The organism is Stenotrophomonas acidaminiphila, from assembly GCA_002951995.1.
In the GTDB taxonomy this organism is placed as follows: Bacteria; Pseudomonadota; Gammaproteobacteria; order Xanthomonadales; family Xanthomonadaceae; genus Stenotrophomonas; species Stenotrophomonas acidaminiphila_A.
Map to the genome: position 1 here is coordinate 2,839,113 of CP019797.1, position 57,163 is coordinate 2,896,275.

Annotated in this window: 51 protein-coding genes and 1 pseudogene (2 of these 52 only partly in view); 41 read left to right on the plus strand and 11 right to left on the minus strand. The window is 69.7% G+C overall.

The genetic code is table 11. From position 1 onward, the window contains the following. A protein-coding gene (locus B1L07_12690) for a gamma-glutamyltransferase (protein AUZ55791.1) crosses the window boundary here: on the minus strand, positions 1-452 show its 5' end (the start). The gene continues 1,252 nt to the left of window position 1, outside the view; only the first 452 of its 1,704 coding nucleotides appear in the window; it begins with the start codon at positions 450-452; the stop codon falls past the left edge of the window. Between the two features lie 272 nt (positions 453-724). Between B1L07_12690 and B1L07_12695 the strand changes: the two genes are divergently transcribed. From B1L07_12695 to B1L07_12705, 3 genes are read left to right on the plus strand one after another with little or no spacing between them, the layout of a single operon-like run. Further along, on the plus strand, positions 725-1,549 hold the full coding sequence (locus B1L07_12695) for a prepilin-type N-terminal cleavage/methylation domain-containing protein (GenBank protein AUZ55792.1): 825 nt from the start codon (positions 725-727) through the stop codon (positions 1,547-1,549). 4 nt (positions 1,550-1,553) lie between these two features. Further along, positions 1,554-2,093, plus strand: coding sequence for a hypothetical protein (locus B1L07_12700; protein ID AUZ55793.1), 540 nt, complete (start codon positions 1,554-1,556; stop codon positions 2,091-2,093). Continuing rightward, positions 2,090-3,490 carry a hypothetical protein gene (locus B1L07_12705; GenBank protein AUZ55794.1) on the plus strand — a complete coding sequence of 467 codons (1,401 nt, stop codon included), beginning with the start codon at positions 2,090-2,092 and terminating at the stop codon, positions 3,488-3,490. Before B1L07_12700 ends, B1L07_12705 begins: the two co-directional genes overlap by 4 nt. On the opposite strand, the gene B1L07_12710 is transcribed toward B1L07_12705, so the two are convergent. After that, the gene (locus tag B1L07_12710; GenBank protein ID AUZ55795.1) at positions 3,450-3,980 is read right to left on the minus strand and encodes a hypothetical protein; all 531 of its coding nucleotides are present in this window, start codon (positions 3,978-3,980) and stop codon (positions 3,450-3,452) included. The genes B1L07_12705 and B1L07_12710 overlap by 41 nt on opposite strands. Before the next feature lie 20 nt (positions 3,981-4,000). Between B1L07_12710 and B1L07_12715 the strand changes: the two genes are divergently transcribed. From B1L07_12715 to B1L07_12765, 11 genes are all read left to right on the plus strand, one after another. Beyond that, a complete protein-coding gene (locus B1L07_12715; GenBank protein ID AUZ55796.1) occupies positions 4,001-4,603 on the plus strand; it encodes a hypothetical protein in 603 nt (200 codons plus the stop codon). 1 nt (position 4,604) lies between these two features. Continuing rightward, positions 4,605-5,393: a hypothetical protein gene (locus B1L07_12720; protein AUZ55797.1), complete on the plus strand. Its 789-nt coding sequence runs from the start codon at positions 4,605-4,607 to the stop codon at positions 5,391-5,393. A 120-nt stretch (positions 5,394-5,513) separates the two neighbouring features. Continuing rightward, positions 5,514-7,202: a pilus (MSHA type) biogenesis protein MshL gene (locus B1L07_12725; GenBank protein AUZ56595.1), complete on the plus strand. Its 1,689-nt coding sequence runs from the start codon at positions 5,514-5,516 to the stop codon at positions 7,200-7,202. Further along, positions 7,199-8,098, plus strand: coding sequence for a hypothetical protein (locus B1L07_12730; protein AUZ55798.1), 900 nt, complete (start codon positions 7,199-7,201; stop codon positions 8,096-8,098). The genes B1L07_12725 and B1L07_12730 overlap by 4 nt, the downstream gene beginning before the upstream one ends. After that, positions 8,095-9,537 carry a hypothetical protein gene (locus tag B1L07_12735; protein ID AUZ55799.1) on the plus strand — a complete coding sequence of 481 codons (1,443 nt, stop codon included), beginning with the start codon at positions 8,095-8,097 and terminating at the stop codon, positions 9,535-9,537. Before B1L07_12730 ends, B1L07_12735 begins: the two co-directional genes overlap by 4 nt. A 66-nt stretch (positions 9,538-9,603) precedes the next feature. Beyond that, positions 9,604-11,229: a secretion system protein gene (locus B1L07_12740; protein AUZ56596.1), complete on the plus strand. Its 1,626-nt coding sequence runs from the start codon at positions 9,604-9,606 to the stop codon at positions 11,227-11,229. Further along, the gene (locus B1L07_12745) at positions 11,226-12,482 is read left to right on the plus strand and encodes a secretion system protein (GenBank protein ID AUZ55800.1); all 1,257 of its coding nucleotides are present in this window, start codon (positions 11,226-11,228) and stop codon (positions 12,480-12,482) included. Before B1L07_12740 ends, B1L07_12745 begins: the two co-directional genes overlap by 4 nt. Positions 12,483-12,492: 10 nt before the next feature. After that, a complete protein-coding gene (locus B1L07_12750) occupies positions 12,493-13,245 on the plus strand; it encodes a hypothetical protein (protein AUZ55801.1) in 753 nt (250 codons plus the stop codon). A 113-nt stretch (positions 13,246-13,358) separates the two neighbouring features. Next, positions 13,359-16,508, plus strand: coding sequence for a hypothetical protein (locus B1L07_12755; protein ID AUZ55802.1), 3,150 nt, complete (start codon positions 13,359-13,361; stop codon positions 16,506-16,508). After that, entirely contained in the window at positions 16,457-17,605 is a 1,149-nt protein-coding gene (locus B1L07_12760) for a hypothetical protein (protein AUZ55803.1), read from the plus strand. Before B1L07_12755 ends, B1L07_12760 begins: the two co-directional genes overlap by 52 nt. Next, positions 17,602-18,942: a hypothetical protein gene (locus B1L07_12765; GenBank protein AUZ55804.1), complete on the plus strand. Its 1,341-nt coding sequence runs from the start codon at positions 17,602-17,604 to the stop codon at positions 18,940-18,942. Before B1L07_12760 ends, B1L07_12765 begins: the two co-directional genes overlap by 4 nt. A gap of 258 nt (positions 18,943-19,200) precedes the next feature. Here B1L07_12765 and B1L07_12770 read toward each other — a convergent pair whose 3' ends face one another. Further along, positions 19,201-20,019 (minus strand): hypothetical protein, encoded by an 819-nt coding sequence (locus B1L07_12770; GenBank protein AUZ55805.1) that lies wholly within the window; start codon positions 20,017-20,019, stop codon positions 19,201-19,203. Positions 20,020-20,834: 815 nt separating this feature from the next. Here B1L07_12770 and B1L07_12775 point away from each other — a divergent pair. The 11 genes from B1L07_12775 (at position 20,835) to B1L07_12825 (ending at position 32,778) form a co-directional block, all read left to right on the plus strand. Beyond that, positions 20,835-21,809 carry a ketol-acid reductoisomerase gene (locus tag B1L07_12775; GenBank protein AUZ55806.1) on the plus strand — a complete coding sequence of 325 codons (975 nt, stop codon included), beginning with the start codon at positions 20,835-20,837 and terminating at the stop codon, positions 21,807-21,809. A gap of 45 nt (positions 21,810-21,854) precedes the next feature. Next, positions 21,855-23,582, plus strand: a complete 1,728-nt coding sequence (locus tag B1L07_12780; protein AUZ55807.1) for an acetolactate synthase 2 catalytic subunit — start codon at positions 21,855-21,857, stop codon at positions 23,580-23,582. After that, the gene (locus tag B1L07_12785; GenBank protein AUZ55808.1) at positions 23,566-23,823 is read left to right on the plus strand and encodes an acetolactate synthase; all 258 of its coding nucleotides are present in this window, start codon (positions 23,566-23,568) and stop codon (positions 23,821-23,823) included. The genes B1L07_12780 and B1L07_12785 overlap by 17 nt, the downstream gene beginning before the upstream one ends. A 110-nt stretch (positions 23,824-23,933) precedes the next feature. Continuing rightward, positions 23,934-25,031 (plus strand): serine/threonine dehydratase, encoded by a 1,098-nt coding sequence (locus B1L07_12790; GenBank protein ID AUZ56597.1) that lies wholly within the window; start codon positions 23,934-23,936, stop codon positions 25,029-25,031. Continuing rightward, complete coding sequence (locus B1L07_12795) at positions 25,025-26,581, plus strand: 2-isopropylmalate synthase (GenBank protein ID AUZ55809.1); 1,557 nt, start codon at positions 25,025-25,027, stop codon at positions 26,579-26,581. Before B1L07_12790 ends, B1L07_12795 begins: the two co-directional genes overlap by 7 nt. Before the next feature lie 38 nt (positions 26,582-26,619). Then, entirely contained in the window at positions 26,620-28,038 is a 1,419-nt protein-coding gene (locus B1L07_12800; protein AUZ55810.1) for a 3-isopropylmalate dehydratase large subunit, read from the plus strand. Beyond that, positions 28,038-28,616 (plus strand): 3-isopropylmalate dehydratase small subunit, encoded by a 579-nt coding sequence (locus B1L07_12805; GenBank protein ID AUZ55811.1) that lies wholly within the window; start codon positions 28,038-28,040, stop codon positions 28,614-28,616. Before B1L07_12800 ends, B1L07_12805 begins: the two co-directional genes overlap by 1 nt. Before the next feature lie 72 nt (positions 28,617-28,688). Next, positions 28,689-29,750 carry a 3-isopropylmalate dehydrogenase gene (locus tag B1L07_12810; protein ID AUZ55812.1) on the plus strand — a complete coding sequence of 354 codons (1,062 nt, stop codon included), beginning with the start codon at positions 28,689-28,691 and terminating at the stop codon, positions 29,748-29,750. A gap of 76 nt (positions 29,751-29,826) precedes the next feature. Next, positions 29,827-31,176 carry a glutamate dehydrogenase gene (locus B1L07_12815; GenBank protein AUZ55813.1) on the plus strand — a complete coding sequence of 450 codons (1,350 nt, stop codon included), beginning with the start codon at positions 29,827-29,829 and terminating at the stop codon, positions 31,174-31,176. A gap of 284 nt (positions 31,177-31,460) precedes the next feature. Next, a complete protein-coding gene (locus B1L07_12820; protein AUZ55814.1) occupies positions 31,461-32,111 on the plus strand; it encodes an HNH endonuclease in 651 nt (216 codons plus the stop codon). Between the two features lie 13 nt (positions 32,112-32,124). Next, positions 32,125-32,778 (plus strand): hypothetical protein, encoded by a 654-nt coding sequence (locus B1L07_12825; protein AUZ56598.1) that lies wholly within the window; start codon positions 32,125-32,127, stop codon positions 32,776-32,778. Positions 32,779-34,025: 1,247 nt separating this feature from the next. Here B1L07_12825 and B1L07_12830 read toward each other — a convergent pair. Both B1L07_12830 and B1L07_12835 read right to left on the minus strand, forming a co-directional pair. Continuing rightward, a complete protein-coding gene (locus B1L07_12830) occupies positions 34,026-34,247 on the minus strand; it encodes a hypothetical protein (GenBank protein AUZ55815.1) in 222 nt (73 codons plus the stop codon). A 114-nt stretch (positions 34,248-34,361) separates the two neighbouring features. Continuing rightward, positions 34,362-35,210 (minus strand): protein-(glutamine-N5) methyltransferase, release factor-specific, encoded by an 849-nt coding sequence (locus B1L07_12835; protein AUZ55816.1) that lies wholly within the window; start codon positions 35,208-35,210, stop codon positions 34,362-34,364. Positions 35,211-35,515: 305 nt separating this feature from the next. Between B1L07_12835 and B1L07_12840 the strand changes: the two genes are divergently transcribed. From B1L07_12840 to B1L07_12860, 5 genes are all read left to right on the plus strand, one after another. Further along, a complete protein-coding gene (locus B1L07_12840; protein ID AUZ55817.1) occupies positions 35,516-36,079 on the plus strand; it encodes a peroxiredoxin in 564 nt (187 codons plus the stop codon). A 222-nt stretch (positions 36,080-36,301) separates the two neighbouring features. After that, entirely contained in the window at positions 36,302-37,894 is a 1,593-nt protein-coding gene (locus B1L07_12845) for an alkyl hydroperoxide reductase subunit F (GenBank protein ID AUZ55818.1), read from the plus strand. 305 nt (positions 37,895-38,199) lie between these two features. Next, positions 38,200-39,105, plus strand: a complete 906-nt coding sequence (locus B1L07_12850) for a DNA-binding transcriptional regulator OxyR (protein AUZ55819.1) — start codon at positions 38,200-38,202, stop codon at positions 39,103-39,105. A 333-nt stretch (positions 39,106-39,438) separates the two neighbouring features. After that, entirely contained in the window at positions 39,439-39,864 is a 426-nt protein-coding gene (locus B1L07_12855; protein ID AUZ55820.1) for a nucleoside diphosphate kinase regulator, read from the plus strand. A gap of 34 nt (positions 39,865-39,898) precedes the next feature. Then, on the plus strand, positions 39,899-40,858 hold the full coding sequence (locus B1L07_12860) for a transaldolase (protein AUZ55821.1): 960 nt from the start codon (positions 39,899-39,901) through the stop codon (positions 40,856-40,858). A 320-nt stretch (positions 40,859-41,178) separates the two neighbouring features. Here B1L07_12860 and B1L07_12865 read toward each other — a convergent pair whose 3' ends face one another. From B1L07_12865 to B1L07_12880, 4 genes are all read right to left on the minus strand, one after another. Then, positions 41,179-41,625, minus strand: coding sequence for a flavodoxin (locus B1L07_12865; GenBank protein AUZ56599.1), 447 nt, complete (start codon positions 41,623-41,625; stop codon positions 41,179-41,181). Positions 41,626-41,692: 67 nt separating this feature from the next. Beyond that, positions 41,693-42,364, minus strand: a complete 672-nt coding sequence (locus B1L07_12870; GenBank protein ID AUZ55822.1) for a peptide-methionine (S)-S-oxide reductase — start codon at positions 42,362-42,364, stop codon at positions 41,693-41,695. Positions 42,365-42,374: 10 nt separating this feature from the next. After that, complete coding sequence (locus B1L07_12875; protein ID AUZ55823.1) at positions 42,375-42,641, minus strand: hypothetical protein; 267 nt, start codon at positions 42,639-42,641, stop codon at positions 42,375-42,377. A 25-nt stretch (positions 42,642-42,666) separates the two neighbouring features. Then, positions 42,667-43,335, minus strand: a complete 669-nt coding sequence (locus B1L07_12880) for a glutathione S-transferase (protein ID AUZ55824.1) — start codon at positions 43,333-43,335, stop codon at positions 42,667-42,669. A gap of 99 nt (positions 43,336-43,434) precedes the next feature. Between B1L07_12880 and B1L07_12885 the strand changes: the two genes are divergently transcribed. From B1L07_12885 to B1L07_12915, 7 genes are all read left to right on the plus strand, one after another. Beyond that, positions 43,435-45,186, plus strand: a complete 1,752-nt coding sequence (locus B1L07_12885; GenBank protein AUZ55825.1) for a glutamine--tRNA ligase — start codon at positions 43,435-43,437, stop codon at positions 45,184-45,186. A gap of 130 nt (positions 45,187-45,316) precedes the next feature. Then, the gene (locus B1L07_12890) at positions 45,317-45,877 is read left to right on the plus strand and encodes a tRNA-specific adenosine deaminase (GenBank protein AUZ55826.1); all 561 of its coding nucleotides are present in this window, start codon (positions 45,317-45,319) and stop codon (positions 45,875-45,877) included. Positions 45,878-46,132: 255 nt separating this feature from the next. Continuing rightward, positions 46,133-47,182 (plus strand): 23S rRNA (cytidine(2498)-2'-O)-methyltransferase RlmM, encoded by a 1,050-nt coding sequence (locus B1L07_12895; protein ID AUZ55827.1) that lies wholly within the window; start codon positions 46,133-46,135, stop codon positions 47,180-47,182. A 147-nt stretch (positions 47,183-47,329) separates the two neighbouring features. Further along, positions 47,330-48,241, plus strand: a complete 912-nt coding sequence (locus B1L07_12900; GenBank protein AUZ55828.1) for a gluconolactonase — start codon at positions 47,330-47,332, stop codon at positions 48,239-48,241. Between the two features lie 80 nt (positions 48,242-48,321). After that, a complete protein-coding gene (locus tag B1L07_12905; protein ID AUZ55829.1) occupies positions 48,322-49,044 on the plus strand; it encodes a hypothetical protein in 723 nt (240 codons plus the stop codon). 116 nt (positions 49,045-49,160) lie between these two features. Beyond that, complete coding sequence (locus B1L07_12910; protein ID AUZ55830.1) at positions 49,161-49,472, plus strand: hypothetical protein; 312 nt, start codon at positions 49,161-49,163, stop codon at positions 49,470-49,472. A 94-nt stretch (positions 49,473-49,566) separates the two neighbouring features. Continuing rightward, a complete protein-coding gene (locus B1L07_12915; protein AUZ55831.1) occupies positions 49,567-49,926 on the plus strand; it encodes a hypothetical protein in 360 nt (119 codons plus the stop codon). Between the two features lie 109 nt (positions 49,927-50,035). On the opposite strand, the gene B1L07_12920 is transcribed toward B1L07_12915, so the two are convergent. Together B1L07_12920 and B1L07_12925 are read right to left on the minus strand one after the other, a co-directional pair. Further along, positions 50,036-51,214 carry a 2-octaprenyl-3-methyl-6-methoxy-1,4-benzoquinol hydroxylase gene (locus tag B1L07_12920; GenBank protein ID AUZ55832.1) on the minus strand — a complete coding sequence of 393 codons (1,179 nt, stop codon included), beginning with the start codon at positions 51,212-51,214 and terminating at the stop codon, positions 50,036-50,038. After that, positions 51,211-52,421 (minus strand): annotated as a pseudogene (locus tag B1L07_12925) (2-octaprenyl-6-methoxyphenyl hydroxylase). The gene B1L07_12920 and the pseudogene B1L07_12925 overlap by 4 nt, the downstream one beginning before the upstream one ends. A gap of 117 nt (positions 52,422-52,538) precedes the next feature. On the opposite strand from B1L07_12925, the gene B1L07_12930 reads away from it, so the two are divergent. The 4 genes from B1L07_12930 to B1L07_12945 form a co-directional block, all read left to right on the plus strand. Further along, entirely contained in the window at positions 52,539-53,120 is a 582-nt protein-coding gene (locus tag B1L07_12930) for a hypothetical protein (protein ID AUZ55833.1), read from the plus strand. A gap of 13 nt (positions 53,121-53,133) precedes the next feature. Then, a complete protein-coding gene (locus B1L07_12935; protein AUZ56600.1) occupies positions 53,134-53,688 on the plus strand; it encodes an ATP:cob(I)alamin adenosyltransferase in 555 nt (184 codons plus the stop codon). A 51-nt stretch (positions 53,689-53,739) separates the two neighbouring features. Further along, positions 53,740-54,657, plus strand: a complete 918-nt coding sequence (locus B1L07_12940; protein AUZ55834.1) for an acetoin utilization protein — start codon at positions 53,740-53,742, stop codon at positions 54,655-54,657. Positions 54,658-54,756: 99 nt separating this feature from the next. After that, positions 54,757-57,163, plus strand: the 5' portion of a protein-coding gene (locus tag B1L07_12945; protein AUZ55835.1) for an organic solvent tolerance protein. It continues 26 nt past the right edge of the window; the window shows 2,407 of its 2,433 coding nt (coding positions 1-2,407); its start codon is at positions 54,757-54,759; the stop codon falls past the right edge of the window.

Below are 57,163 nucleotides of genomic sequence, written 5' to 3' on the forward strand. Positions count from 1 at the left end.
CGCCCGAAGCGCGCGTGCAGCGCGAACCAGCCATCGACCGCGCCGGGCACCGACACCGGCAGCGGCCCGGTGGCGGGAATCTCCTTCAGCCCGCGGCGCTGCAACTCGGCCAGGGTGAGCGACTTCGGCGAGCGGCCCGAGCCGTTGTAGCCATACAGCTTCTGCGTCTTCGGGTCCCAGACGATGGCGAACAGGTCGCCTCCGATGCCGTTGCCGGTCGGCTCCATCAGCCCGAGCGCGGCGTTGGCGGCGATCGCCGCATCCACCGCCGAACCGCCGGACTTCATCACGTCCAGCGCGATCTGCGTGGCCAGCGGCTGCGAGGTCGCGGCCATCGCGTGCGGCGCGATCACCTCCGAGCGGGTGGCGAAGCCCGGCCCGGTGATGCGGTCGGCGGCATGCAGGGCGGGAACGGCGAGGCAGGACAACAGCAGCAGCGGCAGGCGTTTCATCGGCGGGACCGGCAACCAGAACGGATGCCGACGATAACCGGGCCGCCGCCGCCCGCGCATGTGCCACCCCGTACGCTGCCGTGTCCATCGCCCCGTATCCCGCAATGCGCGGCGCGGGTGTGGCGTCCGGCCGCTGCATGCATGGCGGCCGGCGCGATGCTCTTACGTTCCTCTTACGTCCGTGCTCTATCACGTTGCCCCGAAACAACACACGCCTGCCGGTGCCCGCTGCACCGGTGGGCAGCGCAGGTTTCCATCAAAGGGGCAATCCAATGCAAATGTCTTCCCAGCGCCGCCAGGGCGGCTTCACCCTTGTCGAGATGGCCGTGGTGCTGGTCATCATCGGCGTGATCATCGGTGCGGTGATGATCGGCCGCGACGTGCAGCGCAACGCCGAGTACACCCGCATCAAGCAGAAGTTCGTCGACCAGTGGGTGGTCACCTACAACAGCTACCACCAGCGCTACGGCGCGCCGATCGGCGACAACCAGTCCGCCCCGCAGCTGATGGTCAACGGCACCCACTTCACCGGCTTCTCCGGCGGCGACATGAGCCAGAACGCCACCGAGCCGGCGCTGATCTGCTCCGGCACCGATGCGCTGCCGACCAGCAACGGCCTGACCCGCACCCGCGAGGGCGACACCGGCTTCGACCTGCGCGACCTGGTGCGCAAGGCCGGCATCACCCTGCCGCCGGGCCGCGGCGAGGGCAAGGAAGACCGCTACGCCTACCTGGACACCAACGGCAACCCGCAGGAAATCCGCGTGTGCTTCGGCTGGAACCGGCCCGGCACGCTGTGGGGCTCGGGCAACGCGATGATCATCACCGGGCTGACCCCGGACCTGGCGCGCGCGCTGGACCAGATGATCGACGGCAAGCCCGACGCCAGCAACGGCGCCTTCCGCCAGGTCGGCATCCAGGCCCGTACCGCCACCGCCTCCGGCGGCGCGACCTCGGCCAACGCCATCGGCACCGAATGGGGCGGCAACAACACCGGTTCGATGTCCGCGGCCGTCACCGACGGCCAGACCTTCGGCACCGGCACCGACGACGACCAGGTCATGACCGTCGTCGCCAGCTACAAGATGAACCAGTAAGCCGATGCGCCGGCCCTCCCTGCTCGCACGCCTGCGCCAATCGCGCCGCACCTCGCTGTTGCTGTTCGCCGCCACCCTGGCTTCGCTGGTGGTGGCGGCGGTGTGGTTCATCAAGGAACGCTCGGCCCTGGCCGACGCCTACCAGCGCCTGGGCGACCGCAACCAGTTGCTGTCCGAGGCCAAGGTGCGCGAGCAGGAGACGCGGCTGCGCGTGGAGCACGCCAATTCCGCGCGCCAGCTGCTGGCCAGCGCCCAGGCCAACGGGCTGCTGCCCGGCGCCTGGGGCGAACGCCTGATCAACCTGCGCCAGAGCCAGATGCACCGCGAGGAAGCGCTGCCGCTGCTGGCCACCGTGCAGCGTTCGCCGGACCACCTGTTCGGCGCCGAATCCTTCGAGATCGCCGTCACCCATCCGGACGAGGGGCTGTTCGACCCGCCCGGCAGCGTCGACCGCCGGCCCGCGCCGCTGTCGGTGACCCTGCGCGGCAGCCTGCTGTTCCAGACCGCCGACGACACCGGCACCCACGGGAATCCCCTGCCATGAGCCTGCTCCACGTCATCCAGCAACAGGGCCACTGGCTGCTGTTCGACGGTGCCACCGTGACCCGCAGCGACAGCCGCCCGCGGTTGGCCGGTGCGGCCGTGGTGGTCAGCGATTTCGAGAATGCGGTCAGCAACGTCATCTCGCTCGAAGGCAGCCCCGCGCACGCGGTCGCGCTGATCGAACGGCGCCTGCGTTCGGACGGCATGATCGACGGCGAAAGCAAGATCCTGATCCACCGCACGCGCAGCATCGGCGCCGGCTACCAGACCCTGTTCACCGCGGTTCCGCTGGACCTGTGGCAGCAGACCTACGCCTGGGCGGAGGCGCAGCCGGACCATTGCCTGCTGATCCCGTTCACCTCGCTGCTGTTCAAGTCGCTGCGGCCGGGCCTCGGCCTGGTGCTGCAGTCCGGCCGCCAGGTCAGCGTGCTGGCGGTGCTCAAGCACGACATGATCTACCGCACCGCGCTGGCCTACAGCGAGGATCCGTCGGACATGGCGATGACCGTCGGCGCGCTCGCCGAACAATTCGCCGAGGACCTGGGCAGCGGCGAGGACAGCCTCGAGCCATTGGCCCTGCACTGGTGCCCGGTGCTGGTGCCGCGCCCGGATGCGGGGCAGCCGTGGAGCGACGATGCGCTGCGCGAGGTGTTTGCCGTGCGCAGCGGCCTGCGGGTGGACAGCGTGCCGCTGCGGGTGGTGCGTGACGAGCAGGGCAACGAGTACCGCAGCGGCATCGGCTGGATCCAGTCCCAGGCCCGGCCCGGGATCGCCATCAATCCGCTGGCCAGCCGCCTGGCGTGGAGCGCCGAGTCGCTGTTGCCGGTGGCCAGTGCCGCGTCGCTGGTGTTCGCGCTGATCCTTGCCGCCCTGGGCGCCCGCTGGGCGCTGACCGGCAGCGAGGCCAGCGCACGCGCCGACGAAGTGGGCAGCGAGATCGAAGCGATCGAGCAGCGGATCGCGGCGATGCAGGCGCAGCAGGCCATGCCCGAAGGCTTCGCCGGCGTGCAGGCCTTCATCGAACGCGCCACGCGCCTGCAGGACGGCGCCGACCCCAGCGCCAGCCTGGCCCAGGTGCGGGATGCCGCCGCCGGGCAGGTACGCATCCTGCGGGTGAAGCTGGAAGAGCCGCCAGTCGCACCGCGTAATCCCGGCATGCCCGCCGCACCCACCCCGCTGCCGGGCGACTACACGCTGCGCGTGGACGGCGTGGCCGACCCGTGGCGCGGTACCCCGGGCATGCAGGTACCGGCCTTCGTCGAGGGCCTGCGCCGGGCCGGCTTCGATCCACAGCCGGTCGATCCGCAGGGCGGTGGCATGAACACCCGTTCGGCCGGCGGCTTCTTCTCCTATCTGCTCAAGCGCCCGCCGGCTGCGGCGGCAGAGGTCCGTCCATGAAGATCAAGTTCATCGCCGCCATCGCGCTCGTGGTGTGGCTGGCGGTCACCGGCTGGCTGGCGACGATGGTCGTGGTCAAGCCCGCGGTGCTGCAACTGGGCAACGACGCCGACGAAACCGCCGCCATGGTGGAGCTGCGCAGCGCCATCGCCCACAACCAGAAGATGCAGGCGCAGGTCGAACGGCTGCGCCGCAGCGTACCCATCGGAGATGGCCAGCCGCTGCTGGCGTTGCCGCTGGCCACCCCGCCCGCCAGCGAAGGCAGCCCGTCGTCCGCCCTCGCTGGCGGCGCGGAAACCCAGGCCGCGCACAGCGTCTCGCTGGTGCTGGTGGCCAATGGCCGGCACAGCGCGGTGGTCGACGGGCAGCGCGTACAGCGCGGCTCGCGCCTGGCCAGCGGTGCGCGCGTGGATGCCATTGGCCCGGACTGGGTACGCATCCGCAACGCGGCCGGCGAACTGGCCACGCTGCCGGTGCCCTCGCCGTACACCCACGCCGCGGGGAACAGCGATGAACCCGCGCTACAGGAAGCCCCTGCTGTGGGGCACCGGCCTGATCGCCGGCGGTGCCCTGGCGATCCTGGCGGTGCGGCATTCCGGCGATGCGGCCGCGCCCGCCGCCCCGCCGGCGGCCGCGGCGCAGGCCCAAGCCGCCGCCGAACCGCAGGCCACGCCCGCGGGTGCGGACACGCCACCATGGCTGCAGGCCGACGCCTCGGCCGGCGGCAGCGCCATGCAGCGCGCGGCGGCCGCGACGTCGCCCCCGGTAGCGGCCACGGCAACGGACATCGGCCGCTCGCTGGCCGACATCCGCCTGAAGTCCGGCAACAACATGCGCATGGCCGACGACCTGCTGGCCCAGCTCGACCAGCTCGAGAAATCCGGCAAGGCGCCTGCCGACGTACGCCTGGACGCACTGCGCAACAACCTGCTGATCGCCAAGCGCGCGCAGGCGCTGGCGGTGGAACTGGCCGAGTCCACGCAGAAGCCGGACAGCCCGGCACAGCGCCAGCGCAACGCCGCCATCCTGGCCGAACTGCAGCAGTTGCAGGGCCAGCTGCGCTACGACGTGGCACCGGCCAACCTGCCCGCGGCACCGGGCCGGGCGCAGTGACATGCGGCCACGCCACCGCCCGGCACGGCTCGGCCCCGGCACCCGCAGCGGCTTTTCGCTGGTGGAGCTGGCCGTGGTCATCGGCGTGCTCGGGCTGCTGACCATGACCGCGCTGTCCGCCTTCGACAACCTCGGCCAGGCACGCCGCCACAATGCCGCCCGCGCCCATGCCGAGAATGCACGGCAGGCGCTGCATGCGTTCGCGCTGCGCAACAAGCGCCTGCCGTGCCCCGACCTGTCGGGCACCGGCGACAGTGGCTTCGAGGGCAGCAACGGCGCCTGCAGCACCACCGGCAACGTCGGCTGGCTGCCCTATGCCAGCCTCGGCCTGGAGCTGCCGGTACGCGGCGAGCGCCTGCGCTACGGCGTGTACCGCGGCACCGCCAACACCGACCTGGTCGCCCCGGCGCGCGAATCGGCCGACCAGCCGGACCTGGAGTACATCGGCGGCTTCGGTTCGGCGCTGTCGCGCATCGTCGCCACCACCACCACCGCGCCGCAGGCCAGCCAGCCGCACTACATCAGTGGCGGCACCCCCACGCAGTGCGGCGGCGGTGGCACCGGCACGCGCATGGTCAACCCCGCGTTCGTGCTGGTGGCCCCGGTCGGCTCGCGCGACGGCGGCGGCGGCGACGGCGGCTTCGATGGCGCCAACAACCGCGCCTTCGCCCAGGGCAACGGTACCTGCGTCACCCCGCCCGATTACCCCGGCGACGAGCGCTACGACGATCTCGTCGTCGCCGAAAGCGCCACCGCCCTGCTCGGCTGGCTGATGGCCACCACGCGCTGACCGCCGATGCCCTTCCTTCTGCCTTCCACCGCATCCTTCCAAGGTACAGAACCGATGAATCCCAACGCCCGCACCGCCCGCGTCCCACACCGCCCCACGGTCAGAACGCTCGTCAGCGCGATCGGCGCGTTGACCCTGGCCGCCTGCAGCAACATGCCGCCGCGCAGCGTGCAGGAACTTCCGCCGACCGAGTACAAGGCGCTGGAGCGCAGCGGCACGGCCATCGTCGAGGAATCGAAGAAGCTGGCCGCCCAGCAGGACCGCATGCGCGAACAGGTCGAGCAGCGCATGCAGCAGCAGGCCGAGGCCGCCGCGCCGGTGGCGCCGGCCTACGACCCGCTGGAGAACACCGTGGTCAGCATCAGCATGTTCAACGCCGACGTCGGCCAGCTGCTGTGGGCGCTGGCCGACGAGCTGAAGATGAACCTGATCGTCGACCCGCAGGTGCTGGAACAGCGCCAGCGCACCAGCCTGCACCTGCGCAACGTCAGCGCGCGCGAGGTCTACAACCACATCCTGGGCGCGTTCGACCTGCACGGCGAGATCCGCGGCGGCGCGCTGGTGGTCGGGCAGGTGCGCGAACGCATCTTCAACGTGGACCTGCTGAACGCCAGCACGTCCTTCGACCTGTCCACCGGCGGCGACGTGTTCGGCGCCGGCATCCAGAGCGCCGGCGGCGGCGGCCAGTCGCTGCGTGGCACGCTCACCATGAGCGGCAGCGTCGGCAAGGACAGCGACCCCTACAAGCAGCTGGATTCCGCGCTCAAGGTGATCCTGGGCAGTGACGAGCAGGCCGCCACCGCGCGTGGCCCGGACGCGCCGCCGGCGCCGGAGAAGAGCCGTTACAGCCTGGACCCCAGCTCCGGCACCCTGTACGTGCGCGCCCGTCCGTCGCAGATCCGCGCGGTGGAGGAACTGGTCGGCCACACCACGGCCAAGATGCGCCGCCAGGTGCTGGTGGAAGCGCAGATCCTGGACGTCTCGCTCAACGACAACTTCCAGTACGGCGTGGACTGGAACCTGCTGCGCAACCGCGTGGCCGGCATCTACGGCGACAGCCCGGCCACCATCGCGCCGCTGCCCGGCACCCCCGCCAACCCCGACCTCGGCATCCCCGAAAATCCCAACCTGCTGCCCTACCAGCGCTATGGCCGCTATGGCGACCAGGCGCGCAACATCATCTTCCCCAACCAGACGCTGGGCTCGGTGGCCGGGCGCGGGCTGGGCATCAGCTACCTGACCGACACGTTCTCGGCCGCACTCAACGCGCTGCGCACCTTCGGCAACGTCAAGGTGCTGTCCAACCCCAGCGTACGCGTGCGCAACGGCAGCCCGGCCTACCTGAGCGTGGGCTCCAACATCCGCTACGTCACCAAGTCCACCAGCAACTTCTCCAATACCGGCGGTGGCACCGCGTACAACCAGTCCACCGACATCCAGACCGATTCGCTGTTCTCCGGGGTGGTGATCGGCGTGGCGCCGATCGTGCACGACAACGGCGGCGTCGAACTGCTGGTGCACCCGATGCAGACCGAGGTGGTGCCCGGCAGCCTGGAGCTGCAGAAGTTCCCCAACGGCAATGCGGTCACCCTGCCGGTGGTCAACGTCAAGGGCATCACCACCACGCTCAACCTGCGCGATGGCGACACCGTGCTGCTCGGCGGGCTGATCGACCAGAAGGCCAACCTCAACGACAGCGGCATCCCCGGCCTGTCCGACGTACCGGCGTTCGGCAAGCTGTTCGGGTCGCGCGCCAAGCAACAGAGCACCCGCGAACTGGTGCTGGTGCTGCGGGTGAAGGTGATATGAGCCTGATCCACGACGCGCTGCGGGAACACGACGCGCCGGCGCTGCCGGTGCGGCCGGCGCCGCGCGCGTCCTGGTGGGCACGGCGGGCGCCGTCCACCCGCGGCCCCCTGCTGTTCGCGGCAGCCGGCCTGGGCGGCTTCGTGCTGGCCGGCGCGGTGCTGTTGGGCCTGGGCGCGCGCGGCACCGCCGCGCCGTCGGCGGTCGCCGGCAGCGGCGCCGCCCCGCCCACCACGGCGACGACCCTCGCCACAGTGCCCGCGGCGCCGGCCGTGGCCCCCGCGCCCGCCCCGGCGCCGACGGCCAGCGCCGCGAGCGTGGCGGTACAACCACCGGAATCCACGCCGGCGGTCGTTCCCGCGCCGCAGCCGGCGTCCGACACGCCCGCAAGCAACACGCCGGGCGTCGCCACGCCGGCCCCGGCCCGGTCGGCGCCGCTGCCGGCGACCGCCGCCAACGACAGCGCCGCGCCTGCGATCCACATCGAGGTCGAACGCCGCAGCGGCGCCGCCCCGGCCGATGCCGGCGGTGACGGCCGCGCGGTGGAACAGGCCGTGGCCGATGTCGAGCGCGCGATGGCCGGCGGCGACCTGGACAACGCCCGCCAGGCACTGGCGCGGCTGGATGGCCTGCTCTCGCCGGAGAGCCTGACCCTGCTGCGCATGCAGGCCTGGGTCGCGCATGCCGGCAACGACACCGACCAGGCCGAAGCGTTGTACCGCCGGATCGCCGAGCGCGTTCCCGAAGACGTGAACGCCGGGGTCAACATCGCCCTGCTCGACGCCCGCCGCGGCGACGCCGACGCCGCCCGCGCGCGGCTGGCACGGCTGTCCGGCCGCCATCCGCGCTCGCCGCAGGTGGCCCGCGCGCTGGCCGAACTGGACCGCGGCGCGCCATGAACCCGGCCCTGGCCCGCCACCTGCAGACGCTGGGGCTGGAACGCGCGCCGTTCCCGCCCACGCCCGATGCCGCGGCGTGGTTCCAGACCGCGCGGCTGGAGGCCGAGCGGGTCGAGGCCGCGCACTGCCTGCGTACCCGCGCCGGCTTCGTGCTGCTGACCGGCGAGATCGGCACCGGCAAGAGCACCTTCCTGCGCCGGCTGCTGGTCGCGCTCGGTGGCGAAGGCATGGTCACCTCGCTGGTGTTCAACACCTTCCTGCAGGGCCCGGACCTGCTGGCCGCGGTACTGCGGGACTTCGGCCTGGAAGCGCGCGGCACGCCGGCGGCGGACATCGACACCCTCAACCGCTTCCTGGTCCAGCAATGGCGCGCGCAGGTGACCTGCGTGCTGATGATCGACGACGCGCAGAACCTGACCCTGGAAAGCCTGGAACTGCTGCGCCTGCTCACCAACCTGGAAACCGGCCAGGAAAAGCTGCTGCAGATCGTCCTGGCCGGGCAACCGGAACTGCGCGCCAACCTGGAACAGCCCTGCATCCGCCAACTGACCAGCCGCATCTGCAAGCACGTGCAGCTCGACGTCCTGGCCGCTGACGAAGTGCAGCGCTACGTGCATTTCCGCCTGGATGCCGCCGGCAATCCCAGCCCCGGCATCCGCCTGCGCGCCGATGCCGCGCTGGCGCTGCACCGCGCCAGCGGCGGCAACCCGCGCCGCATCCACCAGATCATGGACCGCTGCCTGTATGGCCTGTACGCGATGCCGGCGCAGGCGCGGGTGATCGACCCGGCGCTGGTGCGTACCGCCGCCGCCGAAGCCGGCGCGCGCCCGCTGGCACGCCGCCTGCGGCGCACGCGGCCGGCGCTGGCCACCGCCGCCTCGCTGGCCGGGGTGCTGGCCGCGACACTGCTGGCGCTGGCGCTGCGCGGCGCCGATTCACGCGCCGGCGATGCCCCGCCGGCAGCCGCGGCGATGCCGCTGCAGGCCACCGCCGCGCCCGCCGGCGACGACCACGCGGACTGGAACGACTGTCTGCGCCGCCTGGGCCAGGCCGGAGTGCAGGTGCAGGCGGTCACCGATGCCTGGCTGGCACGGCTGCCCACGCGCGAAGGCCTGTGCCTGCAGCGGCTGGCCGACGGCTGGCAGGCGGGATGGCGTGCGCGGCTGCGCGCGGAGGATTTCCTGGCCGCGCAGGACCAGCGCGCGCGCGTGCTGGCGGTGCAGGTGCTGCTGCAGGCCGATGGCCTGTATGGCGGCCCCCTCGATGGCCTCTACGGGCCGCGGATGCGCGCGGCCATCGCGCGCTTCCAGCAATACAGCGGGCTCCCCTCCAGCGGCGCCCCCGACCCGGCGACCCTGTTCCTGTTCGACACCCTGCTGGCGGCCCGCGCCGCCACTTCGTCCACTTCCCCGGAAACGCAACACCATGGCAACGGTTGATCCCACCCCCGCCCGCCCGCGATCCCGTCCGCCGTGCAGCGCGACGGCACGCGCCTGGGCGAACGCCTGCTCGAACGCGGCCTGATCGACGCCACCCAGCTGCAGTACGCACTGCAGAAGAACGAGGTCGAGAAACAGCGCCTGGGCCGCGTCCTGATCCGCCACGGCCTGGCCAACGAATCGGACATCGTGCGCGTGCTGGCCGAGATGAACGGCATCGAGTACGTGCAGGTGGACACGCTGGCGCATGCCGAACCGCAGGTGCTGGCGATGTTCAACCGCGAACTGTGCCAGCTGCGCCAGTTCCTGCCGCTGCGGCGCAGCGGCGATGCGCTGGAAGTGCTGCTCGGCGATGCCGACACCCAGGCCGTGGGGCAGCTGGTGCTGCAGCGCTGCGGCCTGCGCTGTCGCTTCCTGCAGGGCGAATACGGCAAGGTCGCGCGGCTGATCCGCCACACCTACTACTTCGCGCAGAACCCGGTCGAAAGCCTGCTCGAACGCGAGATAAAGCGGCTGTCGACCGACAACGACCATGCCTACAGCCCGGAAAAGCTGCTGGACTACCTGCTGCACTATGCGGTGCGCGAGCGCACAACGGACATCCACCTGGCGCCTTCCGACGACAGCCTGCACGTGCTGTTCCGCGTGGACGGCGTGCTGCGGCCGATGTTCGCCATGCCGCTCACCCTCAACCGCCTGCTCGGCTACATCAAGCTGACCGCGGAAATGGACATCTCCGAACAGCGCCGCCCGCAGGACGGCAGCTTCCGCGCCACGGTGCTGGATTCGGCGGTGACGGTGCGCGTGTCGACCCTGATCACCGATGCCGGCGAGCGCACCGTCATGCGCCTGCTGCCCGAGCACAGCGACCTGGCCGGGCTGGAGGAACTGGGCTTCTTCGCCGAGGACGTGGCGGTGCTGGAACGCCTGTTCGCGCGCCCGGCCGGGCTGGTGCTGATCACCGGCCCCACCGGCTCGGGCAAGAGCTCCTCGCTGCATGCCGCGCTGCGGATGCAGTCGCTGATCGAGCGCAACGTACTTACCGTCGAGGACCCCATCGAATACCGCGTGCCCGGCGCCGGCCAGACCGAGGTCAACCGTCGCGCCGGCTACGAGTTCAGCTCCGCGCTGCGGCATTTCCTGCGCCACGACCCGGACGTGATCCTGCTGGGCGAAATGCGCGACGCCGAGACCGCGCAGGCGGCGCTGGAAGCGGCGGCCACCGGCCACCTGGTGCTCTCGACCCTGCACGTGACCACCGTGTTCGGCGTGGTCCCGCGGCTGCGCCCGCTGGGGCTGGAGGCGCAGGTCATCGCCGACAACCTGCTGGCCGTGGTCAACCAGCGCCTGGTGCGCCAGAACTGCCCGTTCTGCGCCCACGAAGTGCCCTTCAGCGAGCGCGAACTGGAATGGCTGGACCTGCCGGCCGGCAGCTGCGGCAAGCGCGGCGCCGGCTGCGAGCGCTGCCGCGGCAGCGGCTTCCATGGCCGCCTGCCGGTGTACGACATCATGGTGGTGGACGAAGCGCTGGCCAACGGCATCGCCGACGACGTCAGCCGCGAGACGCTGCGCAGCCTGGCCATGAACGCCGGCTTCCGCAGCATCGAGGACGTCGCCAGGGCGCGCGTCATCGCCGGCCAGACCACCAGCGAGGAAGTGATGCGCGTGGCCGGCGTGGGGCCGGCGCCATGAACGTCTACTACTACCGCCTGCTGCTCTCCAGCGGCCGCGTGCGCGCCGGCGTCACCCAGTTGTCGGTCGAACACGATTCGTCGGCGCGGATGTGGCTGGAAAAGAACTTCGACGCGGTCGTGCTCACCCTGTACCGCTTCCCCGGTTGGCTGGCCGAAGCGCAGCGCACCATCACCCAGCTGGTCAAGCCGAGCATCCGCTCGGTGGAGCTGGCCGGGATGCTGCGCGACCTGGCGGTGATGACCTCCAGCGGCATCCCGATCATGGAATCGCTGCGTGCGGTGGCCAACGAGGTCGGCGGTGGCCGCACCTCCAACGCCGCCCGGCTGGCGCGCCGGCTGCTGGACGAACTGGATGCCGGCGCCTCGCTCAGCGACGCGGTGTCGCGTTACCCGGACGCGTTCCCGGAGACCGTGCGCAACCTGCTGATGATCGGCGACGAAACCGGCACCATGGACAAGATGCTGATGGAGTCGGCCGACCACATCGAACGCATCTCCAAGATGACCGCCGACACCCGCCAGGCGCTGATCTACCCGGCGTTCGTGTTCTCGGCGATCTTCGCCGCCGGCGGCTTCTGGATCTACTACGTCATCCCCAACCTGGCCGACCTGTTCAAGCAGATGAACGCCAAACTGCCGCCGCTGACCATCGCGGTGATGAAGGGCTCGGAATGGCTGATCGGCCACATCGGCTTCATCGCCGTGGCCATGGTGGTGTCCGCGTTCGTGCTGTGGGTGGCCTGGCGCTACAGCCGCGGCTTCCGCCGCGCCGCGCACTACACCCTGCACAAGCTGCCCATCGCCAGGACCATCATGTACTCCTCGGGGCTGGCGTTCTTCACCGAGTACATGGCGCTGCTGATCCGCGCCGGCGTGGACATGGTCAGCAGCCTGCAGGTGATGGAACGGGCGATGCGCGACGAGTACTACCGCGACCGCATCATCGCCATCCGCCAGGTACTGGAGCGCGGCGACCGGGTGTCCGCGGCGATGCGCCAGGTCGGCGGCTTCCCCTCGATGATGGTGCGCATGATCGGCGTCGGCGAGGAGACCGGCACCCTGGATTCGCAGTTCGCGCGCCTGTCGGCCGAGTACAGCCTGCGCCTGCAGCGGCTGATCACCAATCTGTCCGAAGTCATCAAGCCGGTGGTGGTGCTGCTGGCCGGCGGCATGTTCGTGTTCCTGATCGTCGCCCTGCTGCTGCCCGTCTACGACCTGGTCAAGCAGGCCATCGCTTCCCCGCAGTTCTGAGGATCCCGTCATGCAGCGTGCTTCCCGCCCCCTTCCGTCGGCCGCCGGCTTCACCCTGATGGAGATGTCGGTGGTGCTGGTGATCATCGCGCTAATCATCGGCGCGGTCAGCGTCGGCCGCGACGTCTACCGCAGCGCCGAGGCCGAACGCATCGGCAGCGAGTTCGTGCAGGGCTGGATCGTGGCCTACGACCGCTACGTGCAACAGAGCGGCGTGGTCCCCGGCGATACCCCGGCCAACCCCAGCGGCCGCATCAACGGCCAGCTCGACCGCAACGGCCGCGAGCTGTGCGACGACCCGGGCAACTTCGCCCTGCGCAAGGCCATGCTCGAACGCGGCGTCGCGCTGCCGCAGGGGCGCGCCGAGGGCATGGAGTCGTTCTACGTCTACCGCGACAGCCAGGGCAACCCGCAGCAGCTGCAGGTGTGCTTCGACACCGTCGTCGACTGGGCCGAACCCACACCCACCGGCGGCTACCAGCCGCGGGTGCGCAACATCATGGTGCTCAAGGGCCTGACCCCGGAGCTGGCCAACCAGCTCGACGCGCGCATCGACGGCCGCATCGACGCCTGTTTCGGCCGCCTGCGCGAGCAGGCGCCGATTCCCAAGTACAGCGGCGGCAGCAGCCTGTGCAATGTCGCCGTCGGCAGCAGCAGCGCATCGCAGCCGCGGCCATGGACCGAGGACGACACCCAGACCCGCAACGGCCGCGAGGACGGCCTGGTCAAGGTGATGACCGGCTACCTGCGGATGAACCAGTGACCCCGTTTCCGCTTTCCCCAACGGCCATTCAGGACACCCGTCATGAACCAGCCCACACGTCTTCCACCCGCGGCCGCGACCCCGCGCAATCCGGCTTCGGCCTGCTCCAGGTGATGCTGATCCTGCTGCTGGTCGGCAGCGCGCTGGCCGCCGGCGCGGTGCTGTGGCAATCCAAGCGCGCGCCGGCGCAGGCCGTGGCCCAGGAGCAGGCGCTGCGCTGGGCGGACGAGGCGATCGCCGCCTTCGCCGCCGCGCACGCGCGCCTGCCGTGCCCGGCCGACATCGCCAACGGCGAGGAGAACTGCGCCTCGGGCAACGCCAAGGGCTGGCTGCCCGCGCGCACCCTGCTCGGCGCCTCCGGCGACGGCATGCGTTTCGGTCCGGTGGCCTACATGGTCTATCGCGGCGACGCCGCCACCCACCTGGACCTCACCGCGCCGGGCAATACCTACCAGCCGCCCCTCACCGACGGCAGCGTGCGCGAGATCATCATCCGTGACGAGGACGGCGAAAAGACCGGCCGTCGCGGCTTCGTCGCCGTCAACGGACTGGACCTGTGCCGCACGCTGGAGCTGGCGCAGGTGCAGCCGCACGATCCGCTGCGCGCCGGCAGCGCCGGCCTGCCCTGGAATGTGGCCTACGGCATCGCCGCCGCCGGCCCGCAGTCCGGGGCATCGCGCCTGGATGACGCCAACGCCGCCGGTGGCGCGCAGATGGCCGCCCCCTGGCAGGAATGGAGTGGCGGCTACGACGACCGCGTGCGCGTGCGCACCTTCGACGGCGCCGGGCAGATGCTCGGCTGCCGGCTGCTCGGCGGCGCCACGCCGGCACCGCTGGCGCGCGCCTACGCCACGCCGCTGGGCCTGCCCGGCGCGGCGGCCGCCACCGCCACGCCCTACAACGTGTCGCTGGCCGGCATGGACGTGCTGGCCGCCGCGGTGACCCTGCACGATACGCTGGGCGAGCTGCAGGCCAGCAACATCGACGCGACCGAATCGGCCGTGCAGGGCGCGGTCCAGGCGCAGATCTCGGTGATCTTCAAGCTGGTGGCCACCGCCATCAGCCTGTCCGACAACATCACCACGCTGGTGACCTCCTCGGTATCCCTGGTGCGCGCCATCGTCACCTGCATCGCGTCGCTGGGCACCACCTGCGCCGAAGTGCCGATCAAGACCTCGGCGGTGGTCACCGCGGTGGTCGGCCTGGGTACCAAGGGCGTGACCCTGGCGGCCAAGGCCGCCTCGCTGCCGCTGGTCAGCGCGGCACTGGCGGCCACGATCAAGGCGCGCGACCTGGCGCGCAAATCGGCCATTCCGCCGGTCAGCAACCCCGAAGAAGCCCGCCGGCAACTGGAATGCACGCTGTGGGCGCGCAACTGCGGCGACGACGAGGGCGTGGTCAAGACCGAGCTCAACCCGGACTGGAGCGAGGGCGACGACCCCAAGGACAAGTACCGCATCGTTTACCGGCGCGACGCCAACGGCAACCCGATCCCGCGGCTCGATGCCGACGGCAAGCCGATGTACGACAGCAGCGGCAACCCGCTGTACGAGCCGGAGTACGAGGCCGGCGCGCCGCGCAAGGGGCTGGAGCAGGAGACCGAAGAGGCCAAAACGAACTGGCAGACCCTGCAGGTGCAGGTCGATGCCCTGGAAACCTGGCGGCTGGCGCCGTGGGGCGTCGCCGTGGCCGGCAATGGCGACCTGAGCGAGAACGGCCGCATCGTCGAGCGCATCGACGTGGAGGCCACGCGCCAGCGGATCTGCGACGGCAACTGGAAGGACTGCCGCTACGGCAAGGCCCAGGTCCGGGTGGAGTGCCGTTATGTCGGGGCCAACGCCGGGCAGTACGTGCTCAATGGCGGCACGTGCACCCATGTCGGCACCGAGAACATCACCGAACCGGACCCGAACGACGCCACCCAGACCATCACCGTCACCCGCCCCAAGGGCGACCGCGACCGGGTGGAGATCACCGACTACGTCTACAACCAGGACCAGGCGGTGGCCGACGCCATCGCCCTGCGCACCCTGGCCCAGGACTGGTCCAGCCTGCGCATGCGCAAGGAGGAGCTGGACCGGGAAATCACGCTGCGCGAGGACAACTTCAACAGCTGGTTCAGCGGCGGCGATTCGATCCTGTCGAAGATGAAGGCGCAGCGCGACGACAGCCAGCATTGCGGCGCCAGCCCGCAGACCGCCATGACCCGGCAGAAGTGCGACAACGCCAACCTCACGGTCCTGTACATCGAGACCTGCCAGAAGCCCGAGCCGGTGCGCGAGTGCAAGGCGGTCAGCCCCGGCACCGGCCGTTACCGCGACGCGGCGTGCACCGACCGCAACGGCAGTGATGCCGAAAAGAACTACGGCTGGGTCGAGACCCTGTCGCCGCCGCCCTATCCGCGCGACCCCACGCCGGACGCGGTCTGCAAGCCCAACATGCAGGACCGGATCAACGAGCTCAAGGCCGAACAGGCCGGGCTGCAGCAGGGCATGGACAACGCCCGCAACGCCTACAACGGGCGCATCAACCGCAAGGAAGCACCGTGGCTGACGTACCCCACCGGCGCCGGCTACAACTGGTTCCAGTGGGCCATCGAGATCACCCGCGACAAGGACGACAACCCGGTCAGCTATGCCTGGAAGCAGTCGCCGATCGTGGAGACGTATACGTATTCCTGCAAGAAGTCGGAGAACCAACCCATCTGGGTGCCCGGCGATCCCAACACTACCCCACCAACCGCCGGCTACTGGAAGGACAACTGGGTGGAAGTGGACAGCACCTGCACCGCCAACCGGCGGCTGCCGTTCTACGCGCCCGAACCCTACGGCGGCGGCCGCCCGCCGCTGCTGATCACCAGTCCGGCGAACACGCCGCTGTTCGGGACGCTGCAGCTGTACGAACTGCTCCCGGAGAACGCCTGCGCGTACTTCAACAGCCGCCAGTGGAACGGCAGCCAGTGGTGGTGGCCCGGCGGCATCACCTGGGGCGACACCTACAAGGTGGGCCTGTACTGCCAGCGCTACCCCTACAGCCGCGCGTTCGAGGACTGGAAGCGCGCCAAGCTCGGCGCCAGCAACGCCAAGAAGCACTACGAAGACCTCTACGCCCAATACGAGAAGCTGAAGCAGGAGTACGAGGACATGCGCAGCGGCAGCGTCAGCGGCGGCGACGAGATCCCGATGGCGTTCGGCGCCGAACCGGCGCTGGAATGGGCCGACTCGCGCGGCTCGGCCGGCCCGCAGCCGCTGGTGCAGCCATGAGCCGCGCCCCGCACCGCCTGGCCCGCGCCGGCTTCACCCTGGTTGAACTGGCCGTGGCGCTGGCCATCGCCGCGCTGCTGACGGTCCTGCTGGTCAGCCTGTTGCCGCTCGGCAACAGGGTGCTCGACGCCGAGCGCCAGCGGCAGGAACTGGCGCAGGCCGAACAGGCACTGCTGGGCTACATGCGCAGCACCGGCCACCTGCCCTCGGCCGACGGCGACGGCAACGGCCGCGCCACCGGTGCCGCCGTGGGCTGGCTGCCGGTGGCCGAGCTGGGGCTGCCCGCCCGCATGCGCATCCACTACCAGGTGCAACCGCGGCTGGCGGTGGCGCCGGGCAACGCGTTCGATCCGCTGCTGCCGCCCACCGATCCGCTGGCGGTCACCGGCAACAGCAACGGCCTGGACCTGTGCATGCAGCTGCTGCTGGAACAGCGCAGCGACATACCAATGGCCGGGCTGGGCATGCCGGTGGCCTATTACCTGGGCCATTCCGGACTGGCCGGGCACGGCCGCGCCGATGCCGATGCGCAGTGGAAGCCGGCGGCGCAGGCCATGCCCGGCACCCCCACCGACAGCGACCTGGCCACGGTCGCCGCCGGCCCTGGCGAACTCGCCAGCCGCCTGTCCTGCACCGATCGCCTGGCCCGTGCCCAGGGCAGCGCGCAGGCCGCGCAATCGGCCTGGAGCTCGCTGGAACTGACCCGCTTCAACTTCGAGTTCCGCAAGTTCGACATCCACATCGCCGAAACCACCCGCGACCAGGCCGCCGTCAGCCTGGCGCTGGCGGTCTATGCCATGGCCGAGTCGATCACCAACGAGGCCATCGCCCTCACCCTGCTGGCCTCGGGCTGGCCGCCGGACGGGCTGACCATCGCCGCCGGCGCCAAGCTGCTGGCCAAGTCGGTGGTGTCCATGGGCTTGGCGGCCAAGAGCCTGGCCAGCGCGGCCATCGCCCTGAAGGACGCCCAGGATGCGGTCGAGGACGCCAGGACCCGGCGCGACCAGGTCAGGAACTTCATGGACCGGATCGACACGCTCTACCAGGACGCCCGCGACACCGCCCTCACCCTGGATCGCGCAGGACTGAACCCATGACGCCCACTGCCACCTCCTCCCCCGCCCGCGCGCGCCAGCGCGGCTTCTCGCTGATCGAACTGACCGTGGCCCTGGTCATCCTCGGCATCATCGGCATCCTGCTCACGCGCTGGCTGAGCGACACCGCGCACGAGCGCAGCCAGGTCGCGCAGCGCGACCTGCTGCAGCGCGCCGACGACGCGGTGCTGGGCTATGCCACCATCCACGCGCGCCTGCCCTGCCCGGCCAGCCCGCTCAGCGACGGCCGCGAGGACTGCGCCCAGGGCGAGGTCGGCACCCTCCCCTGGCGCACGCTGAGCCTGCCCGACAGCCGCGCCGGCAACATCCGCTACGGCGTCCTGCGCCGCACCGGCGACAGCGCGCCGTTGGCCGGCTGGAGCACCGCCGCCCAGCGCGTGGCCGACGTGGATACCGCGTTGCCGGCCGACCTGGCGCAGGTGGCGGACCAGGCGGTGCCGCTGCAGGTGACCATCAACGCGCCGCGGTTCGTGCCCTTCAGCAAGATCCAGCCCTGGGACAACTGCAGCGTGGTCGATTGCGCCAACCTGTCGCACAGCGGACTGAACAGCCTGAACAGCATGGATTTCTGCAATGCCCTGCGCAACGCGGCGATGCTGCCGGCCAGCGCGGAGCACGTGCACACCCGGCGCGAGCTGGAGCCGGCGCAGGTCGCCGGCAACGTCGCCTACGCGCTGGCGGTGGTCGATCCGCTCGCGCCCGCGCACGACGCCACCTCACCGGTGTTCCAGTCGCCGCGCCGCCCCGGCGGCGGCCCCGACAACTACCAGGACAAGGTGCTGGCGGTGGGCATCGACCAGCTGTGGAGCCGCCTGCGCTGCGGCGAGCACTACGCCCCGGCGCTGTACGCGCACGCCAACGTGGCCATGGCCGCGCGCCTGACCACACCGGCCATGGCCAACCACGAGGTGCAGCTGGACATCATGGTCGAGCTGGGCGTGGCCGAAGCCCTGAACGCCTCGGTGGCACTCATCGACGCCACCGCCGACCTGATCAACACCACCTCCGAGACCCTGGACACCATCGCCGAGATGTTCGAGACCTATGGCGGCTGGAACTGGCGCGTGGCGGTCGCCGGCGGCAGCATCGGCACCGCCGTCGGCAGCACCATCGCCGCCGGCGCGGCGCTGGCCGCGGCAGGCACCTACGCCGCCACGTCGCGGCAATACCGCGACCAGTTTGCCGCCCGCTTCCCCGACGAGGCACGGCGCCTGGAAATCGAGATCGTCAGCAATGCGCGCCGCGCCGACATGCTCGGCGGCTTCCCCGACGACACCGTGCGCACCGCGGCGAAGAACCTGCAGTACACCGGGCCCTGAGCCGGACGCGCCAAGGCAGCGGACGGGCGGCCCATCCCGCCCCGTCCGCCTGTCCACCTGCCCGCCGCCCCGGCATGCGGGTCCGCGCGCGTGCCCTGGCGGACGCGCCCGCATGCCGCCCTGTCATCGAACAAGAAGGCCACGGAACGAAAAAATGCCGCCATCGACGGACGATGGCGGCGCTGTGTGCAAATGCGGACGGGATGCAGGCGGGGCCCGGGAAAAGCCCGCCGGCGCGGTGATGCGCCGGCGCCTTGCTCAGGCGCGCATCGCCTTGTCCTGTGGTGCCGCATGCGGCGCGCGGGTGCGCCCATAACCACGCAGCGATGGCGCCGCCGCGTAGCGCTGCGCGATCTCCATGGCCAGGGTGTGGGTCGCCGTCTGCGGCTTCACCGCCAGTTCCTGCTCCAGCCCACGGGCCAGCGTCCGGTAGCAGTGCAGGGCCATGTCCGGTTCGCCGCGCTGCGCGTACAGGCGCATCAGGCTGCGCTGCTGCGATTCGTTCCACGGGTCGAGCATGACGTGGCGTCGGCACAGGTTCACCGCGACTTCCAGGTCCTGGCTGGCGGTCGCGTCCTCGCGCGCGCGCTCCAGGGCGTTGAGCAGGCGCTGCAGCGCCCACGCCCGCGCACCCGGCAGCCATTCGCAGAATTCGTCGCAGCGCTCCAGGGCCACGCCTTCGAGCAATTCGCCGGCGTCCTCCAGCCACTCCAGCGCGGCGCTGCCGGCGATCTGCGCCGGTTCCAGCAGGTCGATGTCGAACAGCCCCTGCGATGCCTCCGGGCACAGGTGCACGTGCTCGCGGTCGATCAGCAGCACGCCTTCGCCGGCGACCGCGACGATCGCGCGGTTCAGATCGGCCAGCACCTGGCGCAGGTTGGTCAGCGCCGCCCCCGGGGCCAGGTCGGGCCACAACATCGCCGCGATGCGGCTGCGGCGATGCACGCGCGGGCGCTCGACCGCCAGATAGGCCAGCAGTGCCCAGCCCTTGCGGTAGGCAAGGCGCCCACCCTCGCCGATGCGGCATTGCCCGAGCAGCCGGACCAGCGGCTGCGCGTTACCCGGCCATGCGTTCATGGCCCGGTCCCCCGGTGCGGTTCGATAGACACAGGCTTCCATTCCCCCTATGGCAGGCGAGAAAACGGTTCATGTGGTTCCCCAGCGTTCGGATTGGCGGCCCGCTGTTTTTCGGGGCCTCACTGATAAAACCGTGAAAACCGTCCGCTTCCCATCACGCGCCTTCACACGCTGTCGACGCCGATGCAGGCCGGCAGCCCGATCCGGAGCGACGCGTGCCGCGCCGCTGGCGCGTCTGCATGTGGGCGCATGCGGCGGGCGCGGGCGTCCCCGATGCGTGGCGCGATCCGCGCAACTGGCATGTCGGCGGCACCCCGGCGCAGCCCCGGCAAACCACTTTCATCGGCAACCATGCCGCAGTGACAACCGTTTCCGACGCCCGCGGCCGGACACATGCGGGTAACGGGCCGCCACGCTTGACAATGCCGAAAGTGCCGTGGTTATCTCGAGCCATGCTGCAACGCCACACCAGCGCCAATTCGAACCGCACCCCGGCCACCGCCGCGGCGTCGCTGCTCGTACTCGTGCTTATTACCGAGCCCACAGGTGCGGGACGAGCTGGCGCGTAGCAGAAAAAAGCCAGATTCGATCAAAAACCCCGCGCCGACCCCGGTGCGGGGTTTTTCGTTTCCAGCATCCATTTCAACTGAAACCATGTTCACCACCGATACCGCCACGCACAAACACAGCACCCGCGCCGCCATGCGCGCCGCTGCGGCGTGCATGGCCCTGATCCCTCCCCCGGCGGCCGCCGCGTCCTGACGCGACGGCCGTTTTCTTTTGCGCTCCCTCTCTCACTGCAAGGAACCGAGTCCATGAGCTCCAACGAACTGCCCCAGATCAAGATCGCCGTCATCGGTTACGGCAGCCAAGGCCGCGCGCATGCGCTGAACCTGCGTGAATCGGGCTTCGAGGTAACCGTGGGCCTGCGCCCGGGCGGCCCGACCGAAGCCAAGGCCCAGGCCGACGGCTTCGTGGTCAGGACGCCGGCCGAGGCGGTCAAGGACGCCGACCTGGTCGCGGTGCTGACCCCGGACATGGTGCAGAAGAAGCTCTACGAGGAGGTGCTGGCGCCGAACATGAAGCAGGGCGCCTGCCTGCTGTTCGCCCACGGCCTGAACGTGCACTACGGCATGATCGCCCCACGCGAGGACCTGGACGTGGTGCTGGTGGCGCCCAAGGGCCCGGGCGCGCTGGTGCGCCGCGAGTACGAGATCGGCCGCGGCGTGCCGTGCATCTACGCCGTCTACCAGGACCGCAGCGGCAAGGCCGAGCAGTTCGCGCTGGCCTATGCCGCCGGCCTGGGCGGTGCCCGCGCCAACATCATCAAGACCACCTTCAAGGAAGAGACCGAAACCGACCTGTTCGGCGAGCAGGCGGTGCTGTGCGGCGGCGCCTCGGCGCTGGTGCAGGCCGGCTTCGAGACCCTGGTCGAAGCCGGTTACCAGCCGGAGATCGCCTACTACGAAGTGCTGCACGAGCTGAAGCTGATCGTCGACCTGTTCTACGAAGGCGGCATCACCCGCATGCTCGAGTTCGTCTCCGAGACCGCGCAGTACGGCGACTACGTCAGCGGCCCGCGGGTGATCGACGCCAGCACCAAGGCGCGCATGAAGGACGTGCTCACCGACATCCAGAACGGCACCTTCACCAAGAACTGGGTGGCCGAGTACGAAGCCGGCCTGCCGAACTACAACCGGTTCAAGCAGGCCGACCTGGAGCACCCGATCGAGAAGGTCGGCAAGGAGCTGCGCGCCAAGATGGTCTGGCTGCAGGCGCAGAACGCGTAACCGCGCGGTCCCCCACCCGCACAGAGCAAAGGTCAAGGTCGCTGCATGAACACTCCCGTCCACGGCGCGCCACGCAATGGCGCACGCTGGTTGACGCAGGCCCTGGAGGCCGAAGGCGTGCAGACGCTGTTCGGCTACCCGGGCGGCACCATCATGCCGTTCTACGACGCATTGGTGGATTCCACCCTCAAGCACATCCTGGTGCGCCATGAGCAGGGCGCGGCGCTGGCCGCCAACGGCTACGCCCGCGCCAGCGGCAAGGTCGGCGTGTGCGTGGCCACCTCCGGCCCCGGCGCGTCCAACCTGGTCACCGGCATCGCCGACGCGATGCTCGACTCGGTACCGATGGTGTGCCTGACCGGACAGGTCGGCACGCCGCTGCTGGGCACCGATGCGTTCCAGGAGCTGGACGTGTTCGGCATGACCCTGCCCATCGTCAAGCACAGCTGGCTGGTGCGCCGCGTCGACGACCTGCCGCAGGTGGTGGCCGACGCGTTCCGCGTGGCCCGCGAAGGCCGCCCGGGCCCGGTGCTGATCGACCTGCCCAAGGACGTGCAGCTGGCCGACGCCTCGCACCTGCCCGAGCACGTGCCGGCCACGGCCGCCCCGCTGCCGGCGCCGGACCCGCAGCGCCTGGCCGCGGCGCTGGAGATGATCGCCGCCGCCGAGAAGCCGGTGGTCTACGGCGGCGGCGGCATCGCCCTGGGCGGCGCGGTGGAGGACTTCCGCCGCTTCGTCGAGGCCTCCGGCATTCCCACCGTGCTGACCCTGCGCGGGCTGGGCGCGCTGCCGGCCAACCACCCGCAGTACCTGGGCATGCTGGGCATGCACGGCACCCGCGCCGCCAACATGGCGGTGCAGGAGTCGGACCTGCTGATCGTGGTCGGCGCCCGCTTCGACGACCGCGCCACCGGCAAGCTGGCCGAGTTCGCGCCGTTCGCGCGGGTCATCCACCTGGATGCCGATGCCTACGAGATCGACAAGCTGCGCGGCGCCGACATCGCCCTGCCCGGCGACCTCAAGGCCGGCCTGCGCGCGTTGTCCGGCAACCGCGGCAACTGCAACGGCTGGCGCGCGCGCTGCGCCGCCAACCGCGAGAAGTTCGCCGCGCGCTACGACGCCCCCGGCCAGGACATCTACGCCCCGGCGCTGCTCAAGCGGCTGAGCGAGATCGCGCCGCCGGACACGGTCATCGCCTGCGACGTCGGCCAGCACCAGATGTGGGTGGCCCAGCACTGCCGCTTCAACCACCCGCGCAACCACCTGACCTCCGGCGCGCTGGGCACCATGGGCTTCGGCCTGCCGGCGGCGATGGGCGCGCAATTCGCCTGCCCGGACCGCACCGTGGTGCTGGTCTCCGGCGACGGCAGTTTCATGATGAACGTGCAGGAGCTGGCGACCATCGCCCGCTGCCGCCTGCCGGTGAAGATCGTGCTGCTGGACAACGCCTCGCTGGGCATGGTGCGGCAGTGGCAGGAACTGTTCTTCGCCGAGCGCTACAGCGAGATCGACCTGTCCGACAACCCGGACTTCGCCGCGCTGGCGCAGGTGTTCGGCATCCCGGCCACGCGCATCACCCAGCGCGCCGACGTCGAGGACGCGCTGGCCGCGCTGCTCGACACCCCCGGCCCGGCGCTGCTGCACGTGGCCATCGACGCGCGCGCCAACGTGTGGCCGCTGGTGCCGCCGAACAACGCCAACAGCACCATGCTGGAGGGCAACCCCGCCCATGCCAAGGCAACGCAGGAGAGTTCCAATGCAATACCGGCTTGACCTGGTGCTGACCCCCGCCGAAGGCGCGCTGCTGCGCGTGCTGGGCATGGTCGAGCGCCGGGGCTTCGCGCCCTGCAACATCGCCGGCAGCCGCCAGCCCGCCGACGCCGGCCGCTGGCACGTGCAGATGGAAGTCAGCGGCGAGCGCCCGCCGGAAACCCTGTGCCGGCAGCTGGAAAAGGTCTACGACTGCGAATCGGTGCGGATCGTGGCGCTGGAACCGGCCGGGGTGGCGGCATGAATCCCGACGTAGGCGACGTACGGCGCCTGCCCTGTCCCGCGCGGGCAGGGCCCGCGCGCGGAGGCGTCTTCTTCGACGCCCACCGCACGCCCCGGGCCTTGGCCACGTACATGCCTGACCTTGGCCGCCCCGTCGTCGCCGCCGCGGACACCGGCGCGATCAACGTCAGCGTCGCCGACGTGCTGGCCGCGCAGGCGCGGCTGCGGCGCTTCCTGCCGCCCACCCCGCTGCACTATGCCGAGCGCTTCGGCACCTGGCTCAAGCTGGAGAACCTGCAGCGCACCGGCTCCTACAAGGTGCGCGGCGCGCTGAACGCAATGCTGGCCGCCCTGGAACGCGGCGACGAACGCCCGGTGATCTGCGCCTCGGCCGGCAACCACGCCCAGGGCGTGGCCTGGGCCTCGTTCCGGCTCGGCGTGCAGGCCATCACGGTGATGCCGCACGGCGCACCGGCCACCAAGATCGCCGGCGTGCAGCACTGGGGCGCCACCGTGCGCCAGCACGGCAGCAGCTACGACGAGGCCTACGCGTTCGCCCGCGAGCTGGCCGAGCAGAACGGCTACCGCTTCCTGTCCGCGTTCGACGACCCGGACGTGATCGCCGGCCAGGGCACGCTGGGCATCGAACTCGCCCCGCACGCACCGGACGTGGTGATCGTGCCGATCGGCGGCGGCGGCCTGGCCTCGGGCGTGGCGCTGGCGCTGAAGTCGCAGGGCGTGCGCATCATCGGCGCCCAGGTCGAGGGCGTGGACTCGATGGCGCGTGCGATCAAGGGCGACGTGCGCGAAATCGCCCCGGTCGCCACCCTGGCCGACGGCGTCAAGGTCAAGATCCCCGGTTTCCTCACCCGCCGCCTGTGCGCCAGCCTGCTCGACGACGTGGTCATCGTGCGCGAAGCCGAACTGCGCGAAACCCTGGTGCGGCTGGCGCTGGAGGAACACGTCATCGCCGAGGGCGCCGGCGCGCTGGCGCTGGCCGCCGGCCGCCGCGTCGCCGGCAAGCGCAAGTGCGCGGTGGTGTCCGGCGGCAACATCGACGCCACCGTGCTGTCCACGCTGCTGTCCGAAGTGCGCCCCAGCCCGCCGCGCAAACCGCGCCGGCGCAACGCCGAACGACTTAGAAGCCGCGTCGCCCCCAACGCGCCGCGGCCCTCCCGAAACGAACACCCCAACATCATCGCACCCGCTGTCGAGGAGACCCTCTGGTGACTACTCCAACCATCAACACCCCGCGAATTACCATCTTCGACACGACCCTGCGCGATGGCGAACAGTCACCGGGCTGCAGCATGACCCCACCGCAGAAGCTGGTGATGGCGCGCGCCCTGGCCGAGCTGGGCATGGACGTGATCGAAACCGGGTTCCCGGCAAGTTCCCAATCCGACCGCGAGGCCATGGCGCTGATCGGCCGCGAGATCCGCGACCCGGTGCTGGCGGTGCTGTCGCGCTGCCTGCCCGGCGACATCGAAACCTCGGCCAGGGCGCTGGAGGCGGCGGCGCGGCCGCGCCTGCACGTGTTCCTGTCCACCAGCCCGCTGCACCGCGAACACAAGCTGCGCATGAGCCGGGAGCAGGTGCTCGAATCGGTACACAGGCATGTGAGCATGGCGCGCGGCTACATCGACGACGTCGAGTTCTCGGCCGAGGACGCCACCCGCACCGAGCTGGAGTTCCTGACCGAAGTGGCGCAGGTGGCGATCGCCGCCGGCGCCCGCACCATCAACCTGCCCGACACCGTGGGTTTCACCACCCCGGACGAGATCCGCGCGATGTTCCGGCACGTCATCGGCCATGCCGCCGGCGCCGACAAGGTGGTCTTCAGCGCGCACTGCCACAACGACCTGGGCCTGGCCGTGGCCAACTCGCTGGCCGCCATCGAAGGCGGTGCGCGCCAGGTGGAAGGTTCCATCAACGGCATCGGCGAGCGCGCCGGCAACTGCGCGCTGGAAGAGATCGCCATGGTGCTGAAGGTGCGCAACGCGTTCTACAACTTCGACACCGGCTTCGACACCCGCCGCATCGTGCCGACCTCGCAGCTGCTGCAGCGGCTGGTGGGCATGCCGGTCCAGCGCAACAAGGCCATCGTCGGCGCCAACGCGTTCGCGCACGAGTCGGGCATCCACCAGCACGGCATGCTGCGCAACCGCAACACCTACGAGATCATGCGTCCGGAAGACGTGGGCTGGGAGTCCTCGCAGATGGTGCTGGGCCGCCACAGCGGCCGCGCCGCGGTCGAGGCGCGCCTGCGTGCGCTGGGCTACTGGCTGGAAGAGGAAGAGCTGAAGCTGGTATTCGACCAGTTCAAGGCGCTGTGCGAGCAGCAGCGCGTGGTCACCGACGCCGACCTGCAGACCCTGATGCAGGGCAACTCGGGCGGCGACGGCTACCGCCTGGCGTCGATGACCATCAGCGACGTCGGCAGCCGCGCCAACGCACTGGTCGAACTGTCCGACCCAGAAGGCAACCGCGTGGCCGAAACCGCGCAGGGCGACGGCCCGGTGGATGCCTTGTTCTCGGCGCTGTCGGCCGCCACCGGCGTGCAGCTGACCCTGGACAGCTACCACGTGCACAGCGTCGGCATCGGCGCCGACGCGCGCGGCGAGGCCAACCTGGGCGTGCGCCACGAGGGCAATATCTACGAAGGTACCGGCACCAGCCGTGACATCATCGAGGCCAGCGCGCTGGCCTGGCTGGACGTCACCAACCGCCTGCTGCGCCAGCGCGAAGGTAACAAGACCCAGGAAGCCGTCAGCGCCTGAGCGCGACGGCCCCGCATAGGCAACGGAACCAACACGCAATGAGCTCCGCACCCAAGACCCTGTACGACAAACTGTGGGACGCGCACGTCGTCGTCCCCGAAAGCGACAGCGCGCCGGCCGTGCTGTACATCGACCTGCACCTGATCCACGAAGTCACCTCGCCGCAGGCGTTCACCGAGCTGCGCGAGCGCGGACTGAAGCCGCGCCGCCCGGACCGCACCAAGGCGACCATGGACCACTCCACGCCGACCCTGCCGGCCGGCGCCGACGGCAGGCTGCCGTATGCGAGCAAGGCCTCCGAAGCGCAGGTGCAGATGCTGGCCCGGAACTGCGCCGAGTACGGCATCGAGCTGTTCGACATGGCCTCCAGCAGCCGCGGCATCGTCCACGTGATCGCGCCGGAGCAGGGCTTCACCCAGCCGGGCATGACGATTGTCTGTGGCGACAGCCACACCTCCACCCACGGCGCGTTTGGCGCGCTGGCCTTCGGCATCGGCACCAGCGAAGTGGGCCACGTGCTGGCCACGCAGTGCCTGCTGCAGCGCAAGGCCAAAACCATGGCGATCACCGTTGACGGCGAACTGGCGCCGGGCGTCGGCGCCAAGGACGTGGTGCTGCACATCATCGGCGTGATCGGGGTCAACGGCGGCACCGGCCACGTGCTGGAATTCCGCGGTTCCACCATCGCCGCGATGGACATGGAACAGCGCATGACCCTGTGCAACATGTCCATCGAGGCCGGCGCCCGCGCCGGCATGGTGGCGCCGGACCAGACCACCTTCGACTGGGTCGCCAACACCCCGCGCGGCCCCAAGGGCGCCGAGTTCGACAAGGCGGTTGCCCACTGGAAGACGCTGCGCAGCGACGACGGCGCGCGCTTCGACGTGGAAGTGCGCGTCGACGCTGCCGACATCCGCCCCACCCTGACCTGGGGCACGCACCCGGGCACCGCCATCGCGGTGGACGCGCCGATCCCGGCCGCCAACGACGCCGCCGCGCAGAAGGGCCTGGACTACATGAAGTTCGAAGCCGGCCACGCCCTGGCCGGCACGCCGGTGGACGTGGTGTTCGTCGGCTCCTGCACCAACGGCCGCCTGAGCGACATGCGCGAGGTGGCGCAGGTGCTGCGCGGCCGCCACGTCGCCGCCGGTGTGCGCATGCTGGTGGTGCCGGGCTCGGAAATCGTCAAGCGCGACGCCGAGGCCGAGGGCATCCACGAGATCGTGCGCGCCGCCGGCGCCGAATGGCGCGAGCCCGGCTGCTCGATGTGCATCGCCATGAACGGTGACCTGGTCGCGCCGGGGCAACTGGCGGTGAGCACCAGCAACCGCAATTTCGAGGGCCGCCAGGGCCCGGGCTCGCGCACCCTGCTAGCCTCGCCGATGAGCGCCGCCTGGGCCGCGGTGAACGGCAAGGTCGCCGACGTGCGTGAACTGTTCGACCAGGAGGTGGCGTGATGGCCGGTTTCCGTACCCTGACCTCGCGCAGCGTGGTGCTGCGCCAGACCAACATCGACACCGACCAGATCATCCCGGCGCGGTTCCTGTCCACCACCGAGCGTGCCGGGCTGGGCAAGAACGCGTTCAACGACTGGCGCTGGCAGGCCGACGGCACGCCGAACCCGGAGTTCGCCTTCAACCAGCCGCAGAACGCCGGCCGCTCGATCCTGCTGGCCGGGCGCAACTTCGGCTGCGGCTCCTCGCGCGAGCACGCGCCGTGGGCGCTGACCGACCTGGGCCTGCGCGCCATCGTCAGCAGCGAGATCGCCGACATCTTCCGCGGCAATGCGCTGAAGAACGGCCTGCTGCCGATCGTGCTGGACGAAGCCGACGTGCAGGAACTGATGCAGCGCCCGGACGACGAGCTGACCATCGACGTCGCCGCGCGCGAACTGCGCACCCCCGCCGGCAAGGTGTACGCCTTCCCGCTGGACGGCTTCTCGCAGACCTGCCTGCTGGAAGGCGTGGACCAGCTGGGCTGGCTGCTTGGCCGCGTTGACGAGATCGAACGCTACGAGGCCGCCCGCGCGGCGTGACGCCCCCTACCGCCCGCACCCGCCGCCACGGGTGCCGGGCCGAACGACAGCAACAGGACAACCGGAACCCCCATGCAAGCCAACATCGTCGTACTGCCGGGTGACGGCATCGGCCCCGAGATCACCGTCGCCGCGGTGGACGTGCTCAAGGCCATCGCCGCGCGCTTCGGCCATGACTTCACTTTCGCCCAACACGACATCGGCGGCATCGCCATCGACAACCACGGCGAGCCGCTGCCGGCCGCCACCCTGGACGCGTGCAGCAGGGCCGACGCCGTGCTGCTCGGCGCCGTCGGCGGGCCCAAGTGGTCCGACCCCAACGCCAAGGTGCGCCCGGAACAGGGCCTGCTGGCCATCCGCAAGGCGCTGGGCCTGTTCGCCAACCTGCGCCCGGTGCGCACCCACCCGGCCGCGCTGCACGCCTCGCCGATCAAGCCCGAGCTGCTCGCGGACGTGGACTTCGTGGTGGTGCGCGAGCTGACCGGCGGCATCTACTTCGGCGACAAGACCCGCGACGCCGACAGCGCCAGCGACCTGTGCCGCTACACCGTGGCCGAGATCGAGCGCGTGCTGCGCAGCGCCTTCCGCCTGGCCCGGCAGCGCCGCGGCAAGCTGACCTCGGTGGACAAGGCCAACGTGCTGGAGACCTCGCGGCTGTGGCGCGACGTGGCCGCGCGCATCGGCCGCGAGGAATTCCCCGACGTGGAACTGGAACACCAGCTGGTCGATTCCATGGCCATGCACCTGATCGCCAAGCCGCGCGCCTACGACGTGATCGTCACCGAAAACATGTTCGGCGACATCCTCACCGACGAGGCCTCGATGCTGGCCGGCTCGCTGGGCCTGCTGCCGTCCGCCTCGCTGGGCGAACAGGGCAAGGTGGGTATCTTTGAACCCATCCACGGCTCGGCGCCGGACATCGCCGGCAAGGGTATCGCCAACCCCTACGCCACCATCCTCAGCGCGGCCATGCTGCTGCGCCACTCGCTGGGGCTGGAGGACGAAGCCGCCGCCGTCGAGCAGGCGGTGGCCGCCGCGCTGGACGACGGCCTGTTCACCGCCGACCTGGCCGCGCAGGGACGAGCGCTTTCCACATCCCAGGCGGCGCAGGCGGTGCTCGCCCGCCTGCAATGACTCCACGACGCGGCCCCCGGGCCGCGTTTTTCGTTATGGCTGTCCTGTTGTTGTCCTTTCCCCACCTTCAGGAGCAATGCCCTTGAACCACCGCAGTCCCGACGCGTTCCTTGCGTACGTCGCCCGCCGCGACCCTGACCAGCCCGAGTTCCTGCAGGCGGTCAAGGAAGTCACCCTCAGCCTCTGGCCGTTCCTGCAGCAGCACCCGCAGTACGCGCGGCATGGCCTGCTCGAACGCCTGGTGGAACCGGAACGGGTCATCCAGTTCCGCGTGGCCTGGGCCGACGACAGCGGCCGCACCCACGTCAACCGCGCCTTCCGCGTGCAGCACAGCGCGGCCATCGGCCCGTTCAAGGGCGGCATGCGCTTCCACCCCTCGGTGAACCTGTCGATCCTGAAATTCCTGGCCTTCGAGCAGACCTTCAAGAACGCGCTGACCACCCTGCCCATGGGCGGCGGCAAGGGCGGCGCGGACTTCGACCCCAAGGGCAAGAGCGAGGGCGAGGTGATGCGCTTCTGCCAGGCGCTGATGCTGGAACTTTACCGCCACCTCGGCGCGGACACCGACGTGCCGGCCGGCGACATCGGCGTGGGCGCGCGTGAGGTCGGCTTCATGGCCGGCATGATGAAGAAACTCAGCAACGACGCCGCCTGCGTATTCACCGGCAAGGGCCTGGCCTACGGCGGCAGCCTGATGCGCCCGGAAGCCACCGGCTACGGCACCGTCTACTTCGTCGAACAGATGCTGCACCACGCCCGCCGCGAAACCCACGGCGCCAAAGTACTGATCTCCGGCTCCGGCAACGTCGCCCAGTTCGCCGCGCTCAAGGCCGCCGAACTCGGCGGCAAGGTGCTCACCTTCTCCGACTCCGGCGGCACCCTCTACGCCCGCGACGGCTTCGACGAACAGGCCATGCAGGAGGTGATGGCGCTGAAGAACGAACGCCGCGGCCGCCTGGCCGAACTGGCCGGCGACAAACGCTTTGAGTTCCTCGAAGGCCGCCGCCCCTGGCACATCCCCGCCGACATCGCCCTGCCCTGCGCCACCCAGAACGAACTGGACGAAACCGACGCCCGCACCCTCGTGCACAACGGCGCCCTGTGCGTGGCCGAAGGCGCCAACATGCCCTCCACCCTGGAAGCGGTGGACGTATTCCTGCAGGCCGGCACCCTGTACGCCCCCGGCAAGGCCAGCAACGCCGGCGGCGTCGCCACCTCCGGCCTGGAAATGAGCCAGAACGCACTGCGCCTGTCCTGGCGCCATGCCGACGTGGACGAGCGCCTGCACGTGATCATGAAGGAGATCCACGCCAACTGCGTGCAGCATGGCAAGCGGGCGGACGGCAGCGTCAATTACGTTGATGGCGCGAATATCGCGGGGTTCGTGAAGGTGGCCGATGCGATGTTGGCGCAGGGGTTGTATTGAGGATTGCTGGTCCCTTCTTCCGTCTGGAGGAAGGGATACGGCCGGCAACCGGTCCAAGCAACTCATTCCTTCAAGGGCTTGAGCGCTTGCGTTATGCCGAGCAATTCGGAGTGCAACCGATGGCGAAAAACGCGCGGCTTTTACCATCGGCCTCGGGACAACACCACGCCCCCACCCTTTCCAAGCCGTTGATCCTCCGTGCGCTTCCATCTTCACATTAGCGTGGGAAAGCAGGACACTTGGGCAACGCCACAATTAGGCGGCCTAATAAGCGTTAGCCATCAATGCCAATTCCATCGCGCACCGAAATAAAGCAACAGTTAATTCAGATCCTGAAAGATCGTGGGACATTGAAAACAGACCGCGTCTATGAAATTCTCTCGACACAGTGGAACTTAACTGAGGCAGAGAAAACCGCTAAGCGAAGTGGTGGTTCGTTGTTCGAGAATGAGATTCGCTGGGCTAGACAAGAATTGGCCATGGCTGGAATCATTGATAGACCGGCCAATTCAGGGCGGGCCTTTTGGCGACTTGCCAACGTCGCCACCGTACCACCTGAACAGTACGACGAAGAGATTGGATCCTATGATGAGGGGTCTATCAAGCGTATCTCTGTCAATGGCTATGAGCGCAGCAAGAAAGCGAGAGACGCGTGCCTAAAGGCATATGGCTATAGATGCATGGTGTGCCAGTTCGATTTTGAAAAAGTGTATGGCGAAGCCGGGAAGAACTGCATTCACGTTCACCATCTCGTTGAAATTAGCGCTATAGGAAAGAAATACAGAATCAATCCACTTAAAGATCTAATCCCTATTTGCCCAAACTGTCATTACCTCGCCCACAGACGCAAACCCGCATATACGGTTGCAGAGATGCAAGATATGTTGACTGCTAACAACTTGCTTAAGCCCACGCCCCTTTGCGGCGCTACTTAACTTGGCACCCTTGATGCTCCTCTACTACTTTGTAAACCAAGAATTCGGCCTCAAGGACCTCCGAGAGAGACGTCTCAAGATCTCCGACATCGCTAATCTAAACGATCCATTCGACTTTCTATCAGTAGCCGCTCCCTCAAGAGAAGGCAGGAAGATGCTCCGAGAGTGGCGTCAAAGTATCGCAAATGACATCGGCTTGATTTGCTTTAGCAGGAACTGGCATAGCCCAGTGCAATGGGCTCATTACGCCGATAGACACAAAGGCGTCTGTCTTGGCTTCGAGGTCGATGACAGCCATCTCCACCAAGTTAACTATGTTCAGTCCCGCCCGGCTTGGCCCGCAACTCCGCAACCTTGGCCAACCAGCGTAAAGCAACAGATAATTGACCAACTGCTTTATACAAAATTTTCGCACTGGAGCTATGAGGACGAGTACCGACTATTTATAAGCAAGACATCTCCGGACCCCGATGGAAATTTTTACGCCAATTTTTCTGATGACCTGAAATTACAGAAGATTCTTGTTGGCGCCTGCTCTACCCTTACACGCTCAGACTTAAATTCTGCGCTAGGCAGTTTGGTCAATGACGTTGAAAGCTTTAAGGTCAGGCTTGCCTTTAGAGACTTCCGTATTGTCAAACAAAGAAAAGCGTCTGAGTGGCGCTAAGAGTTTACTCAAGCCAAATCCGCTTCGCGGCTCTGTTTAATACCAGGGTTAGGCCCAAGAAAAATGACTCTCGAGCTCAAGATTTCAGCCTTGTCCGCACTTGCTGCACTAGGCTCAGCGTATTGGGCATGGAACAGTGCTCGCACCGCTCGTCGCGCATTAGCTCTAACAGAAGAAGACGCTGTCTCAAAGAGAGAATCGCTGAAGGCCGACCTGATCAATTCGCTGCGATGGGAGCGCAAAGACAGCGAGTACATCTCTATTTCTTGCTCCTACACAAACTCTTCAAGCTACCCAACCACCATAGAACGTGCCGAGCTCGTGGCGCACGGGTTCGATCTTGCAGGAACAGGCTCACAGCTTCGTCTACAACCGGAAAATGAGGCCCCTGACCGCTCAGACTTTTCGCCTCTTGTGCTTCCGTTGAATTTACAGGCCCGGACAGCATCCTCCGGCTGGATCACGTTTCGCATGCCGAAGAGCTGGATTAGTCGTTATATTGTCGATAAGTACGAATTAGTAGCCACCACATGGTCGGGCCATAAGGTAACGATCGAAACCCACATCGTGATGAAGCAGGGAAAATGAGCAACCACATAGCATCGATCGTGCAGATTGGCGCCATAGGAAGCCCCAATGTCAGCGATGGAAGGCTCCTTCCTTTTATTACAATTGATTGCACAGATTGCCCTGAAGTGGAGAACTCCATTGAAGTTCACGGACATCTTCCGGCACCTGGAGACGTCGTTTCTACTTGGGGCTGGAAGCGCTTTAGCAAGTCAGATGTATATCTGCGCCTTGATTTCAAAAGACCCATTACCACCACTGCACATTTGGCAATCCCTGTTTCTACTAAAGGCTATGTTGTTGACTGGATCATGGCCGTCCGAGGGCTCTATCTTCAATCGTCAAAGTACGGCGGCTGCGTGTCAGAGGGCCTGGGAAGTCCCGCAATTATTGTAGAAGTTCCCAGCGCATCAACGTTCCCAGTTTGGCCGGCCATCTACCGGAAAATCCTAGTTAAGCGCTTTAAGGCCGGAGGCCTTAAAGGCAAGGCAATCGATAAAGCCATCGAAGACTACAAGGCCAGGCAGAGGGAAATTTGGTTCAGGCGTCCTCAAGCTCCCTAAATAGCGATTAATTCAAGCTGACGCCACTCCGGCGCGGCTTAGCTCAGCATTAGCCGCCGGACTCACGTCGACAGATGCCATGGGCGGACTTGGTCCGCCCATGGCCATCAACCTAGGCTATTCCTCAGCAGCAATCACGATGCCGCGTCGGGTCACTATCACCCGCGCGTTCTGGCCAACTTTGAGGCCGGCGGCCTCCAGCCAGTCGCCGCACAGTCGCAGGTAGGGCACCTGCCGGGTCTTGAAGCGGCGGTCCTTTTCCTTGGCGCGGCTTTCGTAATACTGGCAGCCGACTTTCAGGGTGCGCGACGTAAAACGGGGTTCGACCTGCTCGGTCATGGCGATCTCCTAGGCATGGATGGAGCCGCATGGCTTTCGGGCGCGGCGACCGCCTAGTAAAGGTGTGTTGAGCACCTTTGGCGATCTGATCACCTCACCCGAGCAGGGTCAACGTCAGACAATCCCCCGCAACCGCCCCAGGGTTACCCGATCCCGCTGCTCCAGGTCCTGCACGGTTTCCACTTCGCCGAAGCCGCCCTGCTCCAGCAGCGCGCGGATGGCCGGGCCCTGGTCCCAGCCGTGTTCGAGCAGCAGCCAGCCGCCGGGGACGAGGTGGTCGGGGGCGCCGGCGATGATTTCGCGGATGGCGTCCAGGCCGTCGGCGCCGGAGGCCAGCGCCGGGGGCGGTTCGAAGCGCAGGTCGCCCTGCTGCAGGTGCGGGTCGCCGGCGGCGATGTAGGGCGGGTTGCTGACGATCATGTCGAAGCGGTCCGCGCCCAGCGCGGCGTACCAGTGGCCGCGGCGGAACCAGACGTTGTCCAGTCCGTGGGCCTGGGCGTTCTTCACCGCCACCGCCAGGGTGGGGCCGAGCAGGTCGGTGGCCATCACCGTGGCCAGCGGGCGTTCGCTGGCGATGGACAGGGCGATGGCGCCGCTGCCGGTGCCCAGGTCGGCGACGCGGGCCATGTGCTCGGGCGGCAGCCGCGCCAGTGCCTGTTCCACCAGCAGCTCGGTTTCCGGGCGCGGGATCAGGGTGGCGACGTTGACCTGCAGGTCCAGGGTCCAGAAGCCGCGGCGGCCGGTGAGGTAGGCCAGCGGGTGGCCTTCGGCGCGGCGCTGCAGCAGCAGTTCGAAGCGCTGGCGGGCGTCGTCGTCCACCGGGTCGGTGGCGTGGGCGAACAGCCAGGCGCGGTCCACGCCCAGCACGTGCAGCAGCAGTTGTTCGGCCTCGTGCCGGGCGTCCTCGCCGGGCAGCCGGGCGGCGCCTTCCCGCAACAGCGCGGCAACCTGGGGGGTGGACACTTCACTACCTCTTCGCGGGACGTTTCCGGGACCGGGAGGATAGTCACCCGGCCTGCCGCTGCCTACCGCGGCGGCGCCGGCCCGGGATCGAGCCTGCCTATGCCGCCCGTTCAGGTTTGGGCCAGATGTTGGCTTGGAAAGCCGGAAAACGCGCCCGATATCGGGGTGAGGGCCCGCTGCCGGGGCCGAATCAATAGCCAATATCTATTGATGCGATGCATTCAATTCATTTGTTTTATTAGGCACTGCCTATTAGCCTGTGCTGCACGGTTCACCACCCGTCCCTTCAACCAAGAGGAAGTTCCATGTCCCTTATCAACACCCAGGTCCAGCCGTTCAAGGTCAACGCCTTCCACAACGGCAAGTTCATCGAAGTCACCGAGGAAAGCCTGAAGGGCAAGTGGTCGGTGCTGATCTTCATGCCGGCGGCCTTCACCTTCAATTGCCCGACCGAGATCGAAGACGCGGCCGAGCATTACGCCGAGTTCCAGAAGGCGGGCACCGAGGTCTACATCGTCACCACCGACACCCACTTCTCGCACAAGGTGTGGCACGAGACCTCGCCGGCCGTGGGCAAGGCCAAGTTCCCGCTGATCGGCGACCCGACCCACCAGCTGACCAACGCTTTCGGCGTGCACATTCCGGAAGAAGGCCTGGCCCTGCGCGGCACCTTCGTGATCAACCCGGAAGGCGTGATCAAGACCATGGAAGTGCATTCCAACGAGATCGCGCGTGACGTGTCCGAGACCCTGCGCAAGCTGAAGGCCGCCCAGTTCACCGCCGCGCACCCGAACGAAGTGTGCCCGGCCAAGTGGAAGGAAGGCGAGAAGACCCTGACCCCGTCGCTGGACCTGGTCGGCAAGATCTAAGCGCCGGCAACCGGTGGAGGGAACCAGCAGGCAGTAGCAGCCAGGTTCCGCTCCCTGCACTCCCACCCCGCCCTGCGGCGGGTGTGGGGGTGAACCGAAGCCGCGCCGCGCCAGCCCGTGGTTCTGCCCGCCAGGCGCGGTTTCGGTTCACCCCTACTTTCCCGGCGGGTTGCCCTGGCAACCGCGTCCTCCCCCGTTTTGCCTCGAACAAGGAGTTGCGCCGTGCTCGACGACACCCTCAAGACCCAGTTGCAGCAGTACATGGGCCTGCTGCGCCAGCCGCTGCGGCTGATCGCCTCGCTCGACGACAGCGCCGCCAGCACCGACATGCGCAGCCTGCTGGCGGACATCGTGGCCGCCGGCAACGGCAAGATCAGCCTGGACACCACGGGCAGCGATGCGCGCCGGCCGTCGTTCGTGATCGCCCGCGAGGGCGAAAGCCACGGCGTGCGCTTTGCCGGCCTGCCGCTGGGCCACGAATTCGAATCGCTGGTGCTGACCCTGCTGTGGACCGGCGGCCATCCGCCGAAGGTGGCGCAGGAGGTGATCGACGGCATCAAGGCGGTGGACGGCGAGTTCGCCTTCGAGGTGTACATGTCGCTGACCTGCCACAACTGCCCGGACGTGGTGCAGGCGCTGGCGCTGATGGCCATCGTCAACCCGAAGATCAGCACCACGGTGATCGAGGGCGGCGCGTTCCAGCAGGAAGTGGAGCAGCGCCAGGTGATGGCGGTGCCGATGGTGTTCCAGGGCGGCGAGATGTTCGACTCCGGGCGCATGACCCTGGAGCAGATCCTGGCGCGGCTGGACACCGGCGCGGCCAGGCGCGAAGCGGCGAAGATCGCCGCCAAGGACCCGTTCGACGTGCTGGTGGTGGGCGGTGGCCCGGCCGGCGCGGCCGCGGCGATCTACGCCGCGCGCAAGGGCATCCGCACCGGCGTGGCGGCCGAGCGCTTCGGCGGCCAGGTGCTGGACACCATGGCCATCGAAAACTTCATTTCGGTGCAGTACACCGAAGGCCCGAAGCTGGCCGCGGCGCTGGAGCAGCACGTGCGCGAGTACGAGGTGGACATCATGAACCTGCAGCGCGCCACCCGGCTGGTGCCGGCCGGTGCCGATGGCCTGGTGGAAGTGGAGCTGGAGAACGGCGCGTCGCTGAAGTCCAAGAGCGTGATCCTGTCCACCGGTGCGCGCTGGCGGCAGATGAACGTGCCCGGCGAGGACGCGTACCGCAACAAGGGCGTGGCCTACTGCCCGCACTGCGACGGCCCGCTGTTCAAGGGCAAGCGCGTGGCGGTGATCGGCGGCGGCAACTCCGGCGTCGAGGCGGCCATCGACCTGGCCGGCATCGTCAGCCACGTCACCGTGTTCGAGTTCGACAGCAAGCTGCGCGCCGACCAGGTGCTGCAGGCCAAGCTGCACAGCCTGCCGAACGTGACCGTGGTGCTCAACGCGCAGACCACCGAGGTGCTGGGCGACGGCCAGAAGGTCACCGGCCTGGTGTACACCGACCGCGTCGGCGGCGATTCGCACCGGGTGGAACTGGAAGGCATCTTCGTGCAGATCGGCCTGCTGCCGAACACCGAGTGGCTGCGTGGCACGGTGGAGCTGAGCCCGCGCGGAGAGATCGTCATCGACGAGCGTGGCCAGACCAGCGTGCCGGGCGTGTTCGCCGCCGGCGACTGCACCACGGTGCCGTACAAGCAGATCATCATTGCCATGGGTGCCGGCTCCACCGCGGCGCTGAGCGCGTTCGACCACCTGATCCGCACGTCGGCACCGCAGCCGGCGCCGGCGGTGGCGGAGACGGCCTGATGTTCACCGCCCCTCTCGCTTTGCGGTGAGAGGGGCGGTTTGCGAACCCCGGCTTCGCGGCCCGCCGAACGCCCTTGCGCCAACGCAGGGGCCGGGACACGGGGCGGAGGCCGGGGTGAAGGCAAGGCGCAGCGCCCTGTGCTGTCTGCATGCACGACGCTGTGCCCCTGCCCTCATCCGCCCCTGCGGGGCACCTGCATGCGGCGCATCCCCGTGCCGCACCCTCCGGGCGGCTTTGCCGTGCGGCCTGGCCGCCCTGCCAGGCTGGCTGCCGACGGAGCAGGAAACGACGTTTGGAGGCCGGAATGAACCTGCGTGACCTCAAGTACCTGGTGGCGCTGGCCGAGCACAAGCACTTCGGCCGCGCGGCGGCGGCGTGCTTCGTCAGCCAGCCCACGCTGTCCACCCAGATCAAGAAGCTGGAGGAAGAGCTGGGCGTGCCGCTGGTGGAGCGCGCGCCGCGCAAGGTGATGCTGACCCCGGCCGGGCGCGAGGCCGCCGCGCGCGCGCGCGGCATCGTGGCCGAGGTCGAGCAGATGAAGGAGGCCGCGCGCCGCAGCCGCGACCCGGAGGCCGGCACCGTGCGCCTGGGCATTTTCCCCACGCTGGGGCCGTACCTGCTGCCGCACGTGGTGCCGGCGATCCGCGCGCGCTTCCCGCAGCTGGAACTACTGCTGGTGGAGGAAAAGAGCGACGTGCTGTTGACCCAGCTGCGCAACGGCCAGCTCGATGCGGCGCTGCTGGCGCTGCCGCTGCACGACGACCAGCTGCATGCCGAGTTCCTGTTCGAGGAGCCGTTCGTGCTGGCCGCGCCCGAAGGCCACCCGCTGGCCGCGCACGCCACGCTGTGCATGGCCGACCTGGCCGACCAGCGCCTGCTGCTGCTGCAGGACGGCCACTGCCTGCGCGACCAGGCGCTGGATGTCTGCCACCTGGCCGGGGCGCTGGAGAAGTCCGAATTCCAGGCCACCAGCCTGGAAACGCTGCGGCAGATGGTCGCGGCCGATGTCGGCGTCACCCTGCTGCCAATGCTGGCGGTGAAGCCGCCGGTGGCGCGCTCGCAGAACATCCGCCTGCTCGGCTTCGCCGGCGACGACGCGCCCAGCCGGCGCATTGCCATGGTCTGGCGCCGCAGCTCGGCGATGAGCGAGTTCCTGCAGCAGCTGGCGGGCATTTTCCAGCGCCTGCCGCCGGACCTGCTGGCCCTGTAGGCGCCGGCCTGGCTGCGCGGCGCGGCGGCCCGGCAAGCCTGTGCCGGGCGCGCCCGGCAGCTACCGGCACGCCAGGCCGCGCGGGGGCGCGCCGGGCCATGGATCCGGCGCTGCGCCCGGTGTGGAGCCGTGCCCGCAACGCAGCCGTCCGCGTGCCCGCGTGCCACCTGCGCGCGCCTGAACCAGGGCCGCCGGCGCATTGCAACGCCGCCGCCCCGCCCCATGATCGGGGTGGGTCGCATCCGTTCCACAATCCCCGCACAATAGGCCCCGGGCGGTGCCGCATTGGCGCCGCCTTTTGCATGTCTCTCAACAATTGCAGGAGTTTTTTCCATGCCGACCAACAGCGGCCTGCCGCCATCGATCGTCGTCTCCAGCCGTGACATGGCCCGCCTCGAGGCCATGCTCGATTCCCCGGCCCTGAGCCGGCACCCGGCCGCCGTCGCCCTGTCCCAGGAGCTCGAACGCGCGCAGGTGCTGCCGCCGGAGGAAATCCCCGCAGGCATCGTCACCATGCATTCGCGCGTGGACTGCGTGGACGAACTGCACGACGAACAGCATTCCCTGACCCTGGTCTATCCGCACGAGGCGGATTTCGACAAGGGTCGCGTCTCGGTGCTGGCGCCGGTGGGCAGCGCCCTGCTGGGCCTGTCCGTGGGCCAGACCATCGACTGGACCGCCCCCGGTGGCCGCCAGCTGCGCCTGCGCGTGACCGCCGTCCACTACCAGCCCGAAGCCGCGGGCGATTTCCACCGCTGAGCGCCGTGCGCCGGCCCCGCAACAGGAACCTGCCATGACCCGATCCAAGCTCGCCCAGCTGCGTGAACTGTCCGTCGTGGTCGCCGATACCGGCGACTACGACGCCATCAAGCGCCTGCGCCCGGTCGACTGCACCACCAACCCGACGCTGGTGCGCAAGGCGCTGGACCTGCCGGTGTACGCCGGGCTGATCGAACGCGAACTGGAATGGGGCCGCGCCCAGCCCGGCGACCGCGCCGAGGTCGCCAAGGCCGTGGTCGACCGCCTGACCATCGGCGTGGGCGCGATGCTGGCCGAACTGGTGCCGGGCCGCGTTTCCACCGAGGTCGATGCCGACCAGGCCCACGACACCGCCGCGACCATCGCCAAGGCGCGCCAGTTCATCGCCATGTACGAAGCGGCCGGCGTGCCGCGCGACAAGGTGCTGATCAAGATCGCCGCCACCTGGGCCGGGGTGGAAGCCACCCGCGTGCTGCAGGCCGAGGGCATCGACTGCAACCTGACGCTGATCTTCAACCCGACCCAGGCGCTGGCCTGTTCGGAAGCCGGCGCGTTCCTGATCTCGCCGTTCGTGGGCCGCATCCTGGACTGGTACGTGGCCAATGGCCAGGCGCCAGCCAGCATCGACCAGGACCCGGGCGTGCGGTTCGTGCGCGGCGTGTACGCCGAATTCAAGCGCCGCGGTTCGCCGACGGTGGTGATGGGCGCCTCGTTCCGCTCGACCGCGCAGATCGAGGCGCTGGCCGGCTGCGACCGCCTGACCATCTCGCCGGACCTGCTGGAAAAGCTCGACGCCGACCTGGGCGAGCTGCCGCGCAGGCTGGTGCCGGGCGCCGCCGAGGCGGTGGACGTTGCGCCGATCGACCAAGCGAAGTTCGACGCGGACATGGCCGCCGACCCGATGGCCACCGAGAAGCTGGCCACCGGCATCGACGCTTTCGCCAAGGACCTGCAGGCGCTGCGCCAGCGCATTGCCGACGAACTGGCCCGCTGAACGTCCGCGGGAGCGCCCCCGGGTGCGCTCCTGCGGGCAACCGGGCAGCGCTTGGCGTGTGTCTGGCCGCGAGCATATGCGGGGCAAGCCCCGCATCTACGGTACCGGGTGGCTGCAGAAGATCCCGGGCTCCCGCCCTGCCGGCGGCGCATCGCCGCCGCGCTGAACCGCCGCCCCTCGCAGACGCGCGCCTTCGTGGGCGATGGGGCTTTGCCGGCAAGGCCGGCCGCGCCTCCAGGTGCGTGCCTGCAGACGCCCGGGCCATGCCCGAAGAATGTCCGGCCGCGAAGGTGCATGCGGGGCAAGCCCCGCATCCAGGCTCAGAAGATTCCCAGTTCCAGCCCCGCCGCGAGCAGCGCGCCGAGTTCGCGGCCGCGCGCCAGGTCGGCCTGCGGCAGCATCTTGGGCGCGGCAATGGCTTCCGGCGTCTGCGCATGGGTGCGCACCAGCAGCGGTTCGGCCACTTCGCGCAGGCGCAGGCCGGTGGCGATGCGCCGCAGCTGGGCGATGGTCGGCTGCCCGTCCGAACCGGCGCAGACCACCAGCGCGTACGGCTTGCCGTCGCAGCGGCCCAGCAGCGGGTAGTAGCTGCGGTCGAAGAAATCCTTCATCGCGCCACTGATCGAGGCCAGTGTTTCCGGGGTGGCGAACACCACCGCATCGGCGCCCAGCACGTCGTCGGCCGCGGCGTCGGCCGCGCGCAGCAGGCGCACGTCCAGCGCGTCGCGGCCCCCCTCGCGCGCCGCCTCGGCGACCGCGCCGGCCATGGCCCGGGTGGCGCCGGTGAAGCCGTGCCACACCACCAGCAACCGGCGTGGCGCGGCCTCCGCCACCTCAGGCGTCCAGCCCGATCGGGCAACTCACGCCGGTGCCGCCGATGCCGCAGTAGCCGTTCGGGTTTTTTGCCAGGTACTGCTGGTGGTAGTCCTCGGCGTAGTAGAACGGCGGCGCCAGGTACACGATCTCGGTGGTGATGTCGGCGTAGCCGGCCGCGCCCAGGCGCTGCTGGTAGGCATCGCGGCTGGCGATGGCGGCATCGAACTGCGCCTGCGTGTGGCAGTACAGCGCCGAGCGGTACTGGGTGCCGGTGTCGTTGCCCTGGCGCATGCCCTGGGTGGGGTCGTGGTTTTCCCAGAAGGTGCGCAGCACGGTGTCCAGCGTGACCCGCGCCGGGTCGAACACCACCCGCACCACCTCGGTGTGGCCGGTGAGCCCGGAACAGACTTCCTCGTAGGTGGGGTTGGGGGTGGTGCCGCCCTGGTAGCCGACCGCGGTGGTCACCACGCCCGGCAGCTGCCAGAACTTGCGTTCGGCGCCCCAGAAGCAGCCCAGGCCCACGTCCAGCACGTCCAGCCCGGCGAAATCGCCGCGCAGCGGCTGGCCGTTGACGTAATGCACGTTGTGCAGCGGCAGCGGCGCCTCGCGCCCCGGCAACGCTTCTTCCGACCGCGGCAGGCGCTGCTTGAACGCGCCGATGCCCAACCGCCCGTGTCCGATACCCAGCATGGTCCGCTCCTCAGGCCGGCAGGATTCCCGGCGCTTGCTCATCGTCACAGATGGGGCCGGCCGCGGCGTCGTCCAAGCCCAGCGCGGCGACGATGTCGTCGGCCTCGGGTTTGGCCGCGTCCGGCACGCAGACCCGCAGCAGGCCGAACAGCGGCAGCTCGCCGCCGGCGCCCAGCAGCGATTCGCCGAACACGAAGGCCGGGATGCCGGCGTCCTCCAGCGCGTGCTTGACCAGGTGCGCGTCGAACAGGTTGTTTGTCTGGTAGACCAGTTGCATGGGGTTGTCTCCGGGAAGGGCGGGCTCAGCCCGGGCGGCACAGGGCGTCGGTGGCGGCCACGCGCGCGCTTTCCTGTTCGGCCGCCTGGCGCCACTGCTGCAGTGCCGGCAGCGCGGACAGCGCCTGCAGGTAGGCCGCGGCGGTGTCGTCCAGCGCCACGCCATAGCCGTCGAAGCGGATCGCCACCGGCGCGAACATGGCATCGACGATGCCGAAGCCGCCGAACAGGAAATCGCCGCCGGCACCGTGTTCGCGGCGCAGCGTACGCCACAGCGCCTGCACCCGGTCGATGTCGCGCTGGGCGGCGGCGTCCCAGCGGTAGCCGTCGGGCCGGCGCCGGCTGTTCATCGGCAACTGGGTGCGCAGCGCGGCGAAACCCGAGTGCATTTCGGCCGCGGCGGCACGGGCCAGCGCGCGCCGCTGCAGTTCGGCGGGCCAGCCGCGGCCGCCCAGCCAGCGCTCGTTGGCGTACTCGCAGATCGCCAGCGAATCCCAGAGCACCAGCTCGCCATCGCGCAGCGCCGGCACCTTGCCGGTGGGCGAGTGGCGCAGCGCCTGGGCGGCGAACTCCGGCGTGTCCAGCGCCAGCACCACCTCGTCGAATTCGACGCCGAACTGGCGCAGCAGCAGCCAGGGGCGCAGCGACCAGGAGGAGTAGTTGCGGTTGCCGATCACCAGGACGGGGCGGGGCATGGGCGCTACCTGCGGGCGGGACGCCCAGCATAGCGCCGGTCCGGCAGCCGGCGCCCGGCTCGGCTAAACTTGCGTTCTATTTCAATACCCTGCGCCCCCATGTCCGAGAACACGCCTGCCGCTGCTGCCACGCCGGAGACGGCTCCCGCCGAGAAGCGGGACTTCATCCGCCAGATCGTCCGCGAGGACCTGGCCAGCGGCAAGCACACCGCGATCAAGACCCGCTTCCCGCCCGAGCCCAACGGCTACCTGCACATCGGCCACGCCAAGTCGATCTGCCTGAACTTCGGCATCGCCGGCGAGTTCGGCGGGGTGTGCAACCTGCGCTTCGACGACACCAACCCGGCGCGCGAAGACCCCGAGTACGTGGCCGCGATCCAGGACGACGTGCGCTGGCTGGGCTTCGAGTGGAACGAGCTGCGCCACGCCTCGGATTACTTCGAGGCCTACTACCTGGGCGCGCAGAAGCTGATCCGCGACGGCAAGGCCTATGTCTGCGACCTGTCGGCCGAGGAAGTGCGCGCCTACCGCGGCACCCTGACCGAGCCGGGCCGCCCCTCGCCCTACCGCGAGCGCAGCGTCGAGGAGAACCTGGACCTGTTCGCGCGCATGCGCGCCGGCGAGTTCGCCGACGGCACCCGCACCCTGCGCGCCAAGATCGACATGGCCAGCGGCAACATCAACCTGCGCGACCCGGCGATCTACCGGATCAAGCACGTCGAGCACCAGAACACCGGCAACGCCTGGCCGATCTACCCGATGTACGACTACGCGCACGCGCTGGGCGACGCGCTGGAAGGCATCACCCATTCGCTGTGCACGCTGGAGTTCGAGGACCACCGCCCGCTGTACGACTGGTGCGTGGACAACGTCGATTTCGCCCACGACCCGGCGCTGACCCAGCCGCTGGTGGACAAGGGCCTGCCGCGCGAAGCGGCCAAGCCGCGCCAGATCGAGTTCTCGCGGCTGAACATCAACTACACGGTGATGAGCAAGCGCAAGCTGATGGCGCTGGTCACCGAGCAGCTGGTGGATGGCTGGGACGACCCGCGCATGCCGACCCTGCAGGGCCTGCGCCGGCGCGGTTACACGCCGGCGGCGATGCGCCTGTTCGCCGAGCGCGTGGGCATTTCCAAGCAGAACTCGCTGATCGATTTCAGCGTGCTGGAAGGCGCGCTGCGCGAGGACCTGGACAGCGCCGCGCCGCGCCGCATGGCGGTGATCGAGCCGCTGAAGCTGGTGCTCGGCAACCTGCCCGAAGGCCACGAGGAAATGCTGACCTTCAGCAACCACCCCAAGGACGCAGCGTTCGGCGAGCGCCAGGTGCCGTTCTCGCGCGAGCTGTGGATCGAGCGCGAGGACTTCGCCGAAGTTCCGCCCAAGGGCTGGAAGCGGCTGGTGCCGGGCGGCGAAGTGCGCCTGCGCGGCGCCGGCATCGCCCGCGTCGACGAGGTGGTGAAGAACGACGCGGGCGAGATCGTCGAGCTGCGCGGCTGGCTGGACCCGGAATCGCGCCCGGGCATGGAAGGCGCCAACCGCAAGGTCAAGGGCACCATCCACTGGGTCAGCGCGCGGCATGCGGTGGAAGCGGAAATCCGCCTGTACGACCGCCTGTTCTCGGTGCCGGACCCGGACAACGAAGCCGACGGCAAGAGCTACCGCGACTACCTGAACCCGGAATCGCGCCGGGTGGTCACCGGCTACGTCGAGCCGGCCGCGGCCAGCGCGGTGCCGGAGCAGTCGTTCCAGTTCGAGCGTACCGGCTACTTCGTCGCCGACCGCCGCGACCACACGGCGGACAAGCCCGTGTTCAACCGCAGCGTGACCCTGCGCGACACCTGGGCCGGCTGATGGGCAGGAGTGAGTGAAGAGGAGTGAGGAGTGGGAAGAAGCGGATCCTGCCGCGTTTTCAGCTCCTCGCCCCCGCCTTGCTCCCCCGCCTTCTCTCTCCCCTCACTCCTCTTCACTTACTCCTCGCCCAATGCTCTACGCCCAAGTCCACCTGACCCTCCCGGCCTGGATCCACGAAGTCGTCGACACCCGCCGCGTGTATCCGGGCGACGACGCCAAGGTCGCGCTGGCGGTCGAGCTGTCGCGGCTGAACGTGGATGCGGAAACCGGTGGCCCGTTCGGCGCGGTGGTGTTCGGCCCGGACGACCGCGTCATCGCCGCGGCGGTGAACCGCGTGGTACCGCACTGCACCTCGCTGGCGCACGCCGAGAACATGGCCTACATGCTGGCGCAGCAGCGGCTGCAGAGCCCGCGGCTGAACGACGTGCTGTCGCCGGTGACCCTGGCCACGTCCTCGCAGCCGTGCTGCCAGTGCTACGGCGCGACCATCTGGGCCGGCATCGACCGACTGCTGATCGGCGCCAGCGCCGCCGACGTCGAGGAACTGACCGCGTTCGACGAGGGCCCGCTGCCGGCCGACTGGGTCGGCGAACTGAACCGGCGCGGGATCGAGGTGGTGCAGGGCCTGCACCGCGATGCGGCGCGCGCGGTGCTGCGCCACTACGGCCACAGCGACGGCGCGCGCTATTGAGGCGCACGGCCACACCCACCGCCCGCGGTGGGTGGGCAGCCCCCTTCCGTTTGGCAGCCGATGACCGCGCCTGCACCCTGACGGCGCAGCGCGGTCGCGACACGCGGGCACAGGCGATACCCGCTTGATGCCGGCGGCGCTTGCGCCCGGTTCCGCGGACCGCGCAGCGCGCCCGGCCGCCCCGGCATCCGCTCATGTGCGAGCCTATGGCGCGCTCTTCCCCACCCTGCTCCGCCCCACCTCCAAGGAATCCCGATGACCGGCCTGCTGTGCTACTGCCGCCAAGGCTTCGAGCCGGAACTGGCCGCCGAACTGACCGAACGCGCGGCCCACGCCGGCATCGCCGGCTATGCGCGCACGCGGCGCAACGACGGCTATGTGGTCTTTGCCAGCGATGACGCCGACGCGCTCGACCGCGCGCTGCCGTGGCGCGGGCTGATCTTCGCGCGGCAGAAGCTGCGCCTGCTGGCCGAACTGCCGCAGCTGGACCCGGCCGACCGCATCAGCCCGATCATCGCCGCGCTGCAGGGGCAGCCGCGCTTCGGCGAGCTGTGGGTGGAGCACCCCGACTCGGACGCGGGCAAGCCGCTGGCCGGGCTGGCGCGCAGTTTCGGCAACGCGCTGCGCCCGGCGCTGCGCAAAGCCGGGCTGCTCACCGACAAGGACAACACCCGGCTGCCGCGGCTGCACGTGGTGTTCGTCGACGGCACCCATGCCTTCGTCGGCGTCGCCGACACCCGCGACAGCGCGCCGTGGGCGCTGGGCATCCCGCGGCTGAAGCTGCTGCCCGAAGCGCCCTCGCGCTCGGCGCTGAAGCTGGACGAGGCGCTGCTGACCCTGCTCACGCCCGAGGAACGCGAGGCGCTGGTCAAGCCGGGCATGCGCGCGGCCGACCTGGGCGCCGCGCCCGGTGGCTGGACCTGGGTGCTGACCCGCCAGCACCTGCACGTCACCAGCATCGACAACGGCCCGCTGCGCCAGCACGTGCTCGATACCGGCCTGGTCGACCACCTGCGCGCCGACGGCTTCCACTGGCAGCCGGAAACGCCGCTGGACTGGATGGTCTGCGACATGGTCGAACAGCCGCGACGGGTGGCCGAGCGCATGGCCACCTGGCTGCGCGAAGGCTGGTGCCGGCACGCGATCTTCAACCTGAAACTGCCGATGAAGAAGCGCTGGGACGAGACCCGCCTGTGCCTGGACCTGTTCGCCGCGCAGGCCGGGCGGCCGCTGACCGTGCGTGCCAAGCAGCTGTACCACGACCGCGAGGAGATCACCGTGCTGGCGATCCCGGCGCGCGGCTGATCGCAGGTGCGGGGCTCGCCCCGCACGACGCATTGCCGGGAAGGCTGCGTGCGGGGCAAGCCCCGCACCTGCGGCGGTACGTCGTTGCTTTCGCAACCAGCGGCCATTCCCATGGCGCGGCTCTGGCACACTGCGAGCCTTCCCCGCATGGAGAGCGCCGCCATCGTCCGCCACGTCCTGTTGCGCCCTGTCGTCGCGCTGTGCCTGGTGGTGTGCGGCAACGCCGTCGCCGCCCCCGATTTCGTCGCCCGCGACCATGTCGGCGACGGCGTGTTCAGCGCCGGCATCGAAGGCCCGGCCAGCGGCCCGGACGGCGCCCTGTACGTGGTCAATTTCGGCCGCGACGGCACCATCGGCCGGGTCGATGCGGACGGCAGCGCCGAACTGTTCCTCACCCTGCCCGACGGCAGCGTCGGCAACGGCATCCGCTTCGCCGCCGACGGCACGATGTGGGTGGCCGACTACACCGGCCATGCCGTGCTGCGCGTCGATCCGGCCACCCGCGCGGTGTCGGTGTTCGCGCGCCTGCACGGTGCGCACCAGCCCAACGATATCGCGCTGGCGCCGGACGGCACGCTGTATGCGAGCGACCCGGACTGGGCCAACCCGGACAACGGCCAGCTGTGGCGCATCGACCGCGACGGCCGCGCACAGCGGCTCGAATCCGGCATGGGCACCACCAACGGCATCGAGGTCAGCCCCGACGGCCGCCGCCTGTACGTCAACGAAAGCGTGCAGCGCAATGTCTGGGTGTATGACCGCGATGCCGCCGGCGCGCTGTCGAACAAGCGCCTGCTGCTGCGCTTCGACGACCACGGCCTGGACGGCATGCGCTGCGACGCCGACGGCAACCTGTACATCGCCCGCTACGGCGCCGGGGTCATCGCCATCGTATCGCCCGACGGCCAGCTGCTGCGCGAGGTGCCGCTCAAGGGCCGCAAGCCGACCAACCTGGCCTTCGGCGGCAGCGACGGCCGGCAGGTGTACGTGACCCTGCAGGACCGCGGCGGCATCGAGACCTTCCGCGCCGACCGCCCGGGGCGTGAATACGGGCGCTGAGCCGGAAACGGCGACCGCCGCGCGGCGTCTCATTCCACGCAACCGCGATCGGGCATGCTGTCACCCTTGGGAGGACACGCATGCATGCCATCGAACTGAAGGACCCGGCCGGTTTCGGCAATGAATTCCTGCGCCTGACCCTGCTGCAGGGGTTCCAGTCGCTGACCAAGCGCGACCTGGAGCTGTTGATCTTCGTGCTGCTCGAACGCGACGGCGCGATCGACCGCGGTGATTCCAACGCCAGCGTGGCGCTGCAGCTGCGGGTCACGCCGGCCAAGGTCAAGGGCCTGCGCCGCGACGGCTACGCGCGCTGGCGCGCGCTGGTGCCCGAGGACGCCGACGCCGCGCTGCAGCGCATCGCCGCGACCGTGCTGACCGAGGCCAACCTGCGCTCCGGGGCCAAGCACGTGAGCGAGCGCAGCCGCAAGGACGGCTTCCTGGCCGTGCGCATCGAGCACCCCGACGACGCCCAGCGCTTCGAACAGGCCATCCTCGAGGTCGGCGCGCTGCCGGTCTACGAGCGCAACCGCGAGGTGGTGGCGGTGCGCTTCGACACGCTGCTGAAGATCGCCGAGCGCTGGGGCTACCTGCAGCCCGACCCACAGGCGACGGTGGCGGCGCTGAAGAAGCTGGCCCCCACCTCGGAGGAAGTGGCCGACCTGCTGAAGAAGGACGTGGCGCAGCTGCGCTGGGACGACGTGCGGCGGGCGCTGAACAGCCTGGGCGCCAAGGCGGTCAGCTCCACCGTCGAAGGCGGCTTGAAGGGCCTGCTGAAGCTGGCGTTCCCGTTCATTCCCGGCTGAGGCGGCCGGCGCTGAACCGGCGGCAACATTCAGCCGGCCTGCATGGGTTCTTGCGGCCGGTTTAACGGGGGCGGGCCAAGCATCGGGGGCGTGTTTTCCCTCACTGGAGTGCGCCCATGAACGTTTTCCGCCCGCTGCTTCCCGCCCTGCTGCTGTGCGCGGCCAGTGCGCCGGCACTGGCCCAGGAAACCGGCAAGACCACCTTCACCGACAAGGGCACGCCGGTCACGGTGACCTCGGAGGAACCGGATTCGGTCCGCGGCGACTACCATATCGACTTCGCCACGCTGGACCGCGACCACGACGGCTACATCAGCCGCCAGGAAGCCCAGGCCAACCCCACGCTCGCGCGCGAGTTCGATGCGCTCGACAGCCACCGCAGCGGCCGCCTGAGCAGGGCGCAGCTGGAGGGGTGGATGAAGAAGTGAGGCCGCGCGGGCCACAGGCGAATCCCGTCGTCCGTATGCGAGGTCTGCCGTGCTCCGTCCCTGCCTGCCCCCCGTTGTCCTGCTGTTGGCCGCGATGGCCGCCGCGCCCGCGCCGGCACAGACCGCGCCACGCGACGGTGCCGTCACCGCGCCATTGCCGGTGGCCCCGGCGCCGGTGCGCGCGCAGCCACTGGCCAGCGGCGCGGTCACCCATCAGGTGCGGCTGCCGGGCGAACCCGGCCAGGCCACGGTGATCGTGCGTTCGATCCAGCCGGACAGCGTGGCCGGCAACTACCGCATCGATTTCGACGCGCTTGACGTGGACGGCGATGGCTTCATCAGCCGCGAGGAGGCGCAGGCCAACCCGGCACTGGCCGACGAGTTCACGGCGCTGGACAGCGCCCGGCGCGGGAAACTGGCGCGCGAACAGCTGGCCGGCTGGCTGGTGGATTGACACGCAACCCGTAGGTGCGGTGCTTGCCCCGCACGGGGCTTTCCGGGGACGGCCCCATCGCCCACAGCAGTGCGTTCCTGCAAGTGCGCTCGTCCGGGAGAGCGCGCCGTCACAGCCCCGAGGCGCGCTTCCAGAACAGCGACAGCAGCGGCGGCATGCGCCCGGCCAGGCCGAGCAGCGCGCCGCGCGCCAGGGTCAGGTGCATCTCGTCGTTGGAGAACACCCGGTTGATCGCGTCGAAGCCATGCGCGGCGACAGTGTTGTCGCTGCGCCGGACCCGCGCCCAGCGCCGCAGCCGGTGCGGCGCGGTCCAGTCGGCGCGGCGCTGGTGCGCGTCGTGCACCAGGGCGCGCAGCGCGGCCACGTCGCGCAGGCCGAGGTTGACGCCCTGCCCGGCCAGCGGGTGCACCACGTGCGCGGCGTCACCCAGCACCAGCACGCGGCCGGCGACATAGTCGCTGGCCAGCTGCCGGCGCAGCGGGAAGGCCGCGCGCGGCGAGACCGGGCACATCGGCCCCAGGCGGCCGGCGAAGGCGTTGGTCAGTTCGCGGCCGAAGGCGTCGTCGTCCAGCGCCAGCACCCGCTCGGCCTCGGCGTCGGGCAGGGTCCAGACGATGGAACTGCGGTGCGTGTCCACCGGCAGCACCGCCAGCGGGCCGGTATCGAGGAAGCGCTGCCAGGCGGTGGCTTCGTTGCCGCGCGCGCTGTCCACGTAGCCGACCACGCCGCGCTGGCCGTAGTCGTGGCGCGATACCTCCAGCCCGGCCAGCGCGCGCAGGGTGGATTCGCCGCCATCGGCGGCGATGGCCACCGCCGCATCGACCCGGCGGCCGTCGTCCAGGCGCAGGCGCACGCCGCGTTCGTCCTGTTCCATCGCCTCGACCCGCGCCGGGCAATGCAGCTGCACGCCGGCACCGGGCAGTGCCGCCCACAGCCGGTCCACCAGCAGCCCGTTCTCGACGATCCAGCCCAGCTCGCGGCGGCCCAGGGTGTCGGCATCGAAGGCCAGTTCACCGCCACCGACCGCGTCCCACACCCGCATGCGCAGGTAGGGATGCGCCCGCGCCTGCGCCACCTGCGGCCATACCCCGAGCGATTCCAGCAGTGCCGCGTTGTCGTGGGCGAAGGCGAACACGCGCAGGTCCGGCCGCTGCGCCGACCACGGTGCCGGCGCACGCCCTTCCACCAGCGCCACCTGCAGGCCTTCGCGCGCCAGCGCCAGCGCGCAGGTGCTGCCGACCACGCCCGCACCGACCACCACCGCATCCAATCCACCACGCCGGCTCATTGCACCTGGCTCCTGCACAGTGCGGGCACCTGCCCGCGGAAGCCCATCGCGCCACCGACCAGGAACGACTGCAGCGGCGCGGCCTGCGCGGCGGCCACCAGCCCGAGGCTGCGCAGCGGCCGCAGCAGCGGCGCCGGGTTGCCGGTCAGCCGCGCCAACCCGTCGGAAAAGGCCAGGGTCTGCTCGCGGTCGGGCGCGCGACGCTGCACGTAGGCCCGCAGCAGGTCGTCGGCGCCCGGGTCGCACGCGGCATCGCCGATCAGCTCGGCCAGGGTCAGCGCGTCGCGCAGGCCCAGGTTGAAGCCCTGCGCGCCCAGCGGATGGATGGTCTGCGCGGCGTTGCCCAGCAGCAGCGCGCGTTCGCCGACCAGTTGCCGGGCCAGCACCTGGACCAGCGGGTAGGCGCTGCGCGGGCCGCTTTCCAGCAGCCGCCCGGCGCGCCAGCCCAGTACCGCCTGCACGCGCGCCAGCCAGGCGGCATCGTCCAGCGCCATCACCGCCTCGGCCTCCGCGCGGGCCACCCCATGGACCAGGCCGTAATGGCGGTCGCCACGCGGCAGCAGCGCGGTCGGGCCGGTGTCGGTGAAGCGCTCCCAGGCGGTGCCGTCCGGTGCCCGGGCGGCGCGCACCCGCGCCACCAGCAGGGTCTGCAGGTAATCGTGTTCGCTGGCGTCGATGCCCAGCGCCTGGCGCACCGCGCTGCGGGTGCCGTCGGCGCCGACCACCAGCCGCGCGCGCAGGCTGCGCTCGCCCGCGGCGTCGGCGATGCGCACCTGGCGGCGGCCATCGACGCAGTCGCCCAGGCCGACGAACGTGGCCGGGCGGTAGCGGGCCAGCCGCTGCAGGTCGCCCAGGCGCGCTTCCAGCGCGTGGCCGAAATCGCGCGCCACCACCACCTGGCCGAAGGCGTCGCGGCCGTAGTCGCCGGCATCCAGCAGCACGCGGCCGAAATCGCCGGCGCGGCTGACGTGGATGCGGCGGATCGGGCCCGGCGCGCTTTCCAGGCGCTGCATCACCCCAGCGCGGTGAGCGCGTTGACCGTGGCCGCGGCGAAGCTGAGGTTGCGCTGGTCGAACACCGCCGGCAGCGCCCCGGCCGGGGTCGCTTCCACCAGCGCCACGTCCAGCCCCAGCCGGTCCAGGGCGATGGCCAGGCTGGCACCGACCAGTCCGCCACCGACGATCACCACATCATGAAGGTCGCTCATGCCGCCATGATAATGGCTCGGCCAGCGCGAACGCCGCCGCGTTGCCGCGCCGCACCCGCGGCGGTGGCGCGACTGCGGCTAGAATGGCGGCCTGATTCCGCCAGATCCCTCATCACCATGACCGCCAACGTCCAACGCACCTTCGTCCTGACCCTGCTCGTGCTGCTGATGGTCGGCACCCGCATCAACCATTTCGCGCCGATCCCGGACGCGTCCTGGGCGGTGTTCTTCATCGGCGGCTTCTACCTGCGCGGCTGGACCCGCTGGGCGTTCCCGCTGCTGATGGCGCTGGCGGTGGCGATCGACTGGGCGGTGATCAGCGGCCAGGGCATGGATTTCTGGGCGCACTACTGCGTGTCGGCCGGCTACTGGGCGCTGGTCCCGGCCTATTTCGCGATGTGGGCCGGCGGCATGCTGCTGCGCCACGCCTACACCGGCGCCAGCTGGCGTGCGCTGGGCCTGTTCGCCGCCAGCCTGGTCGGCGCGGTGGTGGTGTGCCACCTGTTCGCGCAGGGCGGTTTCTACTGGACCAGCGAAGTCGTCGCCGAGCCGACCGTGGCCGGCTGGTTCAAGAACTACACCGACTGGCTGCTGCCGTACATGCGTACCGCGGCCCTGTACACCGGCATGGCCGCGCTGGCCCAGGTTGCCGCCGAGGCGTTCGCGCGCCAGGCGGCCGCCGACCGCGTCGCGCACTGAGCGGCCGCGCACCATGGGCAACCGGCTCTCCAAAATCTATACCCGCACCGGCGACGACGGCACGACCGGGCTGGGCGACGGCAGCCGCACCGGCAAGGACTCGCTGCGGGTCAATGCCTACGGCACCGTGGACGAGGCCAACTCGGCCATCGGCGTGCTGCTGGCGGTCACGCTGCCGGACGACGTGCGCGCGCTGTTGACCACCATCCAGCACCAGCTGTTCGACCTCGGCGGCGAACTGTGCATTCCCGGCCATGCCGCCATCCAGGGCGCCGACATCGACGCGCTGGAACGGCACCTGGACCGCTACAACGACGACCTGCCGCCGCTGAAGGATTTCATCCTGCCGGCCGGCGGCGAGGCGGCCGCGCGCTGCCACCTGGCCCGCACCATCGTGCGCCGTGCCGAGCGCGAGGCGGTGGCCCTGGCCCGGGTCGAGGCGGTGCGCGGCGAGGCGGTGCGTTACCTGAACCGCCTGTCCGACCTGCTGTTCGTGCTGGCGCGGGTGCTGGCGCGGGCCGACGGCCACGGCGAAGTGCTGTGGAACCACGAGCGCCGGCGCGCCTGATTCCCCCCGGAGGCCGCGCACGCCCGGGCGCGGCCGGTTACAGTGCCGGGCATGCTCGTATTCACCCACACGGCCTGCCTGGGCCATGACCCCGGCCCCGACCATCCCGAATCGCCGGAACGGCTGCGCGCGGTGCTCGACGCGCTGCGCCAGGCGTTCCCGGAGCAGCTGGACTGGCGCCAGGCGCCGCCGGCCAAACTCGGCGAACTGGCGCGGGTCCACACCCGCGAGCTGATCGACGACATGCTGCAGGCGCAGACCGCGCCGCTGCGGCGGATCGACCTGGATACCTTCACCTCGCCGGGCTCGGCCAGCGCCGCGCTGCATGCCGCCGGCGCCGGCGTGGCCGCGGTCGACGCGGTGATGCGCGGGCCCGGGCGGCGCGCGTTCTGCGCGGTGCGCCCGCCCGGGCACCACGCCACCGCCGACACCGCGATGGGCTTCTGCCTGTTCAACAACATCGCTGTGGCCGCGGCCTACGCCCGCGACGTGCACGGGCTGGAGCGGGTCGCCATCGTCGATTTCGACGTCCACCACGGCAACGGCACCCAGGCCATCTTCGAGACTGACCCGCGGGTGGCCTACTACAGCAGCCACGAGTCCGGCCTGTTCCCGTATTCCGGCAACATGCGCGAGCGCGGCGTGGGCAATGTCTGCAACATCCTGCTGCCGCCGGGCAGCGGCGGGTTCCGCTTCCGCAATACCTGGGCCGACGAACTGCTGCCGCTGGTGGACGCCTTCCGCCCGCAGTTGCTGTTCGTGTCGGCCGGTTTCGACGCCCACCTGCACGACCCGCAGGCCGACCTGATGGTCGAGACCGAGGACTTCGGCTGGCTGACCGCCGAGCTGGCGGCGCTGGCCGACCGCCATGCCGACGGCCGCCTGGTCTCCATGCTCGAGGGCGGCTACGACCTGCAGGCCCTGGCCGAATGCAGCGTGGCCCATGTCGGCGCCCTGCTCGCCCGGTGACGGACGCATGAACCCCGCCCGGCGGCCAGGACCGGCCTTCATTGCCCCCATGCAGGCGATGCGGCAAGCTAGCGGCCGTTTTCACTGAATCCGATCCGCGTGCGCCCAGCCCTCCGCCTGCTTCCCCTGCCCCTGAGCGTCGCCTTCGCACTGTCGGCGATGGCCAGCGAGAAGCCGGTGAACTGGAACCTGTGCCCGGCCACCGACGTGCTGCCGGCGTTCGACGAGGCACCCAAGGCCGACCCTGCCGCGGCCGCCACCCGCGACCAGCTGCCCACCGACATCGAGGGCGACCAGCTCTCCGGCACCAGCGTCATCCCCCAGTACCAGGGCAACGTCGCGCTCAAGCGCGGCGACCAGTTCATGGGCACCGACAACCTGCGCTTCGACACCGAGACCGGCAACTACATCGCCGACGGCAACGTGCGCTATTCGGACTCGTCGATCCGCCTGACCGCCAAGCGCGCCGAGGGCAACCAGGAAACCGACAGCCACAAGATCAGCGATATCAGGTACCAGCTGGTCTCGCGCCGCGGCAACGGCAGCGCCGACTCCATCGACCTGCAGGGCTCGGTGGGGCAGATGCACCGCTCCACCTACACCACCTGCGATCCGTCGCAGCCGGTGTGGAAACTGGCCGCGCCGCAGATCGAGGTGGACAACGACGAAGGCTTCGGCACCGCCCGCAACGCGGTGCTGCGCGTCGGCAAGGTGCCGGTGATGTACATGCCGTGGTTCAAGTTCCCGATCGACGACCGACGCCTGACCGGGCTGCTCTATCCCAAGCTGAGCCTGTCCGGGCGCAACGGCTTCGACTACGCGCAGCCGATCTATTTCAACCTGGCGCCGAACTACGACGACACCCTGACCCCGCGCTGGATGAGCCGGCGCGGGCTGATGCTGGACAACGAGTTCCGCTACCTCTACGGCGGTGGCCGCGGCCAGCTGGAAACCGAGTGGATGCCGCATGATTCGCTGCGCGACCGGGAGCGCGGCAAGATCGCCTACAACGGCTACCACAATGTGGACCGGCACTGGCAGGCGCGCGCCAACCTGGCCTGGGTCAGCGACGAGCGCTACATGGAGGATTTCGCCAACCGCCTGCTCGGGGTGACCGCCTCCAACCTGCAGAGCACCGCCGGCCTGTACGGCACCGGTCGCACCTGGACCGCCGGGCTGATGGCCGACCACTGGCAGCTGACCGACTACACCCTGACCGAGGCCGCCCTGCCCTACAGCCGCCAGCCGCGCCTGTTCGGCACCTGGGACGACAGCTTCGGCCGCTGGCTGGAAACCGGCGTCTACGCCGAGGCGGTGCGCTTCACCCACAACGACATCCGCGGCAAGACCATCATCGACGGCGAGTACGTGCGCGACGGCAGCCTGACCCGGGTGGACGGCGGCTCGCGCCTGGACATCAAACCCTACGTGTCGATGCCGCTGGCCGGCGCGGCGTGGTACATCACCCCGACCCTGGCCTGGCGCTACACCGCCTACGATCTGGACCGCGGCCTGGCCGACAGCATCCGCCGCAACCAGCTGGTGGCCGACGGCATCGACCCGGCCACCGCCACGCCGGAGCAGTTGCGCGGCAATACCACCCCGCACCGCAGCCTGCCCATCGCCAGCCTGGACATGGGCCTGTTCTTCGACCGCGAGACCGAGATCGGCGGCAAGTCCTACCTGCATACGCTGGAGCCGCGGCTGTTCTACCTGAACACCCCATACCGCGACCAGCGCGACCTGCCGCTGTTCGACACCCGCGCCTTCACCTTCAGCTGGGGCCAACTGTTCCGCGATTCGCGCTTTACCGGCGCCGACCGCCAGAACGACGCCAACCAGCTGACCACGGCCCTGACCACGCGCCTGATCCGCCAGGCCGACGGCCGCGAGAAGCTGTCGGCCAGCATCGGCCAGATCTCCTACTTCGATGACTCCAGGACCACCCTCGGCAGCGGCGATGCCATCGTCCAGCAGGGCAACTCGGCCTGGGTCGCCGACGTCAACTGGGCGATCAACGACCGCTGGACCCTGGGCAGCACCTACCAGTGGAACCCGAAATACCGCAAGGAAGACCTGGCCAGCGTCCGCGCCCGCTACCTGATGCCCGGCGACGGCGTGGTCAACCTGACCTACCGCTACCGCCGCAACCCCAGCACCAACGTCGACCAGCTCAAGCAGGCCGACCTGTCGTTCCTGTACCCGATCAACCCGCGCTGGAGCATCGTCGGCCGCTATTACTACTCGATGCTCGACAACAAGCCGCTGGAAATCATCGGTGGCGTGCAGTGGGACAGCTGCTGCCTGGCGGTGCGCGCGCTGGCCCGCCGCTACGTGCGCAACCGCGAGGGCGACATGAACAATTCCCTGCAGGTCGAGTTCGTGCTCAAGGGCCTGAGCTCGGTCGGGCAGGACACGGACCGCACCTTGCGCCGTGCTATTCTCGGCTACAACCGAGACGACCTGTACCTCGTTCCGCCCAGCAACATCGAGGCGAACGACGACG

Coding starts and splice junctions, on each gene's coding strand:
- B1L07_12745 (AUZ55800.1), top strand. CDS start 11,226: ATGAACGTCTACTACTACCGCCTGCTGCTCTCCAGCGGCCGCGTGCGC.
- B1L07_12705 (AUZ55794.1), top strand. CDS start 2,090: ATGAGCCTGCTCCACGTCATCCAGCAACAGGGCCACTGGCTGCTGTTC.
- B1L07_12865 (AUZ56599.1), bottom strand. CDS start 41,625: ATGGCCGGCGCGGTCGCCGAGGCGGCGCGCGAGGGGGGCCGCGACGCG.
- B1L07_12855 (AUZ55820.1), top strand. CDS start 39,439: ATGCCGACCAACAGCGGCCTGCCGCCATCGATCGTCGTCTCCAGCCGT.
- B1L07_12805 (AUZ55811.1), top strand. CDS start 28,038: ATGGCCGGTTTCCGTACCCTGACCTCGCGCAGCGTGGTGCTGCGCCAG.
- B1L07_12900 (AUZ55828.1), top strand. CDS start 47,330: ATGGAGAGCGCCGCCATCGTCCGCCACGTCCTGTTGCGCCCTGTCGTC.
- B1L07_12880 (AUZ55824.1), bottom strand. CDS start 43,335: ATGCCCCGCCCCGTCCTGGTGATCGGCAACCGCAACTACTCCTCCTGG.
- B1L07_12820 (AUZ55814.1), top strand. CDS start 31,461: ATGCCAATTCCATCGCGCACCGAAATAAAGCAACAGTTAATTCAGATC.
- B1L07_12695 (AUZ55792.1), top strand. CDS start 725: ATGCAAATGTCTTCCCAGCGCCGCCAGGGCGGCTTCACCCTTGTCGAG.
- B1L07_12770 (AUZ55805.1), bottom strand. CDS start 20,019: ATGAACGCATGGCCGGGTAACGCGCAGCCGCTGGTCCGGCTGCTCGGG.
- B1L07_12715 (AUZ55796.1), top strand. CDS start 4,001: ATGAACCCGCGCTACAGGAAGCCCCTGCTGTGGGGCACCGGCCTGATC.
- B1L07_12730 (AUZ55798.1), top strand. CDS start 7,199: ATGAGCCTGATCCACGACGCGCTGCGGGAACACGACGCGCCGGCGCTG.
- B1L07_12735 (AUZ55799.1), top strand. CDS start 8,095: ATGAACCCGGCCCTGGCCCGCCACCTGCAGACGCTGGGGCTGGAACGC.
- B1L07_12700 (AUZ55793.1), top strand. CDS start 1,554: ATGCGCCGGCCCTCCCTGCTCGCACGCCTGCGCCAATCGCGCCGCACC.
- B1L07_12930 (AUZ55833.1), top strand. CDS start 52,539: ATGACCGCCAACGTCCAACGCACCTTCGTCCTGACCCTGCTCGTGCTG.
- B1L07_12765 (AUZ55804.1), top strand. CDS start 17,602: ATGACGCCCACTGCCACCTCCTCCCCCGCCCGCGCGCGCCAGCGCGGC.
- B1L07_12890 (AUZ55826.1), top strand. CDS start 45,317: ATGCTCTACGCCCAAGTCCACCTGACCCTCCCGGCCTGGATCCACGAA.
- B1L07_12870 (AUZ55822.1), bottom strand. CDS start 42,364: ATGCTGGGTATCGGACACGGGCGGTTGGGCATCGGCGCGTTCAAGCAG.
- B1L07_12850 (AUZ55819.1), top strand. CDS start 38,200: ATGAACCTGCGTGACCTCAAGTACCTGGTGGCGCTGGCCGAGCACAAG.
- B1L07_12840 (AUZ55817.1), top strand. CDS start 35,516: ATGTCCCTTATCAACACCCAGGTCCAGCCGTTCAAGGTCAACGCCTTC.
- B1L07_12825 (AUZ56598.1), top strand. CDS start 32,125: ATGCTCCTCTACTACTTTGTAAACCAAGAATTCGGCCTCAAGGACCTC.
- B1L07_12940 (AUZ55834.1), top strand. CDS start 53,740: ATGCTCGTATTCACCCACACGGCCTGCCTGGGCCATGACCCCGGCCCC.
- B1L07_12935 (AUZ56600.1), top strand. CDS start 53,134: ATGGGCAACCGGCTCTCCAAAATCTATACCCGCACCGGCGACGACGGC.
- B1L07_12790 (AUZ56597.1), top strand. CDS start 23,934: ATGCCTGACCTTGGCCGCCCCGTCGTCGCCGCCGCGGACACCGGCGCG.
- B1L07_12920 (AUZ55832.1), bottom strand. CDS start 51,214: ATGAGCCGGCGTGGTGGATTGGATGCGGTGGTGGTCGGTGCGGGCGTG.
- B1L07_12910 (AUZ55830.1), top strand. CDS start 49,161: ATGAACGTTTTCCGCCCGCTGCTTCCCGCCCTGCTGCTGTGCGCGGCC.
- B1L07_12775 (AUZ55806.1), top strand. CDS start 20,835: ATGAGCTCCAACGAACTGCCCCAGATCAAGATCGCCGTCATCGGTTAC.
- B1L07_12720 (AUZ55797.1), top strand. CDS start 4,605: ATGCGGCCACGCCACCGCCCGGCACGGCTCGGCCCCGGCACCCGCAGC.
- B1L07_12895 (AUZ55827.1), top strand. CDS start 46,133: ATGACCGGCCTGCTGTGCTACTGCCGCCAAGGCTTCGAGCCGGAACTG.
- B1L07_12860 (AUZ55821.1), top strand. CDS start 39,899: ATGACCCGATCCAAGCTCGCCCAGCTGCGTGAACTGTCCGTCGTGGTC.
- B1L07_12830 (AUZ55815.1), bottom strand. CDS start 34,247: ATGACCGAGCAGGTCGAACCCCGTTTTACGTCGCGCACCCTGAAAGTC.
- B1L07_12810 (AUZ55812.1), top strand. CDS start 28,689: ATGCAAGCCAACATCGTCGTACTGCCGGGTGACGGCATCGGCCCCGAG.
- B1L07_12815 (AUZ55813.1), top strand. CDS start 29,827: ATGCCCTTGAACCACCGCAGTCCCGACGCGTTCCTTGCGTACGTCGCC.
- B1L07_12885 (AUZ55825.1), top strand. CDS start 43,435: ATGTCCGAGAACACGCCTGCCGCTGCTGCCACGCCGGAGACGGCTCCC.
- B1L07_12905 (AUZ55829.1), top strand. CDS start 48,322: ATGCATGCCATCGAACTGAAGGACCCGGCCGGTTTCGGCAATGAATTC.
- B1L07_12785 (AUZ55808.1), top strand. CDS start 23,566: ATGCAATACCGGCTTGACCTGGTGCTGACCCCCGCCGAAGGCGCGCTG.
- B1L07_12755 (AUZ55802.1), top strand. CDS start 13,359: ATGCTGATCCTGCTGCTGGTCGGCAGCGCGCTGGCCGCCGGCGCGGTG.
- B1L07_12875 (AUZ55823.1), bottom strand. CDS start 42,641: ATGCAACTGGTCTACCAGACAAACAACCTGTTCGACGCGCACCTGGTC.
- B1L07_12750 (AUZ55801.1), top strand. CDS start 12,493: ATGCAGCGTGCTTCCCGCCCCCTTCCGTCGGCCGCCGGCTTCACCCTG.
- B1L07_12915 (AUZ55831.1), top strand. CDS start 49,567: ATGGCCGCCGCGCCCGCGCCGGCACAGACCGCGCCACGCGACGGTGCC.
- B1L07_12800 (AUZ55810.1), top strand. CDS start 26,620: ATGAGCTCCGCACCCAAGACCCTGTACGACAAACTGTGGGACGCGCAC.
- B1L07_12780 (AUZ55807.1), top strand. CDS start 21,855: ATGAACACTCCCGTCCACGGCGCGCCACGCAATGGCGCACGCTGGTTG.
- B1L07_12760 (AUZ55803.1), top strand. CDS start 16,457: ATGGGCCGACTCGCGCGGCTCGGCCGGCCCGCAGCCGCTGGTGCAGCC.